This window comes from Psychromonas arctica, from assembly GCF_038155225.1.
GTDB lineage: Bacteria > Pseudomonadota > Gammaproteobacteria > Enterobacterales > Psychromonadaceae > Psychromonas > Psychromonas arctica_B.
This window is the reverse complement of record NZ_JBAKBA010000002.1, coordinates 1-57,671: the sequence shown is the minus strand read 5'-3', so window position 1 is coordinate 57,671 and position 57,671 is coordinate 1. Positions and strand designations below refer to the sequence as shown.

The following is a 57,671-nucleotide window of genomic DNA, read 5'->3' as shown; positions in this document are numbered from 1 at the left end:
CTTAGCCCGAATAGCAAAGGGCAGGTATTAGCCTATCAAGAAGCTTATAAAGATGCGCAGATAGATCCATTACATGTTGATTATATTGAATGTCATGCCACAGGCACCCCAAAAGGTGACAAAGTTGAATTAAGCTCTATGGAGCAATATTTTAGTCAATATGACCATAAACCTTTGTTGGGCTCAGCAAAATCAAACCTGGGTCATTTATTAACAGCGGCAGGTATGCCAGCGATGACTAAAGCCATCTATGCCTTAAACAATAAAGTGATTCCAGCCACTATCAATGTTGATAATGCTATTTCTACGCAACAAGCTTATTTCTCAGCGGCACAAATTCCGACAACCACTATTAACTGGCCTGAAAATACGCATAAACCAACTGCTGGAGTGAGTGTTTTTGGATTTGGCGGTAGTAATGCACATCTTGTTTTACAAGCTGGTGATACACCTAATACAAGCAATGACAAACCATTAAATCAAGTCGATCGGCTTGCCATTGTTGGGATGGATTGTCATTTTGGTTCGATAGACAACCTCATTGATTATCAACGCTTATTAACAAGCAATCAAAACGCTTTTAAAACCCTACCTAAGCAACGATGGCAGGGAATAGAACAACAAAAATCAGTATTAAATAAAGTCGGTTTGTCTAACGCACCCTTAGGTAATTATGTAAGTGACTTTGAGATTGATTTTTTACGTTTCAAAATTCCACCAAATGATCAAGACAGCTTAATTCCTCAGCAATTATTAATGATGAAGGTCGCAGATAATGCACTTAAAGATGCAAAGGTAACGCCGGGAACTAATGTTGCTGTATTAGTGGCGATGGGATTAGAGCTAGACTTACATCAATATCGAGGGCGAGTTAATTTACACAGTCAAATACAACAAAGTTTATTGGATCAAGGTATTGAGCTTAACGATCAACAATTAACTGAACTGATTAATATAAGCAAACAAAGCATTAATGAACCTGCTCAGTTAAACCAATATACTAGCTTTATTGGTAACATCATGGCCTCTAGGATTTCAGCACTATGGGACTTTAGTGGCCCTGCATTCACCGTATCAAGCGAAGAAAACTCTGTTTATAAATGTGTTGATATTGCTGATAATTTATTAAAAACAACCGATGTAGAAGCGGTGGTGTTCGCGAGTGTTGATCTTGCGGGTAGTTTTGAAAATATCAGTTTAAGACAACGCTTTACCCCAGTTTCTGAACATGCATCCGTCGCTGCAACACCTTCACAGCAAACTCATTGGTTAGTGGGTGAAGGGGCAGGGGCAATTGTTCTTAAAACCAACAATAAAGCTAATATTGAGGCAAATAATAAAACTAAGCAATCAATTGCGAGTGATAAGATTTACGCCCACATTGATGCTTGTTTGTTTACTACTAATAACAGTACTTTAAATAGTAATGAAACAGCGAATGATCAACTGATTACGCGTACATTAAAACAAGCAGATATAACACCAGAGCAAGTCACACAAGTTGAAGCTTTTGCTGTGGGTAGTCAATATCAGCTAACGAATGAATATTCAACACTGTCTAATCATTATAAAAATGCTGCTATTGTGTCGTCTAAACAAACTGCAGGACATTGCTACAACGCATCGGGCATGGTGAGTTTAATTGCTAGTGTGTTAGCCGTTAAAAACGCATCCTCTCCTCACTTCGTGGCTATCAACGGTTTAGGCATGGACAATAGTATTGCGCATCTCATTCTTTCAAATAATAATGCGACTAAACCAATCATTGCAAGGTCGGACGTTATCAGCAAACCGAGCTTAATTAAAAAAGTGACGTTAGGTCGAAAATCAATATTTGATTCTATTTGTAAAGCGCAAAACAACCCGTTGATGATACAAATCCAACACAAATTTAATGATAAGTTTGGCAATAAGCTCGACAAGCAACTTGATTCAAACACTAAACCTAATTTTAATCTTTCTAATGTTGATCCTATGGCTGAAAAAATGCAAAGAAAAGCGACTGAAAAAATGCCAACAAAAGCACAACTATCTTCTGTAGCTGAGACTGATCCGAACAATACAACCAAGTTAAATAAAACAGAATTGAACTCTGAAAATACAGTATTTACTAATGTCAGTCATACTATTAAACAGCAAAGTCAAACCCATCAGGCTTTTTTACGTGCGCGTTTTATGGCAGAAAAACAGATTTCGAGTTTAATTAAACTACAAGCACAAGTTTCTGCTGGTGAAGTTGAGAGTAATGTAAAAGGATCTGATATCGGTTCTCAACTTTTACAGCCTCAATCGATACAAGATCAACCTTTACAGCCTCAACCTTTACAGCCTCAACCTTTACAACATCAACCTTTACAACATCAAGCTTTACAACCTCAACATACAGATCATCAGCAACAAGCGTCTGTGCTAACTGAACCTCAAGACTCGATAAAGCAATTAGGTAACATTGCTATTCAAGGAGAGAGTGGTTATCACTATCCAAATTTACAATTAATAGAGCAATACAACAAACCAACAAAAGTGGTGTTTGATACTGCTCAACTTGTTGAATTTGCTGAAGGGGATATTGGGAAAGTATTTGGTGATGAATATAGTGTGATTGATACCTATAAACGTCGTGTCCGTTTACCAACGACAGATTATTTATTAGTCAGCCGCGTTACTGAGCTTGATGCGGAGACACATCAATATAAAAAAGCATCGATGTTTACAGAGTATGACATTCCATTAGATGCGCCTTTTTTAATTGATGGACAAATTCCATGGTCAGTGTCAGTTGAATCTGGACAGTGTGACTTAATGCTGATCTCTTATATTGGCATCGACTTTCAAAACAAAGGCGAGCGGGTTTATCGATTATTAGATTGTGAATTGACTTTTTTAGAAGAGATGGCCTTTGGCGGTCAAACGCTACGTTATGAAATTCATATTGATTCTTACGCTAAAAATGGCGAGCAATTGTTGTTTTTCTTCCATTACGATTGTTATGTTGGCGATAAAAAAGTACTGATCATGCGTAATGGCTGCGCAGGGTTCTTTACCGATGAAGAGTTAGCTGACGGGAAAGGTGTGATCAGTACAGCAACGGATAAAGCTCAATTAGATGCGGCTAAAAAATCAGTATTTACACCGTTAATTCACAATACACAAACACACTATAACTACCAAGATATGTTGAAGCTCGTACAAGGTGATATCAAAGGATGTTTTGGTGATGCCTATGATCAACAAGGTCGTAATCCATCATTGAAGTTTTCATCTGAAAAATTCTTAATGATCGAACGCATTACTAAGATTGATAGAAATGGCGGTCATTGGGGCTTAGGATTATTAGAAGGTCAAAAAGAATTAGCGCCAGATCACTGGTATTTCCCTTGTCATTTTAAAGATGATCAAGTGATGGCCGGCTCTCTCATGTCTGAAGGTTGTGGGCAAATGGCGATGTTCTTTATGTTGTGGTTAGGTATGAATGGGCAAGTTAATAATGCACGTTTTCAACCTATGGCAGGTGAAGCTCAAACGGTTCGTTGCCGAGGCCAAGTGAGACCGCAAACTAATACATTAACTTATCGAATGGAAGTCACTGATATTGGGTTGTCCCCACGTCCTTTCATTAAAGCTAATATTGATATTATTCTTGATGGTAAGGTGGTTGTTGACTTTAAAAACCTCTGTATGGAAATTAAAGAGCAAGATCAGAACAGCCCATGTCCAGTGGAATTACCTACTAACGTCATGCTGATTGATCAATCACCTGCAAATAAACAATCTCAAAGTAGCTTATTTGATGGCAATATTGAGTCGCCACTTAGTGGTGAGGTGGTGAGTTTAGACATACCAGACGAACGTGGTATTAAACCTTTTGTACATATTAACCGACCTTTGATGCGTGTTGAGTCTGATTTGACGGCAGCGACTAACAAAGGTGTCGTGCCTATAAAGCATTTCCAAGCGCCATTAATGCAAGGACAAAATAGAACCCCTGACAGTGTTCCGTTTACGCCGTGGCATCTATTTGAATTTGCTACTGGTGATATAAGTCAGTGTTTTGGTCCTGACTTTGATGTTTACCAAGGTCGAACACCACCAAGAACGCCCTGTGGTGACTTGCAAGTGGTAACACAAGTCATTGATGTGCAAGGAGAGCGTATGGACTTTAAAACGCCTTCTAGCTGTATTGCTGAGTATGTTGTACCTGAAGATGCTTGGTACTTTACTAACAACACCCATCAAGATTGGATGCCTTACTCGTTGTTAATGGAAATTGCCTTACAACCGAATGGCTTTATCTCTGCTTACATGGGGACCACGTTAAAATACCCAGATAAAGATCTTTATTTCCGTAATTTAGATGGTCACGGCGAGTTAGTTAAACGTATTGATTTACGTGGTAAAACCGTTATTAATAAGTCCGTTTTATTGTCGACGAGTATGGCGGGTGGTGCGATCATTCAAAGCTTTAGTTTTGATTTGAGTGTTGACGGTGAAACTATTTACCGAGGTGGTGCGGTGTTTGGTTACTTTAGTGCTGACTCATTAACCAATCAACTTGGCATCGATAACGGTAAGGTCACCTTACCTTGGTTTGTTAACCACAAAATACCACAGGCAAAAATCAAACAAATTGATTTAACGAACAAGCAACATAACCTGTTTACAGTAGACGAGAAAAAACCTGCATATCGACTTGCTGGTGGTCAATTAAACTTCGTTGATACCGTGAGCATTGTAGAAGGTGGCGGTGACCATAAGATCGCCTACATCTATGGTGAACGTACTATTGATGCCAGTGATTGGTTCTTCCGTTATCATTTCCATCAAGATCCTGTTATGCCTGGTTCATTAGGTGTTGAAGCTATCATTGAGCTATTACAATGTTATGCTTTGACAAATGACCTAGGGAAACAATTTAAGAACCCTCGTTTTACAACGTCTAATACAAAAGTGGCGTGGAAATACCGTGGACAAATTACACCTTTAAATAAACAGATGAGTTTAGATATTCATCTTACAGAAATTATTACAACCGACTCAGAAGTGCGCTTAGTAGGGGATGCAAACTTATCGAAAGATGGTTTACGTATTTACCAAGTGAAAGATATTGTCCTGAGTATTGTTGAAGCTTAAAGAGAAAAATAATGACGCAAGCAGTGAATAAAACGCCATTGATCAGCATTAATAAAGTGAATGTAGATTGGAACTGGTCTGTTAAAGAAGCGAACTTAAAAAAAGATGCAACAAATTTAAAGAGAGCATTGTTGGCGATAGATAAACCGCTCTATTTTGCTAAATTACAAGATGATATTGCGGTATGTCATGAGCTTGCGAACACCAACAATGATGCACAGGCACAAAGCTCAGTCATTGCTTTTGCACAAGCGATTAAAGCAGAAGAATTAGGCAGTGGAGCCTTTAAAAAGGCACACAACGTAAAATATGCTTACCATGGTGGTGCAATGGCAAATGGTATTGCTTCCGTTGAATTGGTTATTGCCTTAGGCCAAGCGGGTTTCTTATGTTCATTTGGTGCAGCAGGGCTAATTCCTGATGTCATTGAAGACTCCATTAAACGCATTCAAGCAGCATTACCTCACGGTCCATTTGCGGTGAATTTAATTCATGCACCAAGTGAAGAAGCATTAGAGTCAGGTGCCGTTGAACGTTTCTTAAAGTTAGGTGTAAACACTGTTGAAGCATCGGCTTTTTTAGCTTTAACTGAACATATTGTGCATTACCGTGTTGCAGGGCTGTCACAAAATGCAGACGGTAGTATTAATATTAATAACAAAGTAATTGCCAAAATATCACGTACTGAAGTGGCTGAGAAGTTCATGTCACCGGCACCACAAAAGTTTCTGGATAAGTTATTAGCAGCAGGAAAAATAACAGCATTACAAGCTGAGCTCGCGCTAAAAGTGCCGATGGCGGACGATATTACTGCAGAAGCTGATTCTGGCGGGCACACGGATAACCGTCCATTTCTAACGTTACTGCCGACTATTATTAAACAGCGGGATCAAATTCAAGCTAAATATAACTATATGGTGCCGCTACGTGTTGGTGCGGGTGGCGGTATTGGAACACCTGAGTCTGCACTCGCCGCCTACAATATGGGAGCAGCTTATATCGTATTAGGTTCGGTGAACCAAGCTTGTGTAGAAGCAGGGGCGTCAGAGCACACTAGAAAATTATTAGCCAATGTTGAAATGGCGGATGTCACCATGGCACCTGCTGCTGATATGTTTGAAATGGGTGTTAAATTACAAGTGGTAAAACGTGGTTCTATGTTTGCTATGCGAGCGAATAAGCTTTATGAATTATATAGTAACTATGCGAGTATCGAAGACATCCCAACACTTGAGCGTGAAAAAATAGAAAAACAAATATTCCGTCAAAATTTAGATCAGGTTTGGGAAATAACCAAAGCATTTTTCCATGAGCGAGATTCAGACATGTTGGCAAGAGCAATCAACGATCCTAAACGTAAAATGGCGCTGATATTCCGTTGGTATTTAGGCCTATCATCACGTTGGTCAAATATTGGCGAAAAAGGACGTGAAATGGATTATCAAATATGGGCAGGCCCGAGTCTAGGTGCGTTTAATAGTTGGGTAAAAGAGTCTTATTTATCTGATTATGAGCAGCGTAAAGCGGTTGATATCGCTTTACACTTGTTAACCGGTGCAGCCTATTTAGCACGAATAAACCAACTCAGCTACCAAGGTGTTTCAGTCCATAGTAGCTTATTAAATTATCAACCTGAGCATTCGTTCGTAACACCATAAAGTACGATCCAATTATTAATAAGGCATTAAATGACCGTTAAAAAACAAAACAATCCATTATTTGGTTTGAAGCTTGAAGTGTTACTGACTGAACTATCAGACCATTATACTTGGCCTGGTTTAAGTGAAGCGCTTTGTATTGATCGCTTTAATTTTCATACTGGGATGAAATCAACGTCTAAATTTTTACGCAATAACCAATGGGCTCGTGAAAAAGTAGAGGTGTTTTATTTATATGAATTTAAGGCGTACCCATATCCTGAGCCTAAGTTTTTAGCCAAACCGCCAAGAGATCGTAACATTCCGGAAGATCAATCGCCTGGAGAACCTAATACGATTACTGATGCATTAATCGATCGTGTTGATATCGCATGTAAATACCGTATTTATGACAAAGTAAGTACGATTAAAGAAGAGCCAGTTTATGACCCAAGTAATCCTTGGGGCGTTAAATAAAACAGCTTATTAAGCTTGTATATATGCATTAGCGTTAGAAAAAGGAATAGAAAATGTTTGCTTGGGAAGTTAAGTTTTTTTCAGAGCTATCGGCTTTACGGTTATATCAAGTCTTAAAATTACGACAAGATATATTTGTACTAGAGCAAACGTGCTTTTATTCAGATATGGATAATCTAGATCAAAAATCAATTCATGTTCTACTCATATCAGAAGAAGATGATGACCTAGTCGCTTATTGTCGAATTTTACCCGCTGGTTTATCTGATCCTGATGTTGCTATAGGCCGAGTTGTTGTTGCTGAATATTCACGTAATCAAGGTTTAGCTAAAAAGTTAATGAACAAAACAATCGAGTTTATTAATGAAGAGATGCAAGTGCCTGTCATTAAAATTTCAGCACAATCCCATTTACAAGCCTTTTATCAATCACTTGGGTTTGTTACTACTTCTGAGCCTTATGATGAAGATGACATTGAACATGTCGATATGAAACTAACTATTTCAATTTAACAGTCAAGCAAGTTACGCTTATTTCAAATCGCCTGATATAATAAACTTTCAACATAAATGATTTACCGATTTATCCTTAGGAATACAAATAAAAATGTCTGTTGAATTACAACAAAACAACCCACTTCATGGTTTAAAAACTGAAACTTTATTGACTGAATTAGTCGAGCATTATGGTTGGAAAATTTTATTTGCAGCAACGCGCTTCAAGTGTTTTGACATCAATCCAACGATTAAAGGTAGTTTAAAGTTTTTGCAAAAAACAGAGTGGGCTCGCTTAAAGTTAGAGAGCTTTTATTTATATCGTTTTAAACGTATGCCAAAGCCTAATGAAGTCGAGTTTCACTTAGACCCTAGAGAACGTGGCTTTGAGCATGGTATTGTGCCTCTATCTCCAATGAAATTAACTATAGAGTCTATTGAATTGTCTCAAGCTAAAGCCGCTTCAGCATTCCAAGAACGTGAAAATGATAAACGACAAAGCCGTCATCGTCATTCAGAGGTGCGTGGTCAAGGCAGCAAGCACCCAATGCGAGATAATAAAGTAAATACTAATAAACCAGAAAAAGATGAACCTACATACGATCCAAGTAATCCATGGAATACTTAGTATTAATGCGCTATTTTTTATCACTGATTTAGTTCGGTTATGCTAATCAAGGTTACTTATTACTTGTGGCTGTTATAACAAATTGTGGTGCTTGTAAAATAAAAAATCATATAAAAAGGGAGTGCTAATTAATGTTAGTGCTCCCTTTTTTGCATAAGCTTAATATTTACTTATATTGTTTACTTATACCAATAATAATAAATAGCTTATCTATTTTACTGCTTAAAATAACTCGCATTCTCGTTGTAAATTTCGTAAAGTGAATAGCCATTTACGCCTCGAATTGAACTGTTTTGCCAGCGCAAAATTTAGATAACATATTTAATGTAATCGGTATTATAATTTTCATATACTTACCAAGTAATACCTGCACTTAAATTATAACGACGATCGGTTTCAGTTGAACGTAATGAGTTAACGCCTTCTTCATAAGTAGCAAAACCAATTCTGAACATATCTGCAGTATAAGTGAAGCCTGCTGTGTAAGATCCTTGATATAAGCCGGTTAACAAATCTAATGCAGACCATCTATTCTCAAAAACGCGAGCAGAAATACCAATGCGAAGTCTATCTTCAAAGTCATTATTTTTAGTTGAAGCAAAGCTGCCAGTGGATGAATCATAATACCTGGTTTTACTCGCATTTAACGCATCGATATAATCGATAGCAATAACCGTCTGTTTAGAAAAAAATAATTGGGGCTGAATAGAGGCTCCAAAGTTAACTGTCATGGGTTGTGAGCCATAATGGCCATCAAAATCTAATTCACCTATATTAAGTATACTCATGCCAAAAGAAGGTTTAATATTTGTATTGAGCTGATAAATAAAACCTAGATCCACACTTGTTGCCACACCATCATCTTGTAAGTCGTTTTTAATTTTTCTTGTTAAATCATCTTCAAATATTAATTCTGTCGCAGTTAATATACCTTCATAAGATTGTTGTGTGATAACTTTTAAACCTAAGCCTAATGAAAGTTCACCTACTTTTGAAGGCTGGAAAGTATATGTTATCGCTCCTGTTAAACCACCATAAGTTCTAGCTTGTATTTCTACCTCATCAGAATAGGGAGTGAAGTTGACATCAAGAGCAGCTAATAAACCAATTGACCAAGTATATTGACCACTTTTTTTAGTGATTGAACTATAATTTGAAGCATCACCGTGTATTGATTTTCCTGAGTATTTAGCTATTTTTAGAACTACTTCAAAACGGTCATTCGTGTCTATTGCATCATTTAAATCAGCAAAAAATGGACCGGTATCTTTGTCGCCACTTGCTTGTATTGTAAATAACTGGATCATTAAATCATCGTTATTGCTTACTTTTGCAATACCAGCTGGATTTGAGAAAAGAGAACTACTATAACCTCCGACTGATACATTTGTACCACCCATTGCCATAATACGTTGATCTTTATATAAATAATTAAGCTCAGAGGCGTGTGGTGAAATGATAGGTAAAGCAGATAAAATAGCCAATTTAAGCAGTGAATTCTTCTTCAATGTCATTACAAAACATCCTTGTTTAAGCTAAACAGTATAGGGAGATTGCTTTTAACTACATAGAAAATATCACATAAAAAACAAAATAACACAAAAAATAGATGTATTTTTATACGATTTTGTTTGTCTATTAATTCTTATTGGTATTTCTACTCTTAAACAAGAATGCATTAACAAAAATTAGCTTTTTCTTTTTAACATTAAAATTTGTTTTATTAACTTTGATTTCTCTAACTTAGCTAATTCAGTAACTTGTAGATCTGAATTAATTAACGATTGAATTTCAGCATCGTCATCTACCGCTTGTGTTTTTTGGAGTAGATCATTTAGTTGCTGTTGAAGACGTTTATTTTCAATCTTGTATTGTTTAAGTTGCTGGTGTAATTGCTCATCATTTCCATTGTTAGTTTTCCCCGCAAAAATCAAAGCTTCTAATGTTTGATTTAAAGGAACTTGTTTAGCTACTTTTTTAAGTTGTTCTCCGGCTTTTATAGAAAGATTGAAGGTAAATAATTTTTTTCCGTTATCACTATCTCGTGATTTTTTACTACGCCAAGCTTTAAACATTTTATTACGTAATTCTCGACCTTCAGCTGATGTCTCTAGTAATTGACAAAGTTGCTTAAACTTATCCTCGCTCATATCATTAAGATCTAAGTCAATTCCATCGGTCAGTGTTGTTAGTAAGTCACTCTTAGGCCTCAAATAGTTTTTTACCCAAAGACTATTGGTATCGTTCCATTGGAAGCTCGCAGGGGTCTCAACAGTGACCATATGAATCTCCTTGTGTTTTCTTATCTATTAAGTTTACAAAATTAGAATTAAAGCTCATAAAACAGAAGCATAATAAGTGTTAATTGAAGGATATTGTTACCTTTTTAACGCTTTTATGAGATCTAAAAAAATTAAAAAGGTATTTAAAAATAATTGGTTATTTTGTTTCGCTATTTATTAACCACATTTTAAATTGTTTTTTCTGTTCAATATCAGCAGCTTTATATTGTTGGATTAAGCTATTAGTTGTTATTTTCTTAACCGAGTTTGAAGTCACCTCGATATCATTGTCATTATTATAAGTGCTAACTAAACCTTCAATATCACTATAAGGAATAAAGCCATCTCCTTTTAGTTGTTCTGCCGCTTTAACTTGATATTGTTCTTTTTCATTTTCCACGAACCACTCTAGCCCTGTTCTTAACTTTTGAGATGCTTGTGCATAACTATATAATTTATTAGTGGTTATTTCGGTTTTTCCTTGAACATCAACAGTAAGGATATAAGGTCTACTTTCTAATAAGCCTCCATCTCTAAAGTTAGTTGAATACTTAACAACAACTTGTTGATTACCGTCTTCGGCTTTGATATTTTTTACGCTTAAAAATGAACTTGAGACTTTTGCTCCATTTAATGCTAATACTTGGATATCCTTGCTTGCCACTATCTCACCAGAAAAAGCAAAAGGGCTGATTGCTAATGTTAAAAATAATCCTGTGAATTTCATGTGTTTTCCTAATTAAAGTGTTTGATCAAAATAAATCGTATAAATGACATCAATATGACAGATCATTAAGCGCTTTGGTATATCAAGATGTGATCTATCACAATAAAATTAAAATAATGTTTAATGTCAGTATAAAGATTGATCATTATCATCCTGAATTGCTTCGTTTACGGTAGCTTGCTTTGCAATATTAACGCAACAGAATTTCAATTGAATAAATTTAAGTTATTATAAATATTGATACTCTTCTGCATTAAAACCCAAATAATAAAACAAAAATTATCTAAAAGAATCCCGCATGGTTAAAATCATTAAAATTTTATTCTCTAACATTGGTACTTAAGTTTGCAATAGTCATCGGAACATTGCTGGTGTTTATATGAGACCCTGTGCCAATATATCTTCACTTTTGATATTAATTTTATTAATATTTTTGAAATATTAGTGGTGCTTCTCGTTGCCATTATAACTGGTACTATAATTTGCGCGGTGATCGTTGGCGACTTAAATCAAAATAATGACGAGATTGTTAGCAAAATAAATTAATAAAATATTTGTTACGTTTTAACACTAAAGCTTGATTATTGTGGTGTTGAATTTACTTTTAAAATATTGTGGCGCGAATTAAACATTAAATTAATACCAATTAGATTAAATAAGTGATCTAAATTTTTAGCAGTAAAAATGATTTAGTTTAAAGCGTAAATTGAGTACTTCAAAGATTAACTCGGTTAATCGTCATTCGAGAATTAACTAAAAGTTGTTAATACTTTAATTTTTTCCTTTTACGAAATCTATAACGAAGAGATAAGTTATTTTAACCAGTAAAATAGATCAGTTAATTAGAGTGATTGGTATAACAATACCATTACGTTAAACAAAGGAAGTTAAATAAAATAAGGTATTGAGGGTATCAAAGTAAAAGTATAACTTAAGAAAATTATCTCTTTGCCGATAAATAATTAGAGGCCATTTAAATCAGAGGAAAGTTATGGATATCAAAGTACTTGCTAGTGTATTGACAGAGCAAACTAAAATTAACACGCTAGATACTGTAAATATTAGTTTACATAAAAAGAATATAGATCAAACAGAGCGTCATGCAACACAGCTGTTAGAGTCTATTCCTCCAATTCCTGAAGGTAGTAAAGGAAATAAAATAGATACGGTTATTTAATTTATAAAAAATATATTTAGATATTTTATACTAGTTGATTGTTTTGATTTAGTGTTGATGTTCACTATTTTATTTCTTTTAATAAAGATTAAAATAAAGTAATAAATCATACAAATTAGATGTGTCGTTCAGTATATAAAGATCAATATATACAATACATTTTTACTGTTCTATTTTTATTGATTATTAACTTGCTAATATCATCCATTTAAAACTTTCATTTTATCTTTATTGAATAACATCTAATGCCAATTACGTTACATAAGTAATCTAAATTTTAAGCAGGAAAAATAACTTAGTTTAAGGCGTAAATTGAGTCTTTTCGGATATTAATTTCGTTAATCACCTGTCGGGGAATGAGCTAAAAAATGTTAATACTTTAATTATTTGTTCTCTTTACGAAATTTACAACAAAACAATAAGTTATTTTAATCAGTAAAATAGATCAGTTAATTACTTTGATTGGTATAATAATCTACTACGAGTAAAATTTTTTATGCGTTGTATCTTGTCTATACTTATTGGTTAAACATTCCCGGTAATTTATCACTACATAAAATGAAGATAAAAAAATACCAAACATTAGTTTGGTATTTTATCGAGTGATATAGATATCTACTGAATAATTAAATGAAATTAACCTTCAGGGTTATCTTGTATCATTTTTTCAGCCGCTTTTACCATATCAGCACTACCACACATGAATGGGACACGTTGATGTAGTTCAGTTGGGTCAATTTCCATAATACGCTTAGAACCTGTACTTGCAATACCGCCTGATTGCTCAGCTAAGAATGCAATTGGGTTACATTCATATAATAAACGTAATTTACCTTCAGGTGCTTGTGCAGTAGAAGGGTACATAAATATGCCACCCTTCAATAAGTTACGGTGGAAATCTGCTACTAATGAACCAATGTAACGAGATGTATAAGGACGATTATCTTCAGGGACTATTTCTTGGCAGAATTTAATGTATTTTTTAACACCCAATGGGAATTTTAAATAATTACCTTCATTAATCGAGTAACATTTTCCTGTGGTCGGTTGTTTCATATTCTCATGTGATAAATAGAAGACACCTAGAGAAGGATCACATGTAAAGCCATGAACACCATTACCTGTTGTATAAACAAGCATTGTTGAAGAACCATAAATAACGTAACCTGCAGCAACTTGTTTAATACCAGGCTGTAAGAAGTCTTCAAGGATAACAGGTGTACCGACAGGGCTAATACGTCTGTATATTGAGAAGATAGTACCTACTGAAACATTGACATCTATATTAGAAGAGCCATCGAGAGGATCCATTAATACAACATATTTACTATTTACGCCACGAGCACTGTCAAAGCTTACAAAATCATCTTCTTCTTCAGAAGCTACACCACAAACTTCTCCGCGCGCTTCAAGTGCTGCTTTGAATTTGTCATTTGCATATAAATCTAATTTTTGTTGTGTTTCACCTTGAATATTTTCAACACCGGTTGAGCCAATAATATTGGCAATACCTGCTTTATTAATTTCACGGTTAACAATTTTAGAAGCTAAACGAATCGCTCCTAATAAACCTGTTAATTCCCCGCTAGCTTCTGGGAAATCATGCTGTTTTTCAATTATGTACTCGCCTAAAGTGATCATATTTTCTCCAATAAGTGTTGGAATTTATTATAATGGAAATAATAAAAGTTGCTTGTCAAAAGGTGTGAGCTAGTTCTGATTAATTGATTTATCAGGCCTATTGTATTACAAATAAATAATTGATGTTTCTATGTCATATGCAACACCGATTATGTCTTTTTACCTTACTAGTAATAATGACAAGATCACAGGAACATTAGGTTTAATTTAGTTTTAATGGGAAGGGGTCGTTGTTATTTGCTTTATTTGTATATAAATTAGGCGATATTTAATGGTGAGATTATCTGTATATGAGTTATCTTCCCTTAATAACTAAGGGAAGATAACTAAAGCTATTTTAACGAAAGGAGTTAAAAGGCTTATCTTGCTTTTCTGGCTTTATTCTTTGCTTTACGTACAACAGAAGGTTTACTTTCTGACTTACGTTTTTCTATTAATTGATTACGTTCTTGTGTCGCTTTATAACGACTCTTTTTAAACGTTTTTCCATCTTGCTGTACTTCAGTTGCACTATCAAATTCATATCCAGGATATACAATACGATCGAACTTTCTACCGATTAGCGATTCAATGTTATCTAAAAATTGCTCATCCTTAGGGCTAACTAATGAAATTGCATGACCGCTCTTGCCTGCTCGACCTGTTCTTCCTATGCGATGAACATAGTCTTCCGCTAAAAACGGTAAATGAAAATTAACAACATGCGGTAAGTCTGGAATATCTAATCCACGAGCTGCAACATCAGTAGCAACTAATACACGAACACTACCCTCTGAAAATTGTTGAATCGCTTTATTACGAGCACCTTGTGTTTTATCGCCATGACAAAGCGCGGCTTTAATACCATCTAACTTTAATTCTTGGGCTAGTAAATTAGCACTTTCTTTCGTGCCTGCAAAAACTAAGACTTGTTTCCAGTTTTTCACACCAATCAATTCAGACAATAATTCACGTTTACGAACTTCACTTACCCAGTAAACTTGTTGCTTTACTTTGCCTGAGGTTGAATTTTGTTTAGACGTTTCAATATTTTTAGGCGTGTGTAATAACTTATTCGCCAGTGTTTTTACTTTATTTGAGAAAGTAGCTGAAAACATTAATGTTTGATGCTTTTGCTTAATGATGTCAGTGATTTGTTGAATATCCGTTAAAAAGCCCATATCGAGCATACGGTCAGCTTCATCTAAGACTAAATGCTTGATGTGTGCTAGATCAACTTGTCTCGCATTAACATGTTCAATTAATCGACCAGGTGTTGCAATTAAAATGTCGACGCCTTGTTTTAGCATTATCGTTTGAGGGGATACATTTGCACCGCCCGTGACAACACCTGATGTTAAAGGTAGAAATTGACTATATTGTTCAACATTCTTTGCTACTTGCAATGCGAGTTCACGAGTCGGTGTCAGAATAAGTACTTTGATGGTACGAGAACGACCAATATTGTCAGGCTGATTTTTAGCTAAGATATCCAATAAAGGTAACGTAAATGCTGCTGTTTTACCTGTTCCGGTTTGTGCACTTGCCAATACATCGTGACCCGCTTTAATAATTGGAATCGCTTGTTGTTGGATTGGGGTTAGTTTTGAATAACCACATGCTTTAACTGCTTTTAATAGATTTGCAGATAAACCTGCTGCATCAACACTCATAATCACACCCTAATTTGTACGCTATAAAATAATCGCGCAGTATAACAAACTCTGTTTTGTAATGTATTAAAAACATGATGTGAATGTTGTTAAGTTTATATTCGCTATTTTAAATTATAATTGATGACAAAATATAATAAATACGTTTAATTTCATGTGAATAGATAGCACTTATTATTCGAATTTAGGATAGATAATTGGTACTTATATGCTATTTTTTATTTACAATACAAACCATTACTGAATATGATGACTTGCAGCGAATATTCTTAATCTTATTTTGGAAAATATTATGTCTAATACCTTACCCTCTATTTTACCGGCTACGTTCTATGAAAAAGTACAAAACCAACACAGTTTTGTATTAAATGTTCTGGCTAGTTGGTGTTCTGATTGCACTGAACAACAAATTAATATTCAAGCATTTTCGAACCTTATGGCAGAAAATCAATTAGAAGTATTACAATTAACGGCCCAAAAAGAGAAGGGTGTGTACATTGATGCTGATCATCAAGTATTAATTGAGCAACTAGGCGGGCACGGTTATCCTCGTACTGTCTTAGTATTGAAAGGACAAATTGTCAGCAGTGATAATGTAGAAGTGATTTCAGAGAGTGATTTAACGAAACTGGCAAGTACTTTTAAAAACTTACTGTAATACGTTTCCTTTATTGTATTTCTACTCTATTGTATTTTTGTCCATTTTAGCTGTTATGAATATTTTACTCACCTTTTCATCTGGCTGTTGCAGTCTAAGCGATGATTTAAATACACATTTTAAGGATCAAAATGTCAGCAACTAATGCTTTTCCTGAAAATAGAAAAATGACGGTAATATTCAGAATCGAGCCAGGCTCCCTAGGCCCAGATGGTATCGAGCACGTTACTGAGTTTTGTTTATTTGCACAAACCCAATTACAAGCTTGTTCAGTGGAATATTTGAAATGGTTTATTGAACCTCGTTTCGATAAAAGCTTAGGTGAAATCAATTTCCAACTTAATAATAAAGCATTAACCCAAGAGCAAGCAGAAAAGTACCTTACTGTACTGGGTGAAAGTTATGAACATTTTGAAGATCAGCTTGAAAATAATTTAGAAGCGATGATTGACCAATATTTTGGACGTTAAACCATCAAGTTTAAAGTAGTTAAAATGGTTAAAGTGAATGAGCCACTCAAAAATAGGTGAATGGCTTTAGTTTTAGATTCATATCTTCTTAATATTACTTGGATTCAGATCATACCAATCTGGATAAATAAATAACGAGATAATTACTAAGATTGGTATTATTTATTAGCGCTGTACTTTATCTGCTGGAAATACTATCCCTGTCTGTTTACGTACTTCATTGATGATTTGAGCAGTTAGTAATGAGCGTTGTTCAAAAACAGGGTTTATTTCAGCCTTAGTAATTTGCTTCACAAACGCAATGCTTTCATAGGACATACTGTTATCAGACTGAGGTTTTGTTAAATCTACTTCAGTTTCAGACTGGAAAGAATGATCTTGGTGAATTATTTGTTCACATTGACCTACATGTTTTATCAATAATGACCCTGCTTCACCTTGAATTTCACTAAACTGGTTTGACGCTGATATTTTAGAATGATCAATTGTCACACAAAAATCGCCATAATCTAATAGTACACTACCACATCCATCAACACCTGAATCTAATAGGATAGCTTGTGCTTTAACTGATCGTGGTTTGCCAAAGAGTGCGGTGGTTAAAGCAACACAATAATAACCAATATCCATGATCGAACCGTTAGAAAAAGCGGGGTCAAAAGTATTCGGTTTTTTACCTTCAAGGTAAGCAGGATAGCGAGATGAATACTGACAATAATGAATATGTGCTTTACGAATTTGACCTAACTGAGGAAGCGCATCTTGAATAACAGCAAAATTAGGCAAGTGAGCTGTCATATAGGCTTCAAAGAAAATAACGTTGTTTTCTTTGGCTGTTTTATAGAGATCTAATGCTTCTTGATAAGTTGAACTTAATGGTTTTTCGCAAATAACATGTTTACCGTTCTCCAACATGTGCTTGCTTTGTTGATAATGTAGAGAGTTAGGGCTTGCTATATAAACTGCATCAATATTAGTCGAAGTCGCAAGTTGTTGTAAATCATCGAAAGTCTCAATAATAGCGTCAGCGACAGAAAACTTTGCTGCGAATGTTTGTGCTCTGGTTAACTCCCGAGAATAAACGGCGCTTAATTGCATCACCTGTTTATTACCTTGCGGAGGATTTAGTGTGCCTTGAATAAATTTTTCTGTGATCCAATTAGTACCAATTACAGCGAATTTGATCATCAATGACTCCAATATTTATATTCAGGAATAGCCTTAATATATTTTCAAATATCAGCATTGAAAACAGACTTTTAGCTTTAAATTTAGCCATAAATTAACTAAATCATCAGGTTATTAACCTTAACAATAAAATCGCATCGAACAAAGTAACAAAGTGTGATAAATATAATGGCTAATTATCTGAATATATAAAGAATAATAATATGCCATCATCTACAGTCCAACTTGCCGAACTCTTAGCTAAAGAGTGTCAAATCAACACTAAACAAGCCGAAAGTGCGATTCAATTATTAGATGATGACAATACCGTGCCATTCATTGCGCGTTATCGTAAACATTTAACGCAGTCACTGGATGACAACCAACTGCGCTTGTTAGAATCTAAATTGAGTTACTTTAGAGAGTTATCGACGCGTAAAACCAGCATATTAAAAGCAATTGAGAGCCAAGGTAAATTAACAGAATCACTGAAAAAAGAAATTGAATCAATTCAAGATAAAGTAAGTTTAGAGCATTGTTATGCCCCTTTTAAATCGGTACGAGTAAGCAAATCAAAACTCGCTACAGATGCAGGTTTAACTCGTTTAGCTGAACAACTATGGGCATCCCCTAAACAATCTTTAGAACAAATTGCAGCACGTTACATTAATGTTAAACATGGTTTTACAAACAATGAAGAGGTTTTAGAAGGGGCTCTAGCGATTGCGGTTGATAATATAACCCAAGATATTAAGTTACTTGGTTTACTAAAACAGCATTTATTTGAGCAAGCTATGTTCACTTCAACGGTTGTTAAATCTAAAATTAATGAAGCCATAAAATTTAAAGATTACTTTGAATTTAGTGCTCGTTTAAATCGCTTACCAGCACATCGAGTTTTAGCCATGTTACGTGGTAAGTCTGAAGGGTTTTTACGCTTAAAAATTGATGCAGATCCCTTCCAAAAAGATAAGAAATCTTATAGCTATTGCCAAACCTTGATTGCTAAACATTTGAATGTATACCTCAGTAAAGAAGACCAAACATCATGGCATCGCAAAGTGATTGATACTGCATGGCGTACAAAGCTATTAGTTAGCCTTGAAAAACAATTTTTAGTCCAATTAAAAGAGCAAGCTGATGCAGAAGCTATTGAACAATTTGCTAATAATCTAAGTGCTTTATTGATGGCTTCTCCCGCAGGTGAAAAAGTGACATTAGGCTTAGACCCAGGCTTTAGAAGTGGTTGTAAATTAGCGGTTGTCGATAAAACAGGTAAGTTATTAGATACAGCGACTATCTACCCACACCAACCACAATTACAAACAGAACAAGCTAAACAGATGGTTAATAAGTTCATTACACAATACAAAGTAGAGTTAATTGCCATTGGTAACGGCACTGCTTCTCGTGAAAGTGAACAATTTATTGCTGATATTTTGAAGTCATTTGGTCATGATATTCAAGCCATTTCAGTGAGTGAAGCAGGCGCGTCGGTTTATTCTGCTTCGCAGTTAGCTGCAGATGAATTTCCTCAACTTGATGTAACACTGCGTGGCGCTGTTTCTATTGCTCGACGTTTACAAGACCCATTATCAGAACTGGTTAAAATTGAGGCAAAAGCAATTGGTGTCGGTTTATACCAGCATGATGTTCAACAAAAACTATTAGCGAGTCGTTTACAGGCTGTAGTAGAAGATTGCGTTAACAAAGTCGGTGTTGACCTTAACACGGCTTCACATTGTGTGTTAACACATGTCGCCGGGCTCAATGCGACGATAGCTAATAATATCGTCGAATATAGAGAGTTAAATGGGCGTTTCAATTCACGAGATGCCTTAAAAAAAGTCCCTCGTTTAGGTGCAAAAGCATTTCAGCAAGCTGTTGGTTTTTTAACGGTAACGGGTGGTGATAATTGTTTAGATGAAACTATTTTGCATCCTGAACAATATGCAACCGCTAAGGCTCTTGCTACTTTTAATCGTAAAACATTGAAAGAAGTGGTGTTAGCATCAGACACCATCGAATTAACTTTACCAGCAAGTAACGGACAACATGCCGTCAGTGGTGAAACCTTACAGCAACAATATCAAGATGTGATGACTATTTTAAAAATGTCTCGTCGTGACCCAAGAGATCAATTTAAAACGGCTCAGTTTGATCAAAGTATTCATAAGATAAGTGATTTAGAAGTAGACCAATTATTACAAGGTGTAGTGACTAACGTCGCTAACTTTGGTGCTTTTATTGATTTGGGAGTCCATCAAGATGGGCTAGTCCATATCTCTATGCTCAGCGATCGCTTTGTGGATGACCCACATAAAATAGTGAAAGTAGGGCAGATTGTTAATGTGAAAATAGTGAGTGTTGATGTTGAACGCAAACGGATCGCATTAACCATGAAAGCAATACAACAACCGGCATGAGTTTCTATGACGGAGACTAAAATATCAAAGTAACTTAGATATCAAAGTAGCTTAGATATCAAAGTAGCTTAGATATCAAAGTAACCTAAATATCAAAGTAATTTAAATGCTTGGACTCAAATAGTAATTAAACCTATTTTTTAAAAAATAATATTTAACAAAACGACCTAATTGAAAATGAAAATAAATAAGCGCTTATTAAGCCTGTCTGAAATGGTGGATGACCATTATGACCTAGTCTGGGATTGTTGTTGTGACCATGGTTTATTGGGCATTAAAATATTAACCAACAATGTCATCAAAGAAGTTAATTTTGTTGATGTTGTTCCAGATATTATTAATCAATTACACGATAAATTAACAACTTACGGCCATCATTTACCAATGGATGCTAAGTGGCAAACACGTTGCGAAGATGTCGCTCAATTACCATTATTTGACCGTTATAAATCAAATCAACTTCAAGCTAATCAATTGGTAATTATTAGCGGTGTCGGTGGCGAGTTAATGGTTGAAATGTTAACCCGTTTAATGAGTCGTTATGCGGGGTTGAATATCGACTTTCTTTTATGCCCAGTACACCATACTTATAAATTGCGTCGTACATTGATTGAGTTAAATTTCAAATTAAAGCAAGAGCAGCTAGTGATCGAAAATAAGCGTGGTTATGAGTTAATGTTAATCAACCAAGGTCAAGGTGGGGAGCTTACTTTAACAGGTGATCAGTTGTGGCAACCTCTCGATGAGCATCAGCAATATCTTGCTAAGTTGATTACACATTATCAACGTATTGTTAGCGCTAATGGAGATGCTGAACCATTGGTTCAATCTGCACTGTCTGACTATCAAGCTTTATATCATAAGTTATTTTAGCAGTGAAATAGGTTAGTTAATTAGCCTAAAATGTGAGTAACTAAAATCTAGTGTGATTCGTGTATTACATTTTCGAAGGCGTTTAAAATAATAAAAAAGCCACATAATCAATTATGTGGCTTTTTTATTCTGCATTAAAACTTATTATGACAAATAAATTTTAACGCTTATAGATCGTCTACATTAACTGTATCGACTAAATACCTAGAGCTTGTCCGCCACCGATTTGAATCGTTTCAGCTGTGATGAACGAAGCATCTTTACTTACTAAGAAAGAGATAACACCAGAAACGTCTTCAGGTTGACCTAAACGACCCAACATGATGCTGTCTTTCCAAGAAGCGAAAACTTCTGGTTTAGTATCTTTAATTTGTTGGTGGAATGGTGTATCAATTGTACCTGGAGATACCGCATTTACACGAATACCAGCTGGTGCTAGTTCTTTAGCTAATGCACGAGTTAATGTGTGAACAGCAGCTTTAGACGTACCGTAGATACCTGCACCTGGACCACCAGCATTCCATGCAGCGTTTGACGTGTAGTTGATGATTGAACCACCTTCCGTTTTTTTCAAGAATGGAATCGCAGCACGTGAAACAAAGAATGCACTGTCAAGATTAAGCGCCATTACAAAACGGAAGAATTCAGTGGTCATTTCTTCGATTGGGCTACGACCACCTAAACCACCAGCGTTATTGATAACAACATCGATTTGACCGTATTTGTTACCGATAGCATTAACGTTTTCAGTTACTGCAACATCGTTAGTTACGTCAAAACCGTAGTATTCAGCTTCAATGCCTTCCGCTGTCAATTCAGCAACACGTTGTGCGCCAATTTCATCTTCGATACCGTTAAGAACAACTGTGTAACCATCTTGACCAAGACGTTTCGCAACGGCGAAACCGATTCCACCAGTAGCACCAGTGATTAAAGCAATTTTTTTAGACATATTTATATTCTCATTGACTAGTTAATAGATAGTTATGCCATGGGCATTAAGGAGGCAGTCAAATATTGCACAGATAAGCTGACATAAATGTGGGTATTAAAGAAGAAATTGCGATTCTATAAGACACAATGTCTGTCTTGCCATTTTATCAACAAAGGTGACTACCTTTTTTATTTGGTTGATATTCGTTGTCATGTAATTCAAATAAACGTCAACCTTAGACTCAGTAGTATTGTATTACAAATAATGAATTTGTAAAATCGTATTCTTCTAATGTTCACTGTCATTCAAGTGATTTTTTTATCGTTAACTTAATAAAAATATGGCTGATATATAAACAGATAGGTTAATCGACGTTGTTATAAAATGTTTGTTTTTTATGATTTAATTATTGCTGGCTTTTATGTAACCTTATGTATTTATGGTGTTTATTTTTGATTTTGACGTGTATTAATAGCTAAGTGTAAGAATGGAATTGATTGGTGAGTCATTTACTTACAAGTTTTTATTGCTTATTTTATAAACAATAAAACAAGCGTTAAAGACTTTGTTTTCATCTATGAATTGTGATCTAAGCCTCAAGAATTAAGGCTCTATTTGTTCAACATAAAGGCATTTTAAAGGAAATAACAATCATTACTATGAGTTCGATTATTGAATCAGTGTTAGTGAAGTTAATATTAATGATGTCGTTTTTTAGTTTATTCATCACTAGATAAATAAAAAGGTAACGTGATCGATTAACTCATAAATTATCAAATAGAAATATAGAAGATTATATTTGTTGCTTTGCTTTGGTTTCTTTGGTCAGCAGATTACCTCATCAACATACCTCTGTTTTATCGATTAGTAATTGGGTAGTATGCGCAGTCTTTTTCACAAATTGCTCAACGCCATTAACTTGGTAAGCAATTTATTTTATTTAGAGAATGTTATGCGTTTATTAAAACGGGTGGTTCACCCAGCGATTACTGAAATTGATTTAACCCCAGATCATCCTGATAGTTTTACTCGTATTGCGACTCGCGCCATCGTCATCAAAAATAATAGAATTTTGTTAATGTACACTCAGCGTTATAACGACTATTCATTGCCTGGTGGTGGTGTTGATGAAGGTGAGGAGTTGATTGAAGGACTAAAGAGAGAATTAAGTGAAGAAACAGGGGCTCTCGATATAAACAATATTAATGAGTTTGGATTATATGAGGAGTATCGTCCACACAAAAGTGATAAACACTATGCTGAATATTCAATAATGCACATGCTGTCTTACTGCTTTACCTGTGATATTGCTGATCAACTTGGTGATAGTAAGCTAGAAGATTATGAAATCAATAATGGCATGAAGGTTTGTTGGGTAGATATTGATGACGCGATTAATCATAATTTAAATACCATTAAAAATGATAAAAAGCAGGGGTTATCCATTAAAAGAGAAACGTATTTAATGGAGCAGATTAAAGATGCATTGTTATAAGCTTGCCTATAAATAATGCTAGGAATAAGTCACTTTAACAGTTTGAATGGTTTTTAATGACTTTATTACTGCACTTATAACCTGAATATAGTATTTTAAATCGATGCCATAAATGCAGTAATAAACAGACAATAACCTTCTATAAATTATCTAAATTCTCTAATAGTGTACTGGCTTTTTCTCTGATTTCTATTTTTTGACTTGGGTCTAGCTTATCCCAATTACGGATAGGGAAACTCATTCGGTGATTTGAGGCAAGCTGCTCATAATTCTGATCAATAAAATTCCAATACAAACTATTTAATGGGCAAGCATCTTCGCCCAGCTTTTCTTTGACGTTATAACGACAGTTTTTACAGTAATCACTCATTTTATTGACATAGTTACCGCTCGCCGCATAGGGCTTAGTTGCAATCCAGCCACCATCTGCAAACAAGGCCATACTGCGCGTGTTAGGTAATTCTACCCACTCGATAGCATCAATATAGATGCCTAAATACCAGTCATCAACTTGGTTAGGGTCTATGCCTGCCAATAAAGCAAAGTTACCCGTGATCATTAGACGCTGAATGTGATGCGCATAAGCATGTTCAAGCGACTGTGAAATAGCACTTTTCAAACATTGCATTTTTGTATCTGCATTCCAAAAGAAGGTCGGTAAGTCTCTATTTGCGGATAATGCATTTTGTTGTGCGTAGTTCGGCATGTTCATCCAGTACATACCTCTGACATATTCCCGCCAGCCTAATATTTGTCTAATAAATCCTTCAATCTGGGAAATCGTAATCTTACCCTCTGACGCTTGATAAGCCGTTAAAGCAGATTGAATGACCTCCATGGGATTGAGCATTTTACAGTTCAATGAAAAACTGAGACGCGAGTGATATAAGCTCCAAGCGTATGGAGAGGCGACGGTCATTGCATCTTGAAAGTTACCGAAATTAGGCAACTGATATTGACAAAAATAGTCGAGTAATTGCAAAGATTGTTGACGATTTATTGGGTAATCAACATTGGTTGATTCATACCCTATCGTCTTGATCTTGTGATGTTTGATGCGTTGTAAGTATGCTTCAGCGGGGTTAGTGAATATTAATGGTTTAGGGATAACCTTCAGATCTGCTTTTTTAAATGTTTGTCGATTATTTGAATCAAAGTTCCATGCGCCGCCAACGGGTTTTGACCCCTCCATTAAAATAGAAAACTCTTTACGCATAAAACGGTAAAAATTCTCCATTCTGACATGAGTTGCTACTTGAAAATGTTGTGGTAATTGGTCAAAAGGTAACAGGAAGTGTTCAGTGTCTGCTTCATAAACCGTTAATCCATCTTGAGCGGGAAGATTACCTAGTTGTGACCATAAACGATACTCATCAGGTCGTTGAAAAGTAAAACTTTCACATTGGTAGTGAGTGACTAATGACTTTATTAAATGTGGAAGGTCTTGATATTGGATCGACTCATCTAACGTTAAGTAACAGACTCGATGGCCTTTGCTTTCAAGCATTTGAGCAAAATCGGCCATTGCTGCAAAGAATGAAGTTATCTTTTTGATATGGTGCTTAGTATAACTGGCTTCTTGGTGAAGCTCTGCAATGACATAGATGACATCATCATCGATTTGCTTGAACCAACTGTGCATAGCATTAAGCTGATCACCTAATATCAGTCTGAGGTGTTTGGCTTGCATGGTATTTCCTTATTTTATTACACTTTAAAACTAGAATGAAGATCGCTTTAATTACTGCTAGGTTCACTGTTTAGCTTATTTTTTAGTTTGTTAGGTTTTACGTTACTTAATGTTTTTTTGTTTCTACGACAACGTTCTGAGCAATACAGAACACTATCCCAACATGTTTTCCATTTTTTACGCCACGAAAAGTCTTTTTCACAAGTAACACACGTTTTATGTGGCAGTAGTAATTTTTTATGCATGGCATTCGTCTTTTATGTTTGTACTTTATGGCGTTATTTTATAGTTATTACCTTACGGTTTTTATTTTAAGTTTTTTTTAATCGTTTTCTTTTTACGAACATGTTTTGCAACGATACGTGCGCCTTCATTTTTACTATCAGCGCGTTTTTGAAAACCCCATAATAAATCTCGAGCTATTTTGCCTGTTTCGTCAATATCGACCATGGGTAAAGGATAGGTTTCATCCAGTTTAAATTGATAGAGTTGTTCTTCCATTGGCGTTATCAACCAAGGTGTATGGACGATCTCTTTTGGTAATTCTGATAATTGTGGTAACCATTTTTTAATGAATATTCCGTCTTTATCTTTGTCTAAAGACTGTTTTACTGGGTTATAAACTCGAATAATATTGGTACCAGTGACGCCTGACTGCATTTGAAACTGCGGATAATGGATACCCGGTTCAAAATCGAGAAATAGGGCGGCTAGATGGGTTACACCTAAACGCCAGTCAACTAATAAGTGGTGACATAAAAAGCTCACTAACATCGCGCGCATACGAAAATTTATATAACCGGTTTTGATTAAACAGAGCATGGAAGCATCGACAAGTGGGTAACCTGTTTGCGCTGTCTTCCATTTGCTTAGTCGCGTTTCAATACTTAGACCACAATGATCTTCTGGGTAGCTGAAACCTATGTAAGCTCTATTAACTGGACGCCATTGCATTTCATGTTCACTTTCAAACTTCTGTATAAAGTGACAATGCCAATGAAGTCGAGAGGCAAGGCCATCAATGGGTCGTTTCCAGCCAGTTTCAGAACGTTTTATTAATATGGCCTGATAAAGTTGTCTTAAACTGATATTTCCCCAGGCTAAATAAGGTGATAATCGAGAGCAACTTTTTCGACTTGCTTGTGGTTTAGAAATATTAAAATGATAGTTTTTACCTCGAGCTTTTAGAAAGGATTGTAATATTTTCTGCGCCCAACGTTCTCCACCTGTCAGCATATATTGATCGGCTGTGTACCATTCAACAGGTAATACTGATTGAGGAAGTTGTGCTAGAAATTGATGACTAACAAGCGTTGTATCAGATAACGGAGGTTTAGATAAAACATCTCTCATGATCATGCGCCAATCATTATCCCAGCCTAATCTATTTTCTTTGCCGCGTGTTACGGCGCCGGATTTAGTTTCTTGCCATGGAATATGTTGTGTTTTACACCATTGTTTGACTGCTTTATCTCGCTCGAACGTGGATAGTAAGCCGGTTTCTTGGTGACTAAATAATCCAGTGATGGTAAATGATTGTTGAATGTGGAAGAGGCCATCGATGGCATGACCAAGATAGACATAGACTTGAGAGTTAAATTGATTAAGTTGATCATTGAGATCTTGTATTGATTGCAACACAAAACGCCAATGACGTAGATCGTAATGAGGGTCGTTAATTAAAAAAGGTTCAAATACGTAATATAAAATTGTTAAACCAGATTCAATGGAATGATTCAGAGGTTGATGGTCCGTTAATCGGAGATCACGCTTTAACCATACCACGTTGACCGATGGTTTCTTGGCGAGTTGCTCGTCCATCCTATTCATTGTTTCACTAGCGATGCCATTAATCATTTAACGTTGTTTCTGCTAACTGGACTTATTGTTGATGCGCTTACTGCTACTGAGCTTACTGTTGCCGAATCTGGGGAAATAGGCCAATCAGAAGCATCTACAGAGTCTAGTATTTGATCTAAATAAGCTGTGTTATTACTTTTATCTATCCACTTAGCTTGGTAATCACCATTAAGATCATGCGTGTTGGTTTGTTTTTTGATATTAAAATGGCGTCCTCCACGAGGGTCAACACCCACACCTGCAATATACTGCCAATTACCCCAATTAATAGCCGCATCATAATCAATGAGTTGTTCTTCAAACCATGCGGCACCGTAACGCCAATCAACACTGAGTTCGTTTACCAAGCAACTTGCAACAATCTGTCTTCCTCTATTACTTAAAAACCCTGAGTGTCTAAGTTCATTCATACAAGCATTAACTAAAGGATAAGGAGTTTTACCTAAACACCATTTTTTAAATCGTTCTGGATAAAATGTTGTAAGGGGAGCTGACCCAACAAGACCTTTAAATTGATACATCTTTGCACCCACTTTAAAGTGAACCCATTGGAAATAATCTCGCCACAATAATTCAAGGTATAAACTTTCAGTAGATTTATTACTTTCAACAGTCTGCTCATAGTGCTTAATATGCTGCATTACTTGCCTAACAGAAAAACACCCATAGTTAATCCAAGGTGATAATTTACTGCTATTTTCCCAACCATCGAGGCTGTTTCTCACTTCCTTATAAACACTTGGATTTTCTGATGTAAAGTATTGTTTGAGATGTTTTAATCCTTGCTGTTCACCGCCTTTGAATATATGACCTTGTTTAGGTCTGCCTATTATTGAAGCTGGTGAAGACTCAAGCTCATAAAGTGTCACTGAAGGTGCTGATTGGAACATACAAGGCAATGTGTTAACGTTTGAGCTAGGCTGTTGAATAGCGATATTGTACATAACCTTTCTGAACTTTGAATAACTTGCTGGTAGATTGTTAACATCAAAAGGTAAGGAATTTTCTGTAAATAAAGTGAATTGATCTACTCGGTTAATCGTTAATTGAGGGTTAAGCGTATGAAGCTTTGATAACAATCTGTTTTCATCGGTGCCTGGGACTTTGGTTGTAATAAGATCCGTTATTTGGAATTGTTCACAGACTTTATTCAAATTCGAAAGTGTGTCGCCATAAACGATATAAAGCTTTTGCCCAAGTGCTAATAAATGTTGGTTAAAGTCATTTAGACAGGCTTGAAGAAACTGCCATCTTTTTTCACCTAAGGGTTTAGATTGAAACTTGTTTATTTGAAACCATTTTTTGTCAATGGTGTACACGCAAATCAATTCATTACTTTGACTAGCCAATTGAAGCGCTGCATTATCAGCAATACGAAGATCTTTGGTTACCCAATATAATGTACGTTTCATTTCTACAATTCCATTTAAAAAATTCAAAAAAATCAAAAATAATATGTAATGAAAAATTATACGAATAAAGGATGTGATGGGATCAACATTAGAGTGGGTTTGGACATTTTTTGAGGTCTTGTTTTGAGGTCCTGTGCACTAACATTAACAATTAAAAAATGAGGAGGATTTTATTGAAGAAAATCAATAGTAACTGTTTATAGTTACTATTGATTGTTGACTATTGTCGGTGTCGTGGCAGCTTGACAGCCTATTGCTAATTTATTCTATTACATAAATGATACTAAGTTAGCTTGATTGTATGGCTTTATTACGACCCGTTGTTTTAGCTTGGTATAAAGCGATATCTGCGCGTTTTAATATTTCATCAATTTCTTCATCATAAGCAATACGTTGTGCTGTACCAATTGATAATGTGATATTGATATCTGCTTTATTATTAACAGGAATAGGGGTGTTTTCCATCACAATACAAATCTTTTGAGAAAGTTTGAGTGCTTTTTCTGCACTTAATCCTGAGGCTAATATTACAAATTCTTCACCACCTAAACGCGCTAAAATGACTTCTTTTGGCAATACTGATCTTAATGTTGATGAAATCATTTTTAATACGTCATCTCCAATATCATGTCCGTAAACATCGTTTACTCTTTTGAAGTGATCCGCATCTAGCATTAACACAGAAATATCTGTTTCTTGTTTTAAACGATCATTGGCTTGAATAAAAAAATGACGACGGTTACTGATTCCGGTTAACACATCTGTATTAGCAATATAGGCTAGACGCTCTTCTAGTTTAATTCTATCGGTAATATCAAAAGTAGACGTTCGTGCAATAGCAAAATGTCCTTTTTCAAGTATTGAAGTCGCAGAAGTTGATACAAAGAAGGTATGAGCATTTTTACATTGGATTTCAAGTACAACACCTTCAACACTTTTATCATGCTGAAGTTGTTCGAGAAATGCGTCAAATACCCCTGTACTTTTTGCAGTTAAGAAATCAGAAAAATGTTTACCTATTACCTCTTGGCGAGAATAACCTAACCAATTTAATTCAGTTTGATTGATTTTAAGCACGATACCGTGTTTATCTAAACTATGATAACCACATGGAGAGTTTTCATACAAATCACTTAACTCATTTTTGATCAATAAATCTTGGCGTTGTTGGCGACGCTTTTGTTCAGATGAAAGTAGGATTAAAAATAAGATCGCAGCAGAACCAAGGAATATAAAAATAACCGTGAACTGTCCAAAGGTAGTAAAAAAGAATGACTGTTCATGGATAGTTACGTTTGGTAAGAAAATAACTAATTTCCAATCATTATTTGCAATTGATTGTTGTGTTACTGACAAATTGATATCTTGCTCAGCTACATATTTACCAATACTGTTTAAACTAAAAGGCTTAATTGAAACGTAGCGAAATATGCCTTTATTAGATTTTAGAATACCTTCTTCTTTACTGTCTATTATTGGCCAAGCAGAAGGGTATAAATTTTCAAATTTTTGGTCGATATCTTCTAAACTACCACCCCATTCATTACTTCTGTCATGGTTGCTCATCCAATATCCATTGGGATCAATAAGCATGCCTTGTCCGTTAATTCGAAGCTCCATTTGGTCTCGGAAGTTCTGTAATAGTTCAGTGGACAAATAGTTCATCACCATTAAGCCTAACTTCTCCCCTTTATCATTTATTATAGGGGTTACAAAGCGAACCACAGGTTTATAGGGAATTTCTATCTCACCATATTCAACATTTAATTCCATTGGTGAAACATAGACTTGACCTCGAGAAAGTTTGATACCTTCTTGGAAATATTTTGAGTCATGTTTATTTTGTAGATTTTTTGCCGCTACAATATGCACGCCATCAGTATGGTAATTCATGCGTATTGCTTCATTACCTTGCATATCGATCAATCTTATTTGGTCATATCGATGAAAAGTGATGGCCAAATTAATGAATAATTTTTCTAATCCTTGTCGACTAGTTGGGTCGCCGCTCTCCATAAAACTGCTTAATGCTTTAGAACGAGTCACCATTTGCAATATCTTTAATTGGGTTTGCATTTCTTGTTGTAATGCTTGAGTGGTTGAAGAAACAAACGCTTGTTCTTGCGACAGCATTTTATCTTCTAAATTTTGAGTGTATTGCTGATATGCATAGCCAATTATTAATGCTAAAAGAACCGCAGTAATCGCATACATCCAAGCGAAACGTTTAAAAATAGTGGCCCAAAAGACTTCTTTTTTAGGCTGAAGTTCGGCAGAGAGTTGTGTTAATGTCATATTTGAGTCTTATTATTTTTATTATTTTATTAACTAGAAAGTCATCCATTAATAATATAAACGTTATTAATTTATGGGGATAAACTTTAAATGTAAGATATTGAATTAATTAAGCAGTTCGTTGATCAATAATAAACTCAATGCCATATAGTGAGAGGGCATTAACGCTTATACTATTATATTCCATGGCAATTCCTAACCTAATATTTTGCTGGCGAGCTTCTTCAATGAAGTCGAGTAAATATTGAGAGGGTTTATCGAGTAGCTCTGTTGCCAGTGCCTTACTCAATATTATATCCGAAATAGGTAGAAACATTAACATATCAATGGAAAAATCTTGTGCTTCTTCAACTAACCAATACACCCGAGATCGGTTTAATCTAGCCATGACAATTAATGAGAACATAGAAGAGGGTTTAACAATCGATTGAGGATGCTTTAAATACAAATCGATTTGGCCATCACTACAACCTAGTTCATTAATTAATATCAGTGCATGATCGCGATTAAACCCATCTGGAAACCAATCAAATATACTTTGTACATTGATAATCTTTCGTACATTAGCTGCACTTTTTAGATTTAAAATCTGATTTTTATTTAAGCCGTAAGGGCAAAAAATAGATTCAATCTCTTTTTCATTAATCCCATTAATATTATCCAAAACAAAAAGTGGTTGTTCAGATAAGTTTTCAATTTGTTTTTGAACGAGATGCTTGAGATAAATCTTAGAAAACAATGTGATCAATATATGGCGAAATTGTTGCGTTGTCGGCGTCCTTCTTAAACTTGCTAAAACAGGAAAACCGAGACTATTGGTTAAATCATATAAAGCATGGCTTAAGTTAGCCTGTATATCACCATATAATAATAAAAAAGGGCGTTGATTAAGACTAATTAAATTATTTAATACTTCCATTAATCGTAGTTGAGGTGTGTTTAAATTGATAATTAATAATTGTAAATTACCCATATCATTAAGTGATTGTTGAGTGTTATAAAAGGTAATATTATTTAAGCCGTTTAATTGTTCAGCTTGAAGGCAATAAGGTGTTTCACAGATCAGCCCAACACGATAACTGTTTAACCAGTCTCCAAATAACCTGTTACTGAAAATCTTCCAGTATTCAACACTTTCTATTAACTTTTCATCTTCTTGACAATAATCGAAATGAGGTAAGTCAATTGCCATGCTAGGCAACTCACCTAACCAAAATATGTGTATATCGGCTCGCTCTTTCAATAATTGTAATAGGGAGTGACAGTGGGGGCTTTGTTCAATAAGTTCAGTTAAAATAACTCCGCTGCCTAATGGACAAGTACTTAATAGCAGCGTGAGCGTGTCAACATCTGGGATAGTATGGTAATTAATATCAACAAATATCGGATTTTCACTCATGCTATAAAGTGGAAACACCGATTTTTCTTGAGTTTGCTTGTCATTCAACAATAGCTGTAATTCTTGCTCACTCAATAAAGCACTTTGTTGACCTTTAAGCATTTAGATTTCTAATAGCTCTGGTAAAAAGTCACCGTTATTATTTGGATAAATGATGTATTCCCCATGATATTTTACTTTCGATTTATAATCAGTGACTTTGTAGAGTAAAAGAGATTGATCAAAAGCCGCTTGTAATGCTTCAGCAACATCACCACGAATATATAGACTGATTGGTTTAGCTAATACACTCTCTTCAAAATGAGACTCAAATTCAGCACTACATATGATCATTGAAGCTTGACCACCACTATGGCGATTCAATTTTTCACCGACTTCTAAGTCTGTATTAACCATCCATTGTTGTTCAGTTAATTTCTCACAAAGCGCGACAACTTGATTTTTATTAACGATCTTTGGTGTTAACTCATCATTGAAAACATGTTCATAGCTTTGTTTAATGGCAGTGAATGTTTCAACTAACGCTGCATTTTTACCTAAGCTACGTGCTTTACGTTGCCATATTGTTAAAGTCGGTACTACATCACTTTCAAAACGTTTTTTCTTAATGGCATTAGTCGTCCAAGCGGCTAGGAAATGCGTTTCGCTAAGCGGATTTTTTGGTATTTTGCCTTTTAACTGTGCTTCATTTAAGTCTGCTAATGCACTGGTAACGACGTGATGAATTGATGTTGAAAAACTAGTCATGATGATCCTACTGATGAAAAAATTATATGGTTAAAAGTATGACAGGCTAACAACATAGGGACAAGTAAAGAAAAGCTAATTACTGCTATTTGCTGATAAACGGACAACGATGACCAAAACAGCACGGAAGATCCGTTAAAATCTAGGCTATACAGGGCATGGATATCATTAAAGTCACTTAAAAACTTCATAATAGCTGTAAATTTCTTTAAACTAATTACACTTCATTATTCTAAGGCTTTTTATGCATATCGATATAACAGGAACGACCTCTACGTCTAATAAAAATATATCACTGGTACTAGGTAGTGGCGGTGCTAGAGGCATGGCTCATATCGGTATTATAAGATGGTTAGTAGATAACGATTATCAAATTAAATCTATCTCAGGATGTTCAATCGGCGCACTTATTGGTGGCGTTTTTGCCGCAGGGAAGTTAGATGAATTCGAACAATGGGTATGTGGATTAGATAAACTATCGATTGTTTCATTGTTAGATATTTCTTGGACGTCGAGTGGTTTATTACGTGGTGATAAAATCATTGATACGCTAAGAGAATTGTTAGGTGATCAGTTAATAGAAAAATTACCGCTTAAATTCACTGCCGTCGCTGCTGATATTGAAAATGAAAAAGAAGTTTGGATAAACTCAGGTTGTTTATTTGATGCGATTAGAGCTTCTATTTCATTACCATTATTTTTTACACCTGTATTAAGAAAAGGGGTGCAACTTATTGATGGGGGAGTCTTAAACCCAGTACCTATTGCCCCTACTTTTAGTGACCATACTGACCGTACTATTGCCGTCAATTTAGGTGGTGAAATGAATCATAACTGTCCTGATCCGGACACGCTTAGTGAAGTCATCACCAGTGTTGATGAGTTATCTTTTCAGCAGAAGATTGGACATTATATAAAACAGTTGGGTGATAACTTAGGTGGCATAGTGCCTAAACCTTCAAGCCTAGAAGCTTACGATATTGCAGACCAAGCTTTTGATGCGATGCAAAGTACTATTGCACGCCTAAAATTAGCCGCTTATCCTGCAGATTATAATATTGTCATCGCACGTAATGCTTGTGGCACATTAGAATTTGACCGTGCAAGAGAAATGATTGATTTAGGTTATAAAAGTGCAGAAAAGATTTTAAATAATAATAAACAGCTCGTGAGTAAATAAAGGCTTATGTAATTCTTTATCTTCAAAAAAATATAAAGAATTACATAACTGAAAAATAGTTAAGTAGTTAAGTAGTTAAATAACTAAATAACTAAATAACTAAGTAACTAAATAAGCAACAAAGTGAATAAACCGTTTAACAATCTAATAGTTTGCTATTAATAAGAAGGGAACAATGTGGACGTAGTAAGTAGTACTCAAGCGTGGGTCAATAAAGTGATTGTGAAATACAATATTTGTCCTTTTGCTAAAAAAGAGATGGATAGAGGCAGTATTCGTTATTGCGAAAACAACAGTACAGAGATAGAAGGTGTACTCGACCGCTTAACGGAGGAGTGTGTTTTTCTTGATAATAATGAACAGACTGAAACTACCTTACTGATTTTGAGTGAAGCCTGTACTGACTTTGATAGTTTCCTAGATCTTGTTTACTTATCTAATCACTTATTACAAATGAGTCATTATGAAGGCGTTTACCAGTTAGCACATTTTCATCCTGATTATTGTTTTGAAGGTGATCCTGAAGAAGCTGCATCCAATTACAGTAATCGTTCTCCTTATCCCACCTTACATATCATTAGAGAAAGCAGCATGGAAAAAGCAATTGCAGCACATCCTGATGTTGATGGAATTCCCGACAGAAATATCGAATTTCTAAATAAGAAGGGCAGTCCATTTTTTGCTGATTTATTAGCGAGTTGTCTATTGGTTAAAAGTTAATTGTCAATAATTAACATTTTATTTCGTGCTGTTTATTATTTAGTTTAGATTCTGGATAACCATCCTATTTCGTTTTACTTATCCGTTATTGAGGTTACTTATTCCTAATCGTCAATTTACAATGGTATTGAGTTTGATATCAATTTGAATCTAGCTTTATATTTGTATTTATAGTGTTGTTTGTATTTGAGTTTTAAAAGGATTGATTAGATATCCTGCAATTATTAAAATTAACGTAATATCTGACTTAAAACTGGTCGACAAAATTGCTTAAGAACGATAAATTGATGAGTTTTTTTGCGTCGTATTTTTATACCGTTAGAATAACGCAGTATTTATCTCTCTTCTTTCATATATTTTAGTTAACAAGGAACTTCCATGGCACAACAAGTCTATCAATTATTACGTATTATTATTATCGATAGCTTTTGGAAAGGACAAGTTAACGAGTTAGATTTATCTGGTCATACTCAGCTTGAAGGGACTAATGGTGCGGGTAAAACGTCACTAATGCGTTTGTTACCTTTATTCTATGGAATGCGCCCAAGTGATATCGTGAGTAAGGTTGACCAAGCTAAGAATTTTGCTGATTATTACCTTCCAAGAGACTCGAGTATGTTGGTTTATGAATACCAACGTCCAGGCGGTCAAACATGTATGGCATTAGCCAGTTCAGATGGACGTGGCGTACAGTTTAAATTCATTGATAGCGGTTTTGATAGTCATCTGTTTATTGGTGATAACCAAATTCCTTTAACTGTCTCTGAAGTAGAAAGAGTTTATCGCAACCTAGGTGTTGAGTGTTCAGTTTATTTGGGTGTTGATAAATATCGTCAAGTGATTCAAAACTTACGCAGTGGTCGTAAAGTTAAAGAAGTAAGACAACTACAAAACAGATTCTCTTTTAGTGACCTAGCAACACCTCATTTAGATAAAGTGGTTAACGGCACGATTGAAAAGAACCTGGATTTTGATGCGGTAAAACAAATGCTGGTGGCTATTGCTAGCGACCATATCGCAAGGTCAGTAGGTGAAGAAAAAGAGCAAATTACGCTTAATAAGCAAGATATAAGCTTGTGGTTAGCAGATATTCAAGCCAGTCGTTCTATTCAAAAAGTAAGTGATAAAATTGCACTTTGGCAAACGGACTTTACGCAGTTAGACAATTTATTAGTTAAATTACAACATTTGCATGCAGAAATGTTAGCTCATCAACAAACAATTTCTTCATTGCAAACGCAGCGTAGTGAGCAAAAATCTCAATTCAAAGATGAAATAACGACATTAGATAAACAGTTAAAAGAACAAAGTAGTTTGTTACAAACTGAGATCAGTAAACTGTTGGCTAAAATAGAAGCGGATCAAAGTCGTATCGATTTATTAGATGAAGATAAATTAAAATTCGACGACAACGATGCGGCTAGTTTTCAACTTCAAGCAGATAACGCACCTCGTTACCAACAAGCTCTGAACGATGTTAATGAGATCATTGAAGCCTTTGAAGGTAACCTAAATAAAGTCCAATCTAAATTCGAATCTTTGTTACAAGCGTTAACCTTACAGAAAGTAAAAGATGAAGCGCGCAATAATGAACAAGTGGCAAAAGTGAAAGATCAAGCCAGTGTTCAGCTGTCTGCAATCTCTGAAACTTACCAAGGACAATTAAGTAAATTAAATGAGCAGTTAAACGAAAGCTATTTAAAACTTAATATGGACCTGCAGACCTTACAAAATCAGTTACAAATGCTGAAAATGGAACAACAAAGCATTAAAGTTGATGCTGAGTTACAAGCAGAGATTGAGCTTAACCAAGGTAATATGTCTGAAGTAAAAGATAACTTAAGCGATCTATTACAAGTACTCAGCAGTGACAACGAACAATTAAATACACTCGATAAACAGCGTCTGTTATTACTAGAGCAATATACTAAAAATAACCGTCAGTTAGAAAGTACTAAAAAATCTCGTCAACAACTACAACTGCAGTTATTACCTGAAGTTGATTCACTTCAGCACTTCTTAAGCAATGAAAGCCAAGCAACTGGCTGGAAAGAAAATATTGGGCGCGTGTTGTCTGCAGAGCAATTAGCACGCAAAGATTTAACGCCTCAATGGTTAACACAAGCATCGCCACTGAGTTTATTTGGGTTACAAATTGATTTAGACCAACTACAAGATAACGACTTGCAGTTGAATGAAAACGAACTGCGTGAAAAATTAAATGAGATTGAAACAAAAATCACCACCTTAAATAAGCAGGGTGAAGATCTTAACGTACAGTTGACTGATTTAAATAAACAAATTGATAACCAAACCGTCTTGATCAGCGAGCGTAAACAAAGTTTACAAAAAGCAGAATTGAAACGTGAGCAGTTTAAAACGCAACAAGAAAACCTCGACATTAAAAAACAGCGTTACTTAAAACAAGCTGCACTCGCTTTTGAAGACAATATTAAAAAACTCAACACCAAAATTAAACAACAGCAAACTAAGTTAGAAGAATTTAAAGCGTTACAACAAGAACAACGTTTTGAGCTTAATAATCAAATGTTAGATCAACGTATGGTGATTGAGTCTGACCGTGATAGCCAATTAGAGCAATTAGAAGAGCAATTAGCTTCTATTCTAGAGAGTGCTAAAACACGTCAAAAAGATTATAAACAACAACGCGATCAAGCCTTAGATAAGTTAGATCCTGATGGTGAGGTTGATAAACGCATCAAGCAACGAGTTGAACTGACTGAACAGCTTGAAGCTTGTGCAGTTTGGGCGCGTAAAGCGCGAGAATACCAACAATTTATGAATGAACGCTATGTTCATCGTGATCAACTGGTTGAACAGAATCAAAACCGCGAAGTACAAAAGCGTGGGCTTGAAAATAACTTAGCTGATTTAACCATTGAAAAAACCAATTTAATCAGTGAAAAGCAGAAGCTACATAAAAAAGTATCGCAACAATTAAACGATGACGCTGACTTATTGTTACAACTTGGTTTAGCACAACGAGAATGTGAGCAATATGGTATTGAAGCTGTCTTATCTGAGGCAGAACCTCATAATAATGCAGATTTAACGGTGACCTTCTGTGGTGATTGGATTAAACAGTTCAAAACTATTGATAAACGCTTACAAAGCCAAATTACACAATTTAATACGGCCTTTGGTAAAAACAACGGTAATAGTGAACTGTATGAAAATTGGGTTAAGTTAGTGGCAGATAATGATATTTATAAAGGAGCACGTAGCTTATTTAAATATCAACATCCCATTGCAGATTTACTGAGTAGCGCCGTTCAAAAACAAAAAAATACGTATCAATTAGTGACGGTTAACGCCAATATGATCAATGAGTTTTATCAGCACATTGAACACTTTGCACGTCGTATTAAAAGCATTGGTAAACAATTATCAAGTAACGTGACCAAACTGGCACACTTTGAAGCATTAGCAGATATCAATGTGAATACCGTGATGAAGCAAGAAGAGCTTGATTACTGGGGACCGTTACAACAGTTTGCAAAGTTGTTTGATAAGTATCGTGATGATCTACGTGAAGGCGTCGGTGATATCCCAGACGATTTAATCGTGGCGATGCAAAAATTGTCTGCTTATTTACCAAGTGATGGCTTTGCATTAGCGCATCATCAGTTGTTTGATATTGAGTTTACTATCTCTGAGAAAGGGCAGTTAAAGCATGCTCGTAATGCCAGACAACTTAAAAAGATCAGCTCGACAGGGTTATCCTATTTAGCGATGTTGTCTTTATATGCTGGCATATTAGGCATGTTAAGAGGCGAGAGTGGTACACAAACACAAATCATACTACCGGTAGATGAATTAGGTGAGCTAGCCGCAGAGAATATCGATCTACTATTAACGATGTTTAATGATAATGCGATTACCATGTTATCGGCTTCTCCTTCAACGGATCGTCATATATTATCGTTATATCAACGTCATTATAAAATCAAAGACAATAAGATTTTTCATGCGCATATTCCAACGTCGCGTTTAGATGAATTATTATTAAAGCGTAAGCAAGTATCAGACACATTAAATGCAGAGTCATTAGCTGTTGAATCAGTGGAAAAAGCCTCTTTACACTTGCATGTTGAAGAAACAAATAATAGCGAAGAAACAAATAATAGTGAAGAAAAAAATAATACGGCAATGACTACTGAAACAACACAGACGGAGAGCCAAGATGTTTAAACAAACAGTACAACACTTACTGACTGGTGCCGTTATTTGTGAAACAGGCTTTGCAGACGAATACTTGTTTTTACAAGCCCAATCGAATCAAGATCGTGTCACGGATTTTTTATCAAATCTAGACCGTCAATTAACTTATTTAGACAGTGCAGATGCTTTCTATTGCACTTTCAATGAAGTGGACAGTAATAACACTGCTGAGCTCAGTGCTTTGTTTACTGATATCAGAGGCATGTTTCGCCCATTAGTTGAATTTTTAGAGCTAATTTTAACGGCCAGTCAAACAGATTTACCTATTCATGCTAAATCTATCATCAACATTAATGATTTATTTGACCCCTTTGAACATGATCAAACGCTACGTGAACAGTTACGTCATTTAACGGCTATCAAACCTTTTAAAACCAATAAACTGGAAAGCCGCGAACAGTTGGTATTTGTTTTTCATAAATTAGAAGAGTTAGGTTATTTTGTTCGCAAAAATACAGGCAGTAGTCGTTACTTTGCAACGGCGCGATTTGACTTAGTGTATTTGCTTATCGAGTTTTTAAATGACTCAGAACGGATTGAATTACCGGAAACAATAGAACAGCAACAAGAAGAGTTATTGTTTTAATGGCGGGTTACGATACAAAAGACGTTGCTGAATTATTACGTCAACTAGGTGCAAATGATCAGTTGTTAGCAGAAGCTTATGTGTTTGGCTCTGTGCAAGGTGATGGGGATGACGCACGTAAAATAGCGGCATTACATAAAAAGTCATTACTTAGACCTGATGATGAGCCGGGTGATTACCGAGTGAGTGCTGAACTTAAGCGTATGCTTAATCGTTTAATGCGTAAACAAAGCAGTTATCGTCAGCTAACCGATATGGGTAAGGTCATTGATGTCTTAGAAGATACGGTGAATGATTACCAGTTGTCAGTTATTGGCGGCCAGCAAGATGATGCTGAATATTACTTAGATCAGTTAGACGATCTCCTATACGAAGCGAAAGACAATCTAAACGTTAGCTTAGATAATATGCATTATGCGATTTCTAGTCAGTTTGGTTTTGTGTCGACCATCAGCGCTAAAGTCCGTGAAAATGAACGCGCGTTAACCTATGCACAAAAACTATTAACAGAATTACAACAGATAGACCCTGAAACGTGTTACGAGTGGATGAATTGGGCTTGTCCTGTTGAATTAGCACGTAAAATTAGTGGCTTTATTTATTGGTTTAATCAAACGTTACCTCGATTGCGCTTTATCATTGATAGTATGCGCCTTAGCTTATTCAAATTAAGACGCGATGAAAAACAGGCAAGTTTATTGCGTAATATGGCGCGATACTTAAATAAGCATCCTGAATTTGAAATTAATGAGACGATCTTCGAAGACAAAGCCTTGCCTAAATCGCTACGATTTGCAGCGCCTATGCCGATTAAATCTTATATTAATGTTAAAGAAACGGCGCATGAGCAAGCTTTAATAGAAATAGTGCAATCATTACGCAAGCTTAATAGCGTCACTAAACCTTCCGCGCGTGAAACGTCTTCCGTTGAAGTTTTAGACAATGTACCAATGAGCTTCAGCTATGATTACTTTGAAGAACAAACTGAACGCTTATTTGAACTCACTATCACGACTAACGAGGCTGTTTCTGCAGTGAGTTATTGGCAAGAAGCATTACCTGAATGGCATCGTGAAAAGCAACATATAGAACCTGTTGCGTGGGTTGAGTTAGTGTTTAGTAGTTACTGTAAGCTAACCAATGCCCAACAAGCATTGATTGATATAAAGCCTAAAGGAAAACAGTTAGCCGGTATCTCTCATAACTGGTCTTATAGTGACATTGTAGTAAAAGTGAACTAACGATGAACGGTCATCATTTTAATAAAATACAATACAACTTCTTTGCTAAGCACCTTAAAGCTGACCTTGGCAATGTTAAGACGGTTAAAAGTTGTCAATGGCTGGTTGATACGCATCGAATTGGACGCATTGTTAATGGCTATTGGCTTTATACTGAAAAAGACAGAGCAGCAATAATTCAATTAGTTAAGTCACAATTAAATGTTGATCTCCTTTTTGATGCTTACCCTGAACAGCAATCTAGAATAGAGGTTGCTGCCCATCATAATGATGAAAAAGCCAATGCACTGGCTGTTAGTAAAGATTTTGTATTAGTTAATTCATTGAGCACCTTACACATTAATTCAAAAAGCTTAGATATTAATGCGTTGTCATCACTGGGTATTTATATCAATGCGAATAAGATAGAGACCATAGAGCATAAACATATTGTGTTGGTTGAAAATCTGGCGGTGATGGCCAATTTAAATAAGCTCGTGTTAATGGATAATGCGAAACACTTAGTGAATGCTTTATGGGTTTACCGTGGAGACGTAAAGCGAGAACAAAGTACGGGTCGTGCTTATGATTTCTTTAGACGCTTTAAAGGATCTCATCAATTATTATGCTTTGCTGACGTTGACCCTGAAGGTATTAAGATCGCTATCACTAGTGGTGCCTCTGCCATTTTATCGCCTAACGCCCATGCTTTGATAAACTTTAATGTAGGTGGACATGATTTCGACTATTTTAAGCAGTCCACTGCTAAGCAATACTTGATGAATAAAAGCAATCAAGGTGATTTCCCATTAGAACTTGATAAGTTATTTACAGCGATGTCAGCACAAAGACAAACAATTAAACAAGAGCATATATTAGCTCACCAAATACCTTTGTCGGTATTTACATTAGATTAAATACATCATTAACTAATTACATCATTAACCAGTTACATCATTAACCAGTTACATCATTAACCAACAATTAAAAATGGTGAAGACTTGTTAGTAAAAAATCACTAATAAAGTCTCAGAACATATCGTAAACATTAATTTATAAACTCTTATTTATCTCTTATTTAATTTATAATTAAGATAAAAAGAATCAATATTCAAAAGGAAAGAACATGCAAATAAGTAACAATAGCGTCGTTGAATTTCACTATCGTCTTACTGAAGGCACTGAACTATTAGAAGATAGTGCAGGTAATAACCCACTGATTTATCTTCACGGTGCTGGTGGTTTATTTGAAAAAATGGAATTAGGATTTGTTGATAAAACAGTGGGTGACAAATTCGAAGTGACATTAACACCGGAAGAGTCTTACGGTGAACGTCGTGAAAATGCATTACAACGTATTCCTCTTAAGCATTTACAAGGTGCTAAAAAATGGACTGCAGGTATGACGGCGGTTGTTGAATCTAACCAAGGTAAGCAAGAAGTCACACTTATTAAAGTAGGGCGCTTCAATGCTGATTGTGATTTAAACCATCCTTTTGCGGGTAAAACATTAACCTTCGATATTGAAGTGGTGAGTGTTCGTGCTGCAACTGAAGATGAGTTATCACACGGTCATGCACATGCTAAAGGTGGTTGTGGTCATTAATCGTCTTAACAAGTAGTGCATAAGTGTCAATTTGAATTGCCTGTATGGCACGTTCAAATTGACACTTATCCTTCTACTTTGCTCTCGAATATTTTAGGAATTTTTATATGAAGCGTATTACATTATTTTCTATGGCTAATTGTCCTCACTGCAAAACAGCAAAGCAATATCTTGAACAGCAAAAAATAGCATTTAGATTAGTCGATGTTAAAAGTCCTTCAGGACAAAAAGAGTTTGCTAAAACGGGCTATCGTGGTGTGCCTGTTTTAAAAATTGGTGATCAGTTATTAAATGGGTTTAGCGTAAAAGGTTTTAATAATTTATATAAAGAATAATGCTTTAGTATTGCTTAGTGGTGTCATTAAGTGGTATTGCCGTTCTTGGTAAGTGATATTCACTAGTAAGAGGCTTCCAATCGCGATTATTCTAGTGTTTTCAAATACGAAATAATGTTTATATATCCACTAATATAGATAACTTAGCCTTTAATTCAGTTTCTGAATTAAAGCCGTTATTTATTGATCGTTTTTATTTTAGCGTCTAATCATTATTCACTATAATCAATCATGCGCGCCACAAGAATACACCGACTTAATACTTCCTTTGGTTTATCTTTCTCAACGAGTTTCAATTACCTTTTTCACTTACCTCCCATTAATTGGAAATAATTAATGATTTTCTATGACTTTTTAATTAAATTTTTGTTGCTAGATTTTTAATTAATGCTTACTCTCAGGAATAAATTTTTGAAACTAATTTATTGATTATTTTAGTGACCTAATTGGACTATTTTAATATTCGAATTAGTATTAAATCGACATGATTTTTATAATTAGTTTTTTATGTGTTTTTACAATAGATAGTCGTTTGTGATTGTTTAATGGAGTCATTATGAAACCACCTGACCCTGGACCTGTCCGTCCCGTTGAAGTTATTACTTTACCCAATGAAGTACAACAGCATGATCACGATCATCATCAGTTAGTGATTGCATTAAAAGGCTATTCTGAATTTAGTATTGAGGGACTACAAAACCTAATCGTACCTGGACAGGGGTGTATTGTAACGGCTTCATCTGGTCATGCATTCAACGGTATTGGAGAGTCTGAAATATTAACGTTAAACCTACCTAATCAAAGCAATTTAGATAAATATACCCACGAACGTATTGAGCCTATTTTTAACAATAATCATTATTTTAAAATCGATAATCAATTTCAATGTTTATTACAGTTACTCGTTAAAGAAATCCGTCAATCACCTGATGATTTATTGGTCACTGATGCCTGTAAAAATACTATTATTGCTTTACTACAGCGTCACGTTAATACTGAATATCCTCAGAAGCTAATACCAAGAAGTAGAATCAATATGACGATTATTGATAATTTTATTATTCAGCAAATTTCTACTAAAATTACAGTCGCTCAGTTAGCGGGCTGTGTCTTCTTAGGTGAAAGCCAATTTCACCTTCTTTTCAAGCAACAAGTTGGTCTAACTCCTCATCAATATATATTGCAGATGCGTTTTAATTTGGCTAAAGAGTTATTAGAAGATAATTCGTTAACCTTAGCTTCAATCGCTAGCGCGAGTGGATTTGCAAACCAAAGTAGCTTTACGCATAGTTTTACAAAGCTACAAGGCACTTCTCCTTCCAAGTTTCGCCATTAATCTTTATGTGACGTTTGTCACATAAAAAATCTCATCGTACTTTTAGACATATCAATCGTAGTTTTTGATAAGAAATTCTATTCAATTAGAAATACTATCGAAAATTAGTCATATTTATTTAACATAGCCTTAACCAATGCTATGACTTTTAGGAGAATTGCTTATGTCATCATTTATTGCTGTAGATACTCTACGTGAAGATTTTATAGAGTCTGACTTAGCGACGTTATGGTCTCTAATATCACCATTGTATATGGTGGATGAGTCATTTTGGTTACAACAGCTATTACCATTAGCGACACCGTCAAAGGATGAGTTTAATTTAATTAATGATCATGCGGCTGATTTGATTAAACGTGTGCGTAAAGATAAGAATGCAGTGCATATGATTGATGCCTTATTAGTTGAATACAGTTTAGATACCAAAGAAGGTATTTTACTGATGTGTTTAGCGGAAGCATTAATGCGTGTGCCAGATAAAGAAACAGCTGATGCACTCATTAAAGACAAGCTAAGTGTTGCTGATTGGAAGTCACATCTTAAAAAATCTGATTCGGTCTTTGTGAATGCGTCAACGTGGGGACTATTGTTAACAGGTAAAATTGTTAATATAGAGAAAACCACTAAAAAAAATGTGACTGGTGTGCTTGGTAACCTTGTTAATAAGTTGTCTGAGCCGGTGATTCGTCAAGCAATGAATCAAGCAATGAAAATAATGGGGCATCAGTTTGTACTGGGGCGCAGTATTGAAGAAGCACAAAAGAATGGTCAGTCTTTTATCGACCAAGGCAGCAGTTATTCATTTGATATGTTGGGTGAGTCAGCTCTGACAGCAAGTGATGCTAAAAAATACTTTAATGATTATATGACAGCCATTGAGTCAGTAGGGCATAGATCGTTAAATCAAGCAGATCAAACCAACGCTGCGACTGTTTCTATTAAGCTTTCTGCATTGCATCCTCGTTACGAAGTCGCTAATAGAGAGCGAGTTATGACAGAGATGTTTGATACGGTGTTGTTACTCATTGAAAAAGCACGTGAATTAAAAGTAGGTTTAACCATTGATGCAGAAGAAGCAGATCGATTAGAGCTGTCATTGCATTTATTTGAAAAATTATATCGTCATCCTACAACGCAAGGTTGGGGAAAGTTAGGCATTGTTATTCAAACATACAGTAAGCGCGCATTACCTGTATTGGCATGGTTAGCTGCTTTAGCAAAGGAACAGGGGGATGTGATCCCTTTACGTTTAGTGAAAGGCGCTTATTGGGATACTGAAATTAAATTATCTCAACAAAATGGTTTTGCAGACTATCCGGTATATACACGTAAAGAAGCAACTGACGTTTCTTACCTTGCTTGTGCTCGTTTTCTATTAAGTGCACATATTGAAGGACTTATATACCCTCAGTTTGCGACTCACAATGCTCACACCGTTGCTGCGATAACAACAATGGCACAACATCAATCTTATGAGTTTCAACGCTTACATGGCATGGGAGACGCTTTATATTATCATGTGATGGAGATGTTCAAGAGTAATGTGCGTATCTATGCACCAGTAGGTAATCATAAAGATCTTTTACCATACCTAGTAAGACGTTTATTAGAAAATGGTGCTAACAGTTCATTTGTGCATAGACTCGTTGACGCTAATTGTCCTATTGAAGAGTTAACAGAGCATCCAGTGGATACTTTGTTAAGACGTCCTACATTGCATAACAGTTTGATCGTTTTACCACCGTCTATTTTTACTGATAGAAAAAATTCACGTAGCGTTAATATTGATATTGAAAGTGAGCTAGCGCCGTTAGAAAAAGAAATTCAAGCTTTCGATGGACATTATTGGCAAGCAGGACCGATTGTCGATGGTGTAATGCATACTGATGCGGCACATGATGCAACTTTACAGCGTTGTACTGCACCGTATGATCGCAGCATTGATGTGGGTTCAGTTTTGTTCTCAACGCCTGAGATGATTGAAACAGCCTTAACAAGTGCACACAGTTATTATGAATATTGGAATAATACTGAAGTTGATCAACGTGCTCAGTGTTTATATAACTTAGCTGACCTACTTGAAGAGAATATGCCTGAATTGATTGCGTTATGTCATCAAGAAGCAGGTAAAACAATTCATGATTGTATTGATGAAGTGCGAGAAGCAGTAGACTTTTGTCGTTACTATGGTCAACAAGCTATTTACAGTCTTTCATTCAGTGAAGCGAATGTGAGCTTTGATAACATCATTCAAGAAGTTCGTCGTAAAGGTAAGGGGGTATTTGTTTGTATCAGCCCATGGAATTTCCCGTTAGCGATTTTCCTTGGCCAAATTAGTGCTGCGTTAGTCACTGGTAATACTGTGATTGCAAAACCTGCTGAACAAACGTCATTAATTGCAGCGCGCGCTGTATCATTAATGTTAGAAGCAGGTTTCCCAGAGCAAGCCATTCATTTGTTAACCGGTAATGGGGCTGAAATTGGCTCTGCTTTAACGTCTGATACACGTATTGCGGGTGTTGTATTTACAGGTTCAACAAATACTGCTCAAGCAATTAACCGTAATTTAGCTAAAAGAGACGCTTTACCTGCGACTTTTGTTGCTGAAACGGGCGGTCAAAATGCCATGATTGTTGATAGTACTGCATTACCAGAGCAAGTTGTTCGTGACGTTGTTCGTTCTGCGTTCGCATCAGCAGGTCAGCGTTGTTCTGCATTACGTGTGTTGTTTATCCAAGAAGATATTGCTGAACGTGTGATTGAATTAATCAAAGGCGCAATGAAAGAATTATCAGTTGGTTTACCTTATTTACATAGTACGGATGTGGGGCCGGTTATTGATAAAGCGGCTAAAGATAAGTTGACTGAACATATACAAAAGATGGCTAAACAAAATACGTTATTAGCACAGGTTGAACTCAACGATAGTTGCAGTAAAGGCGACTTTGTTCCACCAACGGCAATCGAAATAGATCATTTAGGGCAACTAACAGAAGAGCAGTTCGGTCCTATCTTGCATATTATTCGTTTTAAATCATCTGAATTAGAGCAAGTGGTTGATCAAATTAATAATACTGGTTTTGGTTTAACCATGGGTATACACAGTCGTAACGAAACAACTTATACGCAAATTGCTAACTCAAGTCGTGTTGGAAACTGTTATATCAATCGTGACCAAGTTGGCGCGGTCGTTGGTGTACAACCATTTGGTGGGCAGGGGTTATCTGGCACAGGACCTAAAGCTGGTGGACCACGTTATATTCATCGCTTTACTAAGCAAGTATTAAATTCGGTTGTGATGGATACTGATAAAACAGATCCTATCAATTTTGAAACAGTATAAAGGAGTTAATCATGTCTAAATCAATTCAAGATTCAAATGACCAACAATCAACATCAGTCATTGAGAAAGCAACATCAGCATGGTTAACTTGGAATGCTATTGAGATTGAACAACGTATTACATTAATCAGCCAATGGAGCGAACTATTAAAGTTACAACACAGTTTAGGGCTATTGCCGGGGCAAATGGTTGATTTCCATAGTTTACATGCTGTACCGCTTATCTCTTCAGGAGAAGAGATGCCAGGTCCGACAGGGGAAAGTAATGTATTAAGTACTTCTGGACGTGGTCCTTTTGTGATCATGGCAGAGCAAGACGCACCTATCGAAGCATTTATTGCGTTGGTAAGTTGTGCGCTTGTGGCAGGTAACAGTGTGGTCATGGCGGCACTACCTGAACATAAAGATATAATCAGTACTCTTGAGCAAGTGTGTACTTTTTCTGATATTGAAATGCCAATCATAGCCGTTGAAAACTTGGTGTCACTTGAAAAAGTGATTGTTGACCCAGCTATCGCTGGTGTTGGCTTTGTTGGAAGTGAAGCAGAAGCTATTCGTTTAAATCGAGAGTTAGCAGAGCGTGACGGACAAATTGCATTATTAATTGTTGAAACGGATTTGGAGGGGCTAGAAATGGTACGAGACCAAAGTTTAGTATTACGTTTTATTACCGAAAAAACCTTAACAACCAATGTCACTGCGGTCGGAGGAAACGCCACCTTATTAGCATTAGGCTGTGGTGAGTAATAGTAGAGGTCATTCATTACTCGTTATATTTTACGAAAGCTTTAGCAATAAGGCTTTCGTAATGAAATGTTGCAAATAAAGCACTAGTAATAAAAAAGCCACGTTATTAAAACGTGGCTTTTAGTTATCTTAGACACTATCAATACTATCAACACTATCAACACTATCAACATTATTAACGCTATTTAGCACTCATCATTGATAGTCATTAATAATGGATAATCAGTCGATAAATCTACTCAGGTAGAATCCCATTATGATATACATTTTGTACATCATCGCATTCGTCTAACATTTCTAAGAATTTTTCAAACTTCTCAACATGTTCTTCAGTGACTTCAGTATCAGATTGTGGCACATAGGTGATTTCTTCAACTTCAAGCTCTGTCTCTGGGTAAATAGCATGCAATGCTACTTTTGCATTGTTAAATTCAGTGTGAGGGCAGAATACAGATATTTTCCCGTCTTCAGCGACTACATCTACCACATCAACATCGGCCATCATTAACTCTTCAAGCACAGCTTCGTCATCATCACCATCAAATACAAATACAGCTTGATGTTCGAACATGTGAGCAACGGTGCCAGGAGAACCGATTTTTGCACCTGTTTTATTGAAACAGTTACGAACATCAGTCCAAGTACGGTTACCATTATCAGTTAAACAGTCAACAATGACAGAACAACCACCAGGTCCAAAACCTTCGTAGCTTGCACGTACATAATCTTCTCCACCGCCACCTTTCGCTTTATCAATCGCTCGGTCAATAACATGTGCAGGAACTTGGTCTTTTTTTGCTTTATCAATTAAACGACGAAGTGTTAGGTTACCGTCTGGATCAAAACCACCATTTTTTGCACAAACATATATTTCTTTACCGTATTTTGAGTAAACTTTAGTTTTAGCGCCAGCCGTTTTTGCCATGTCTAACTTTTTGTTTTGATATGCTCTTCCCATCTGAATGCTCTCTTGTGTTAAATGGATTGTCTGGAAAAAATAATGGTCAGAATTTTAGCCTTTAATGGCTTCTGGTGCTAGAGCCTGTCAGTGATTTTAACGATTAAGTTGATATATTTTTATCTTCATCAATGAATTAACTGAATATTGGCAGAAAATCTATGCTGGTGAATAGATCTGATACTATTAGTTTACTGTGCTTGGTAGGGGGTTATTTGTAATTGATTATTAACAATTGAAACAGTACTTGCACCAAATTCTTGGGTACTTGACCAATTTTTTCCGTCAAGGTTAACTATGGTATCACTGTATAGCTTAGCAGTTGCTGTTAAATAAGTATTTTGATAAGACTGTTCTAATTTGGTTTTGATAGTAGCAAGTTTTGCTTGGACTCGATCACTTTGATCTCGATATTGCTGTTTTTCGATAAATAATTGTTTTTTGGTTTTTTTGCGTATGGCTATATCTTGAATGGTATCTGCTTTATTTTCTGCTTTCTTAAATTGGGCTATCATTTTATCAAATAGCTGTATTTCTTTTATGCATTTATTTTTTGCAAGCTCTAACTCTTTAGCGATACTGATTAAATTTATAATTGTTTTAGTACTGCCAGATGTCCCTACTGTTACTGCTCTAATACCCTTGTGACTTGTTGTTGTACCTCCAATAATACTGCCTTGGCTTAATGCGTTATTATGGATAGCAACATCACCATTGCAGACTGTTTCACAATGTATTAATTGATTAGTTAAAGTTAAATTTTTAGCGACATTTAAACTTGCATACTGTGCAATGGTCCCCGTTAAATTACCCCCACACTTTATTTTACAGGTAAATTCTTCATCTGTTTTACTGATATGGCCAATAATGGGCATTTCGACGGTTAAATCACCACCAGAAATAACCTCGGCAGATTCAATTAAGCCCATGACAGTAATATCACCGCTTGCTTTTACTCTCATATTTTCATGTATGTCTGCAGAGATAACAACGGTTCCATCGTATATGATATTGCCTGACCTATTATCGACATTTTCTAACAGTAAAACATCATCAATTTTTATAAAGTCTCCTTTGTCGATAGGAATACCATAAGTCGCAGCGAGAAGTTGTAAAGGGTTATTAGGATCAATCTCAACATTTTTTTCGATAACAAAAGAGGCATCAATTGACTTTTTAGGCTCAATAATTTCAGCGGTAACCGTTTTACCAGGCTTGCCTACTATCATTGGTATTTTTTTCATTAATACCGTCCCCGCTTTTACCGTTATCGATTGACCTAAATCAAGCATATCAACTTTGCCATTTTCTAACAGCTTAGGTTTAGGCTTTCGATGACTTTCTGTACTCACTAACTTTTCGAACCTAGCGTTAACACCGTCAATAGCAGGGATGCCATTCGCTATGTTTATTTTAAACACTTTACCTGGTTGGGCAGTTTTACAAACATTCAGTAAACTAAATATGTTTTTTGTTATTAAGCCAAATTTCAAACCTAATTGATCACATTTGTTTTTAATGTCATTCAAGGTTATCGGGGAACCCCCGTGTGCAGTTGTAATAGTGGTACACGCGCTCATCAGGTTGTCTGAAATAATGATGTCTAAAGTGGCATCTTGCTTATCAGCAACCGCGATAGGAGTAAACGCTTTTACATCATCATTGGTTGCATCATATAAAGTTGCAAAAGCAGCTACGGCGTTATCTATTCCTTCAAGGTTTAATTTAAATCGAGGCAAAGAAGGGGTGTTTAATAAGTCAATAATATCGTCTGCACTTATTTCAGCATAAATAGGTGTTATTTTTAATAATAGCTGTGAGCTATCTGAACTTAACACGATTTGTTGAAGTTGCAGTCTAGTTTGAGTCATAAATACCTATTTAGTAGTGTTATTGTGGTTATAATAAACTAATTATCGAGAGTTCATATTATAATTTCTCTATTTAAAGTCAATTAGATATCACAACATGAACTTGTTCACAAGATTATGACTCACAAGTGTAATAATTAGCCTATGAACTACATGATAGTGCAGAACAGCCGAATTTATTGGTTGCCCAATCAGGACGTTTGACTTCGAATTGTTTATATTTTTCTTGCTGTGTGTAAGGCGTTGTTAACAATTCAGACAATACCGACACTCTCGAATAATCCCCTTTTTCAGCTAACTCAATGGCCTCTTGAACTTGGAAATTACGTAAAATATAACAAGGGTTAACCTTATCCATATTTACTTTACGATCTTCATCGCTTATTGGTGTTAATAACAATCTTGATTGGTACTTAATTAACCATTCAATGAGTATAGACAAATAATCTTCAGTTACTTCTTCCATATTATAAAAACATTCAGAAAAGTGAGTGATTAATAAATCTTTGTTTTGAATATCAAGTTGACTGCTTAAGTTAGCAAGGAGTCTATAAAATAAAGTCATATCGGTATTCACTCGAGATAATAACTGTTCTAACTCTTTACTTAACAATAGATCTGATTCGATTAACGCTTCGTTTTCTTGGCTTTGTTCAACTTTAATACCCAGTTTATTACGCATCATACCTAACCATTTACCTTGGTAAATTCGAGTATAGCTGGTGATTATATCTTGCAGCGGTTCGGCTTCATCGACTAATGGGTAAATAGCATTAGCAAGTTGAAATAGATTCCATTGTCCAATGTAACCTTGTTGGCCAAAACGATAACGTTTCTCGCCTGCATCAGAAGTGTTTGGTGTCCAGTCAAGGTCAAAGTTATCAATCCAACCGTAAGGGCCAAAGTCGATCGTTTCACCAATCAGTGACATATTATCGGTATTAAGCACGCCATGTACAAAACCAACGCGCATCCATTCTACAATTAAGTGTGCAGTACGTTCGCAAACTTCAGTAAACCATTGTAAATAGACTGACTTATCGATCACACCTGACTCAGGTATTAATTCTGGGTAATCATGCGTAATACTGTATTCAAGTGTTTGTTTTAATAAATCTAAATCACCGCGAGAAGCGGGTAATTGGATTGAACCAAAACGTAAAAATGAAGGAGAGACTCGAGAGACAATTGCACAAGGCTCATAAGCGGCTCTACCGTCATAAAGCTTATCTCTAATAACTTCTTCACCGGTTAGTGTTAAGGTTAATGCGCGCGTTGTAGGGATGCCTAAATGATACATAGCTTCAGAACATAAATATTCACGAATAGAAGAACGTAAAACAGCCATGCCGTCAGCTCTGCGGGAATAGGGCGTTTGGCCTGATCCTTTTAATTGTAAAGTGACATATTCGTTTCTGTCTTTATGCTCTTTAACTAAATATTGGCCTAAGTTAATTGCTCGCCCATCACCTAACTGTCCTGCCCATTGACCAAATTGATGCCCCCCATAATTCATTGCATAGGGTTGCAAGTTAGCGTCAAGATTATTACCACTGATTAAATCAGTAAAGTCAGTTGAAGTTAAAGCTTCTTCAGAAAAACCTAACTTTTTAGCGAGTTCATTGTTACAACAAATAATCTTAGAATATTTTGTCGGCGTCGGTGTCACAAATGAGTAGGCAGCATGTTCAACACTACGGGATGTATTAGTTAAATTTGAATCCGCAGGCAGTGAAGAGACAAATACGGGGTGTAATGGAGGTAATAAATTACTCATTGATTTTCCTAACGATAACGGTGGGAATAGGGGGGCGGCTTAATAACAGCTATTGCTACATAGAATAGATTAATACAATCTTTAAATAGAATAGCTGTTAACGACGATATAGTTAATCGAGCATGGGTGGTATTAACTATTTAACAGCAGCAATAACCGAAATTTCAACTAATAACACATCTCTTGCCATACTTGCTTCTACACATGCACGAGCAGGGGCAAAGCCTTCTGGAACCCATGCGTCCCAAACTTCATTCATGCCAGAAAAATGTAATGCCATATCTTTAACATAAACAGTTGCCGATAACATGTGCTTACGTGAACTACCTGATTCAATCAAAAGCTCATCTACTTTGTCTAACATAGTTTGTGTTTGTTCTTTGATGTCTTTAGTCGCATCAGCACAGACTTGACCACATAAATAAACAGTACCGTTGTGTTTTACTACTCGGCTCATACGTTGTTTGGTTTGTTGACGTTCAATCATTTGGACTCTCTATCGTTATTATTTTAAAAGGTTAAATAATTGTAACGTCTCAGTGTGAAAAGGCGAGCATTTTAGCCTATCAATGCTAGATTTTCATAAATCGATTGATTGAATCACTTCACTTTAATCATTAGCATGTCACATTGGGTATTGATCATTTTTTAAATAGTGAAATTAATAGGGTATACATTGCTAAAATAATATTACAATCTCGCCATCTCTCTTAAGATCCAGTAAGGAAACCCTTTTTATGAAACTGAAAGAACATGTCTACTTAATGGCAGACTATAACCAGTGGATGAATCAAAAAATATACGAAGCAGTGAATACAATGACACCAGAAAAATATCATGAAGATAAAGGTGCGTATTTTGGCTCTGTTTTTGCCTCGTTAAATCATATTTGCGTTGCTGATACCTTATGGTTAAAAAGATGCTCAGTTGTTTTACAAACATATGACGCTTATGCGCCTATTGCTGCATTACCAATGCCTGAGTCACTAGATGTATTTCTCGCCAATAACTTTAATGACCTTAAAGATCGCCGCGTATTGCTGGATGAAGCATTGCTAGAAATAGCTAATTTATTAACCGATGAAGCATTGTTACAGCCAATTAATTACCAAAATAGCAAAGGTGTTACCGCTAATAAAACGCTTTTTAATCTGTTGATGCACTTGTTTAACCACCAAACACATCATAGAGGCCAAATCACCACGCTTCTCAGTCAATCAGGTATTGATATTGGTATTACAGATTTAGTGTTTATACAGCCAAATATAAATTAAATTTATAAAACCACCGCCTCTTTTAAGCTATTTTTGAGAGGCTTTCGATACAGAGACTTAAGTCGAAAAGGGCACAAAGCAATTTAGTGATTTCAATAAAGATGTTATTCATTATTAAAGTCAATATAAGGTTGTTATGCAACTTGAATCTGCCCAATATAAATAAGTCCTAATAGATTTTTCAGCATAGAGATGAACTCGTATACTTTAAGCTATAGCGTTAAAAATGGAGACGTCATTTATGTCTCTCCTTTAATTCTTTGACTATTTTTATATACAGCACCTTCAGTATTCCATGTTTCTGTTGTTAATACGGACTTTTTCCATCTATCCACATGACAGTAATTTGATTAAAAATATTAATTGTTTGATTTTATGTACGATAAACGCATTTTTATGTTAATTTTAACAAATTAAACTATTCCGATTTCCACCTAAAATATGGAATTTTTCGGTTCAATAAACTGTTATTAAGCTCATCGAGGTATATCGTGGAAGAAGAGTATTATAAAAATAAAACCGAAGGGTTTTCTGTTGTTCTGGAAGAAGGGAAAAAGCCAGAATCTTGGTTTGTTAGTAATGCAGATGGAATAGAGAGCCAGTTTGAAGTTAATTATCTTGAAAAAATTACTGAGGCTGTGAAAGCAACGGAAGAGTTATCTAAACAAGATAAAACAAATATTGAAGAGTATATTAATGACAACTCTGATGTCGTAAGTGAAGGGATTGGACGTTGGTTAAATGAATCTGACCTAGCAGGAACTGTACATTCATATTTAACAGAGATATTTCCTAATCTGCCAGACCTAGATTATTGTGCAAATACTTTAACAGAAATCCTGTTACAGATCGCAAGTTTAGCTTCATAACAAGCGCACGAAATCTGACGTCACACATTGTCCTATTTTTGCTTAGAATAAAATGACGCAAAAAAGCGTCCAACATGTTTCGCAGTTTATGCGGGCGTTAGGCATGAGGAGTTAATTTGACCCGATTTACAAATACTTATCAAATAGATCGTAACAATGAAGTTCTCACTGTAACTCCTAAAGATTTAAAAGCTTTCTCCGTATTTTTTATTAGAGATGAAAATATAAGAGCAAGGTGTAGTGAACGTTTTCTATTAGATCTCTATGTATATGCCAATACTGTAGGCTTAAACCCCTCAATGATATTTGAAGAACTCCGAGCTTTAGAGTGCACCGTTACGAAAAGTCGTACTAAACAAGAAACTAAATTTTCTAAGCTACCTTTGAAGGGGCTTTGGCATAAGCACTTTTTTTCTTTTCACTTCATTGCTAAAAATATGCAAATTGCTAATAACCGAGGAAATATAGAATCTATTATTAAAAATGCATTTGAAAAATATGAAGGTTTAGATAGCACTGTTGAAAACTGTAAAGCACTAGCTAGAGATATTAGTTTAGGTAATCATGAGCTTTTTGAAAAGAGATCTGAGCGTAACCAATTAACTGGAGAGTGGATTGTTTTTGCTAAAGTCAACTCTGAAAATTATTATATGTGCATAGAATTTCATGAAACAAATGATCAAATTATTTACGACAAAGTAATTAAATCGTGTAAAGAAAACTTTGAAAATCTTGTTCCAATCATTGAATCATATACCTAATCGGGTAGCCGGAGGTATCTAACCTCCAGCCCCACAACACCCTGCATGCGGCTCCGCACAGGGCGGTTCATCTTATGATGAATAGTGAATATTAATTCACAAATCCTTTAATGATATCAAACCTTATCTGGCTAAAAACTCATTACTGATCGCACTATTGATCCCTTTGGTTTTCGAACTACGACAAAGTTCTTTACTAGTACTTTTTATAAATCCACTTGCACAAAAAATGGCTAAACGGTCACCGACACCGAGTTTGATCGATGCTTTCACTTTCGACCGTTTTTTTTGCCATTGCCGCCAGTTTTATTGACGGGAAAGACACACGCATTCAACGGCAGATCCAATGATCAAATTCAATTGGTAGCCTTTGACTTTGGGGCGCTGACTTTAGTCTGCATTCTTTGCATGTGTGTGTTTTCTTTTTTTCAAATGCCCCTCGTGGGAATATAAAGCCAATTCTTAATAAATCATCAATGCGAAATGTACTGTTTTGTTCATTTTTTTCCTGAGCAGCGAGAGGTTAAGTAATAGTTTACATTAAAGCAATGGCTCAGCCTTTAACTCAATAAATCCCGTATATTTAGCCCTCTAATCCCATTTATGACTCAATTTAATCAATTAGTTAATAAAAACAAAATAATCTATTTAATCTCAAGTAAATGTAGGCTACTGTCATTTTTATTTAAAATAAACAGGCTGAAAAATGAGAAATTCTACAGCCTCGTTATGTGTCAATGGGGGGACTGTTTTGGAAAAGTTTTGGATTGGGTTAATTGGTGTTGTAGTTGGTTCTGTATTAACCGTCTTAAGAGAGCATTATAGTGAATGGCGAGCTCATAGAACAGATGCTCGATATCTAGCGGTACGACTGACGTGTTTATTGGATAACTTTGTTGGAGATTGTTTCGAAGTAGTTTGTGATAATGGGGAACAAGATGAGCAAGGTATTTCTACTCCAATGATATCTGCACCCAAATTTAATGTTAATGACTTAGATGGGAAATGGCAGTCATTACCTTTTGAATATATGTATGAAGCATTAGACCTCCCCAATAAGTTGACTGATAGTAATGAGCGAGTATCTTTTGCGGCTGAATATGGCGATGGATTTCCTGATTACATTGATTTTTTTAAAGAAAGACAATATCAATTTTCGGTTTTAGGGTTACAGGCTGCAATTCTCTCCAATAAATTAAGAGAAAAGTACTCTATGCCCACTAAAACCTATGGTGACAGGAAGCCAATTGAGTGCTTTATAGAACATAAAAACAAATTCGAAGCCTCAGAAAAATGCACTTAATCGGGTAGCCGGAGGTATCTAACCTCCAACCCCACTCCACCCTGCATGCGGCTCCGCACCGAGTGGTTCATCTTATGATGAATAGTGAATATTAATCTACAATCCTTTAATGGCATCAAACCTTGTCTTGCTAAAAACTCATTACTGATCGTACTATTGAACCGTTTTTTTGTGAATTATGACAAGGGATTTTACTTGTACTATTTATAAATCCACTTATACCATTCCGCCTAATTAGTTGATCAGATTCATCCAATCCCTAGTGCACATTTT

45 protein-coding genes (1 of these 45 running past the window's edge) are annotated in these 57,671 nt (G+C 35.6%); 26 read left to right on the top strand and 19 right to left on the bottom strand.

Annotation, left to right across the window (positions count from 1 at the left end; all coding sequences use genetic code 11):
- The 5 genes from V6255_RS01465 to V6255_RS01445 form a co-directional block, all read left to right on the top strand.
- On the top strand, positions 1-5,130 hold the 3' portion of the coding sequence (locus V6255_RS01465) for a beta-ketoacyl synthase N-terminal-like domain-containing protein (RefSeq protein ID WP_341626550.1). The gene continues 918 nt to the left of window position 1, outside the view; only the last 5,130 of its 6,048 coding nucleotides appear in the window; the start codon falls outside the window, past its left edge; its stop codon occupies positions 5,128-5,130.
- An 11-nt stretch (positions 5,131-5,141) separates the two neighbouring features.
- The gene (locus tag V6255_RS01460; protein ID WP_341626549.1) at positions 5,142-6,788 is read left to right on the top strand and encodes a PfaD family polyunsaturated fatty acid/polyketide biosynthesis protein; all 1,647 of its coding nucleotides are present in this window, start codon (positions 5,142-5,144) and stop codon (positions 6,786-6,788) included.
- Positions 6,789-6,818: 30 nt separating this feature from the next.
- Entirely contained in the window at positions 6,819-7,244 is a 426-nt protein-coding gene (locus V6255_RS01455) for a VF530 family protein (protein WP_341626548.1), read from the top strand.
- A 53-nt stretch (positions 7,245-7,297) separates the two neighbouring features.
- On the top strand, positions 7,298-7,756 hold the full coding sequence (locus V6255_RS01450) for a GNAT family N-acetyltransferase (protein ID WP_341626547.1): 459 nt from the start codon (positions 7,298-7,300) through the stop codon (positions 7,754-7,756).
- Positions 7,757-7,850: 94 nt separating this feature from the next.
- The gene (locus tag V6255_RS01445) at positions 7,851-8,366 is read left to right on the top strand and encodes a VF530 family DNA-binding protein (protein WP_341626546.1); all 516 of its coding nucleotides are present in this window, start codon (positions 7,851-7,853) and stop codon (positions 8,364-8,366) included.
- Positions 8,367-8,719: 353 nt separating this feature from the next.
- Here the strand turns inward: V6255_RS01445 and V6255_RS01440 are convergent, their stop codons facing one another.
- From V6255_RS01440 to V6255_RS01430, 3 genes are all read right to left on the bottom strand, one after another.
- A complete protein-coding gene (locus V6255_RS01440) occupies positions 8,720-9,880 on the bottom strand; it encodes a hypothetical protein (RefSeq protein ID WP_341626545.1) in 1,161 nt (386 codons plus the stop codon).
- Between the two features lie 174 nt (positions 9,881-10,054).
- Positions 10,055-10,648, bottom strand: a complete 594-nt coding sequence (locus V6255_RS01435; protein WP_341626544.1) for a hypothetical protein — start codon at positions 10,646-10,648, stop codon at positions 10,055-10,057.
- A 157-nt stretch (positions 10,649-10,805) separates the two neighbouring features.
- The gene (locus V6255_RS01430; protein ID WP_341626543.1) at positions 10,806-11,375 is read right to left on the bottom strand and encodes a DUF2057 family protein; all 570 of its coding nucleotides are present in this window, start codon (positions 11,373-11,375) and stop codon (positions 10,806-10,808) included.
- 991 nt (positions 11,376-12,366) lie between these two features.
- Here V6255_RS01430 and V6255_RS01425 point away from each other — a divergent pair.
- Entirely contained in the window at positions 12,367-12,552 is a 186-nt protein-coding gene (locus V6255_RS01425; protein WP_160061884.1) for a hypothetical protein, read from the top strand.
- 636 nt (positions 12,553-13,188) lie between these two features.
- Here the strand turns inward: V6255_RS01425 and fbp are convergent.
- Positions 13,189-14,193: a class 1 fructose-bisphosphatase gene (fbp, locus tag V6255_RS01420; protein ID WP_137297410.1), complete on the bottom strand. Its 1,005-nt coding sequence runs from the start codon at positions 14,191-14,193 to the stop codon at positions 13,189-13,191.
- A 359-nt stretch (positions 14,194-14,552) separates the two neighbouring features.
- Positions 14,553-15,845 (bottom strand): DEAD/DEAH box helicase, encoded by a 1,293-nt coding sequence (locus V6255_RS01415; protein WP_341626542.1) that lies wholly within the window; start codon positions 15,843-15,845, stop codon positions 14,553-14,555.
- 292 nt (positions 15,846-16,137) lie between these two features.
- Here V6255_RS01415 and V6255_RS01410 point away from each other — a divergent pair, with 292 nt between their 5' ends.
- Together V6255_RS01410 and V6255_RS01405 are read left to right on the top strand one after the other, a co-directional pair.
- Positions 16,138-16,503 carry a periplasmic thioredoxin of cytochrome c-type biogenesis gene (locus V6255_RS01410; RefSeq protein ID WP_341626541.1) on the top strand — a complete coding sequence of 122 codons (366 nt, stop codon included), beginning with the start codon at positions 16,138-16,140 and terminating at the stop codon, positions 16,501-16,503.
- Positions 16,504-16,634: 131 nt separating this feature from the next.
- Complete coding sequence (locus V6255_RS01405) at positions 16,635-16,973, top strand: hypothetical protein (RefSeq protein ID WP_341626540.1); 339 nt, start codon at positions 16,635-16,637, stop codon at positions 16,971-16,973.
- A gap of 165 nt (positions 16,974-17,138) precedes the next feature.
- Here V6255_RS01405 and V6255_RS01400 read toward each other — a convergent pair whose 3' ends face one another.
- Positions 17,139-18,161, bottom strand: coding sequence for a Gfo/Idh/MocA family oxidoreductase (locus tag V6255_RS01400; RefSeq protein WP_341626539.1), 1,023 nt, complete (start codon positions 18,159-18,161; stop codon positions 17,139-17,141).
- Between the two features lie 203 nt (positions 18,162-18,364).
- Here V6255_RS01400 and V6255_RS01395 point away from each other — a divergent pair, with 203 nt between their 5' ends.
- Positions 18,365-20,566 (top strand): Tex family protein, encoded by a 2,202-nt coding sequence (locus V6255_RS01395; protein ID WP_341626538.1) that lies wholly within the window; start codon positions 18,365-18,367, stop codon positions 20,564-20,566.
- Between the two features lie 177 nt (positions 20,567-20,743).
- A complete protein-coding gene (locus V6255_RS01390) occupies positions 20,744-21,439 on the top strand; it encodes a tRNA (adenine(22)-N(1))-methyltransferase (RefSeq protein ID WP_341626537.1) in 696 nt (231 codons plus the stop codon).
- A gap of 196 nt (positions 21,440-21,635) precedes the next feature.
- Here the strand turns inward: V6255_RS01390 and V6255_RS01385 are convergent, their stop codons facing one another.
- Positions 21,636-22,391, bottom strand: a complete 756-nt coding sequence (locus tag V6255_RS01385; protein ID WP_298940984.1) for an SDR family NAD(P)-dependent oxidoreductase — start codon at positions 22,389-22,391, stop codon at positions 21,636-21,638.
- Between the two features lie 934 nt (positions 22,392-23,325).
- On the opposite strand from V6255_RS01385, the gene V6255_RS01380 reads away from it, so the two are divergent.
- Positions 23,326-23,868, top strand: coding sequence for an NUDIX hydrolase (locus V6255_RS01380; protein ID WP_137297418.1), 543 nt, complete (start codon positions 23,326-23,328; stop codon positions 23,866-23,868).
- A gap of 139 nt (positions 23,869-24,007) precedes the next feature.
- Here the strand turns inward: V6255_RS01380 and V6255_RS01375 are convergent, their stop codons facing one another.
- The 7 genes from V6255_RS01375 to V6255_RS01345 form a co-directional block, all read right to left on the bottom strand.
- Entirely contained in the window at positions 24,008-25,558 is a 1,551-nt protein-coding gene (locus V6255_RS01375; RefSeq protein ID WP_341626536.1) for a cryptochrome/photolyase family protein, read from the bottom strand.
- 47 nt (positions 25,559-25,605) lie between these two features.
- On the bottom strand, positions 25,606-25,803 hold the full coding sequence (locus tag V6255_RS01370) for a DUF2256 domain-containing protein (RefSeq protein WP_425355895.1): 198 nt from the start codon (positions 25,801-25,803) through the stop codon (positions 25,606-25,608).
- Between the two features lie 61 nt (positions 25,804-25,864).
- A complete protein-coding gene (locus V6255_RS01365) occupies positions 25,865-27,415 on the bottom strand; it encodes a deoxyribodipyrimidine photo-lyase (protein WP_341626535.1) in 1,551 nt (516 codons plus the stop codon).
- A complete protein-coding gene (locus V6255_RS01360) occupies positions 27,412-28,830 on the bottom strand; it encodes a DASH family cryptochrome (RefSeq protein WP_341626534.1) in 1,419 nt (472 codons plus the stop codon). Before V6255_RS01360 ends, V6255_RS01365 begins: the two co-directional genes overlap by 4 nt.
- Before the next feature lie 288 nt (positions 28,831-29,118).
- On the bottom strand, positions 29,119-31,125 hold the full coding sequence (locus V6255_RS01355; protein ID WP_341626533.1) for a diguanylate cyclase: 2,007 nt from the start codon (positions 31,123-31,125) through the stop codon (positions 29,119-29,121).
- A gap of 109 nt (positions 31,126-31,234) precedes the next feature.
- Complete coding sequence (locus tag V6255_RS01350; RefSeq protein WP_341626532.1) at positions 31,235-32,626, bottom strand: hypothetical protein; 1,392 nt, start codon at positions 32,624-32,626, stop codon at positions 31,235-31,237.
- The gene (locus V6255_RS01345; protein ID WP_341626531.1) at positions 32,627-33,271 is read right to left on the bottom strand and encodes a DUF2913 family protein; all 645 of its coding nucleotides are present in this window, start codon (positions 33,269-33,271) and stop codon (positions 32,627-32,629) included.
- 244 nt (positions 33,272-33,515) lie between these two features.
- Here V6255_RS01345 and V6255_RS01340 point away from each other — a divergent pair, with 244 nt between their 5' ends.
- The 11 genes from V6255_RS01340 (at position 33,516) to V6255_RS01290 (ending at position 48,585) form a co-directional block, all read left to right on the top strand.
- Entirely contained in the window at positions 33,516-34,451 is a 936-nt protein-coding gene (locus V6255_RS01340; RefSeq protein ID WP_341626530.1) for a patatin-like phospholipase family protein, read from the top strand.
- A 177-nt stretch (positions 34,452-34,628) separates the two neighbouring features.
- On the top strand, positions 34,629-35,171 hold the full coding sequence (locus V6255_RS01335; protein ID WP_341626529.1) for a DUF1415 domain-containing protein: 543 nt from the start codon (positions 34,629-34,631) through the stop codon (positions 35,169-35,171).
- 378 nt (positions 35,172-35,549) lie between these two features.
- The gene (locus tag V6255_RS01330; RefSeq protein ID WP_341626528.1) at positions 35,550-39,383 is read left to right on the top strand and encodes an ATP-binding protein; all 3,834 of its coding nucleotides are present in this window, start codon (positions 35,550-35,552) and stop codon (positions 39,381-39,383) included.
- Entirely contained in the window at positions 39,376-39,999 is a 624-nt protein-coding gene (locus tag V6255_RS01325) for a hypothetical protein (RefSeq protein ID WP_341626527.1), read from the top strand. Before V6255_RS01330 ends, V6255_RS01325 begins: the two co-directional genes overlap by 8 nt.
- The gene (locus tag V6255_RS01320; protein ID WP_341626526.1) at positions 39,999-41,240 is read left to right on the top strand and encodes a hypothetical protein; all 1,242 of its coding nucleotides are present in this window, start codon (positions 39,999-40,001) and stop codon (positions 41,238-41,240) included. The genes V6255_RS01325 and V6255_RS01320 overlap by 1 nt, the downstream gene beginning before the upstream one ends.
- Before the next feature lie 2 nt (positions 41,241-41,242).
- The gene (locus tag V6255_RS01315) at positions 41,243-42,136 is read left to right on the top strand and encodes a DUF7281 domain-containing protein (RefSeq protein ID WP_341626525.1); all 894 of its coding nucleotides are present in this window, start codon (positions 41,243-41,245) and stop codon (positions 42,134-42,136) included.
- 209 nt (positions 42,137-42,345) lie between these two features.
- Complete coding sequence (locus V6255_RS01310) at positions 42,346-42,825, top strand: peptidylprolyl isomerase (protein ID WP_341626524.1); 480 nt, start codon at positions 42,346-42,348, stop codon at positions 42,823-42,825.
- Between the two features lie 107 nt (positions 42,826-42,932).
- Positions 42,933-43,160, top strand: coding sequence for a glutaredoxin family protein (locus V6255_RS01305; protein WP_341626523.1), 228 nt, complete (start codon positions 42,933-42,935; stop codon positions 43,158-43,160).
- Between the two features lie 556 nt (positions 43,161-43,716).
- Positions 43,717-44,496 (top strand): AraC family transcriptional regulator, encoded by a 780-nt coding sequence (locus tag V6255_RS01300; protein WP_341626522.1) that lies wholly within the window; start codon positions 43,717-43,719, stop codon positions 44,494-44,496.
- Positions 44,497-44,659: 163 nt separating this feature from the next.
- Positions 44,660-47,839: a bifunctional proline dehydrogenase/L-glutamate gamma-semialdehyde dehydrogenase PutA gene (putA, locus tag V6255_RS01295; RefSeq protein ID WP_341626521.1), complete on the top strand. Its 3,180-nt coding sequence runs from the start codon at positions 44,660-44,662 to the stop codon at positions 47,837-47,839.
- Between the two features lie 11 nt (positions 47,840-47,850).
- Positions 47,851-48,585 carry a hypothetical protein gene (locus V6255_RS01290; protein WP_341626520.1) on the top strand — a complete coding sequence of 245 codons (735 nt, stop codon included), beginning with the start codon at positions 47,851-47,853 and terminating at the stop codon, positions 48,583-48,585.
- 235 nt (positions 48,586-48,820) lie between these two features.
- Here V6255_RS01290 and V6255_RS01285 read toward each other — a convergent pair whose 3' ends face one another.
- The 4 genes from V6255_RS01285 to V6255_RS01270 all read right to left on the bottom strand — a co-directional run bounded on the left by V6255_RS01285 (position 48,821) and on the right by V6255_RS01270 (position 53,678).
- Entirely contained in the window at positions 48,821-49,543 is a 723-nt protein-coding gene (locus V6255_RS01285) for a YebC/PmpR family DNA-binding transcriptional regulator (RefSeq protein WP_341626519.1), read from the bottom strand.
- 191 nt (positions 49,544-49,734) lie between these two features.
- Positions 49,735-51,414 (bottom strand): FapA family protein, encoded by a 1,680-nt coding sequence (locus tag V6255_RS01280; protein WP_341626518.1) that lies wholly within the window; start codon positions 51,412-51,414, stop codon positions 49,735-49,737.
- A gap of 142 nt (positions 51,415-51,556) precedes the next feature.
- Complete coding sequence (locus tag V6255_RS01275; protein WP_341626517.1) at positions 51,557-53,191, bottom strand: protein adenylyltransferase SelO; 1,635 nt, start codon at positions 53,189-53,191, stop codon at positions 51,557-51,559.
- A gap of 136 nt (positions 53,192-53,327) precedes the next feature.
- Complete coding sequence (locus tag V6255_RS01270) at positions 53,328-53,678, bottom strand: RidA family protein (RefSeq protein ID WP_341626516.1); 351 nt, start codon at positions 53,676-53,678, stop codon at positions 53,328-53,330.
- A gap of 250 nt (positions 53,679-53,928) precedes the next feature.
- Between V6255_RS01270 and V6255_RS01265 the strand changes: the two genes are divergently transcribed.
- The 3 genes from V6255_RS01265 (at position 53,929) to V6255_RS01255 (ending at position 56,095) form a co-directional block, all read left to right on the top strand.
- The gene (locus V6255_RS01265) at positions 53,929-54,465 is read left to right on the top strand and encodes a DinB family protein (RefSeq protein WP_341626515.1); all 537 of its coding nucleotides are present in this window, start codon (positions 53,929-53,931) and stop codon (positions 54,463-54,465) included.
- A gap of 491 nt (positions 54,466-54,956) precedes the next feature.
- A complete protein-coding gene (locus V6255_RS01260; protein ID WP_341626514.1) occupies positions 54,957-55,334 on the top strand; it encodes a hypothetical protein in 378 nt (125 codons plus the stop codon).
- A 116-nt stretch (positions 55,335-55,450) separates the two neighbouring features.
- On the top strand, positions 55,451-56,095 hold the full coding sequence (locus V6255_RS01255) for a hypothetical protein (protein ID WP_341626513.1): 645 nt from the start codon (positions 55,451-55,453) through the stop codon (positions 56,093-56,095).
- Between the two features lie 123 nt (positions 56,096-56,218).
- Here the strand turns inward: V6255_RS01255 and V6255_RS01250 are convergent, their stop codons facing one another.
- Entirely contained in the window at positions 56,219-56,368 is a 150-nt protein-coding gene (locus tag V6255_RS01250; protein ID WP_341626512.1) for a hypothetical protein, read from the bottom strand.
- 433 nt (positions 56,369-56,801) lie between these two features.
- Here V6255_RS01250 and V6255_RS01245 point away from each other — a divergent pair, with 433 nt between their 5' ends.
- Positions 56,802-57,398, top strand: coding sequence for a hypothetical protein (locus V6255_RS01245; RefSeq protein ID WP_341626511.1), 597 nt, complete (start codon positions 56,802-56,804; stop codon positions 57,396-57,398).
- Positions 57,399-57,671: the final 273 nt, after the last annotated feature.

Bases quoted from the DNA above. Each gene is read 5' to 3' on its own strand.
- V6255_RS01460 (WP_341626549.1), top strand. From the start codon at position 5,142: ATGACGCAAGCAGTGAATAAAACGCCATTGATCAGCATTAATAAAGTG.
- V6255_RS01455 (WP_341626548.1), top strand. From the start codon at position 6,819: ATGACCGTTAAAAAACAAAACAATCCATTATTTGGTTTGAAGCTTGAA.
- V6255_RS01450 (WP_341626547.1), top strand. From the start codon at position 7,298: ATGTTTGCTTGGGAAGTTAAGTTTTTTTCAGAGCTATCGGCTTTACGG.
- V6255_RS01445 (WP_341626546.1), top strand. From the start codon at position 7,851: ATGTCTGTTGAATTACAACAAAACAACCCACTTCATGGTTTAAAAACT.
- V6255_RS01440 (WP_341626545.1), bottom strand. From the start codon at position 9,880: ATGACATTGAAGAAGAATTCACTGCTTAAATTGGCTATTTTATCTGCT.
- V6255_RS01435 (WP_341626544.1), bottom strand. From the start codon at position 10,648: ATGGTCACTGTTGAGACCCCTGCGAGCTTCCAATGGAACGATACCAAT.
- V6255_RS01430 (WP_341626543.1), bottom strand. From the start codon at position 11,375: ATGAAATTCACAGGATTATTTTTAACATTAGCAATCAGCCCTTTTGCT.
- V6255_RS01425 (WP_160061884.1), top strand. From the start codon at position 12,367: ATGGATATCAAAGTACTTGCTAGTGTATTGACAGAGCAAACTAAAATT.
- fbp (WP_137297410.1), bottom strand. From the start codon at position 14,193: ATGATCACTTTAGGCGAGTACATAATTGAAAAACAGCATGATTTCCCA.
- V6255_RS01415 (WP_341626542.1), bottom strand. From the start codon at position 15,845: ATGAGTGTTGATGCAGCAGGTTTATCTGCAAATCTATTAAAAGCAGTT.
- V6255_RS01410 (WP_341626541.1), top strand. From the start codon at position 16,138: ATGTCTAATACCTTACCCTCTATTTTACCGGCTACGTTCTATGAAAAA.
- V6255_RS01405 (WP_341626540.1), top strand. From the start codon at position 16,635: ATGTCAGCAACTAATGCTTTTCCTGAAAATAGAAAAATGACGGTAATA.
- V6255_RS01400 (WP_341626539.1), bottom strand. From the start codon at position 18,161: ATGATCAAATTCGCTGTAATTGGTACTAATTGGATCACAGAAAAATTT.
- V6255_RS01395 (WP_341626538.1), top strand. From the start codon at position 18,365: ATGCCATCATCTACAGTCCAACTTGCCGAACTCTTAGCTAAAGAGTGT.
- V6255_RS01390 (WP_341626537.1), top strand. From the start codon at position 20,744: ATGAAAATAAATAAGCGCTTATTAAGCCTGTCTGAAATGGTGGATGAC.
- V6255_RS01385 (WP_298940984.1), bottom strand. From the start codon at position 22,391: ATGTCTAAAAAAATTGCTTTAATCACTGGTGCTACTGGTGGAATCGGT.
- V6255_RS01380 (WP_137297418.1), top strand. From the start codon at position 23,326: ATGCGTTTATTAAAACGGGTGGTTCACCCAGCGATTACTGAAATTGAT.
- V6255_RS01375 (WP_341626536.1), bottom strand. From the start codon at position 25,558: ATGCAAGCCAAACACCTCAGACTGATATTAGGTGATCAGCTTAATGCT.
- V6255_RS01370 (WP_425355895.1), bottom strand. From the start codon at position 25,803: ATGCATAAAAAATTACTACTGCCACATAAAACGTGTGTTACTTGTGAA.
- V6255_RS01365 (WP_341626535.1), bottom strand. From the start codon at position 27,415: ATGATTAATGGCATCGCTAGTGAAACAATGAATAGGATGGACGAGCAA.
- V6255_RS01360 (WP_341626534.1), bottom strand. From the start codon at position 28,830: ATGAAACGTACATTATATTGGGTAACCAAAGATCTTCGTATTGCTGAT.
- V6255_RS01355 (WP_341626533.1), bottom strand. From the start codon at position 31,125: ATGACATTAACACAACTCTCTGCCGAACTTCAGCCTAAAAAAGAAGTC.
- V6255_RS01350 (WP_341626532.1), bottom strand. From the start codon at position 32,626: ATGCTTAAAGGTCAACAAAGTGCTTTATTGAGTGAGCAAGAATTACAG.
- V6255_RS01345 (WP_341626531.1), bottom strand. From the start codon at position 33,271: ATGACTAGTTTTTCAACATCAATTCATCACGTCGTTACCAGTGCATTA.
- V6255_RS01340 (WP_341626530.1), top strand. From the start codon at position 33,516: ATGCATATCGATATAACAGGAACGACCTCTACGTCTAATAAAAATATA.
- V6255_RS01330 (WP_341626528.1), top strand. From the start codon at position 35,550: ATGGCACAACAAGTCTATCAATTATTACGTATTATTATTATCGATAGC.
- V6255_RS01325 (WP_341626527.1), top strand. From the start codon at position 39,376: ATGTTTAAACAAACAGTACAACACTTACTGACTGGTGCCGTTATTTGT.
- V6255_RS01320 (WP_341626526.1), top strand. From the start codon at position 39,999: ATGGCGGGTTACGATACAAAAGACGTTGCTGAATTATTACGTCAACTA.
- V6255_RS01315 (WP_341626525.1), top strand. From the start codon at position 41,243: ATGAACGGTCATCATTTTAATAAAATACAATACAACTTCTTTGCTAAG.
- V6255_RS01310 (WP_341626524.1), top strand. From the start codon at position 42,346: ATGCAAATAAGTAACAATAGCGTCGTTGAATTTCACTATCGTCTTACT.
- V6255_RS01305 (WP_341626523.1), top strand. From the start codon at position 42,933: ATGAAGCGTATTACATTATTTTCTATGGCTAATTGTCCTCACTGCAAA.
- V6255_RS01300 (WP_341626522.1), top strand. From the start codon at position 43,717: ATGAAACCACCTGACCCTGGACCTGTCCGTCCCGTTGAAGTTATTACT.
- putA (WP_341626521.1), top strand. From the start codon at position 44,660: ATGTCATCATTTATTGCTGTAGATACTCTACGTGAAGATTTTATAGAG.
- V6255_RS01290 (WP_341626520.1), top strand. From the start codon at position 47,851: ATGTCTAAATCAATTCAAGATTCAAATGACCAACAATCAACATCAGTC.
- V6255_RS01285 (WP_341626519.1), bottom strand. From the start codon at position 49,543: ATGGGAAGAGCATATCAAAACAAAAAGTTAGACATGGCAAAAACGGCT.
- V6255_RS01280 (WP_341626518.1), bottom strand. From the start codon at position 51,414: ATGACTCAAACTAGACTGCAACTTCAACAAATCGTGTTAAGTTCAGAT.
- V6255_RS01275 (WP_341626517.1), bottom strand. From the start codon at position 53,191: ATGAGTAATTTATTACCTCCATTACACCCCGTATTTGTCTCTTCACTG.
- V6255_RS01270 (WP_341626516.1), bottom strand. From the start codon at position 53,678: ATGATTGAACGTCAACAAACCAAACAACGTATGAGCCGAGTAGTAAAA.
- V6255_RS01265 (WP_341626515.1), top strand. From the start codon at position 53,929: ATGAAACTGAAAGAACATGTCTACTTAATGGCAGACTATAACCAGTGG.
- V6255_RS01245 (WP_341626511.1), top strand. From the start codon at position 56,802: ATGAGAAATTCTACAGCCTCGTTATGTGTCAATGGGGGGACTGTTTTG.